Genomic DNA, 57671 nt, shown 5'->3' with positions numbered 1-57671 from the left:
GTAGGGTGTAATAAGCAACGCGCATTACACCAATCGTTGCGTATAGCCGGCGGTAGTTGATTGGCCAGTGGTGTAATGCGCTATCGCTCATTACACCCTACGAAGCTTCATCGAGCCTTGCGAACCGGGGATTTCTACAGGACGCGCAGGGCGGTAGCGAGACTGGCGGATGCTTCACAATCCAAGGCCGGATACGGCGCTTGTCCTGCCTGGCGGGTAAGGTGTGCCTTGGTGCACAGGCCAATGCCAGGTCGGCGATGCCCGGAGCCGTCACTGCGCCATTGAACGTAAGTCTCCGATGCCGGCCCTGCGGATCCGGCCGGCCATTGGGAAACGCGGCACCCAGCCGCTATCGATAAAAGCGCGAGCCGTTCCGGTAGCCTGAAGAACGCCTGTCGCCGCTCGTCCGCGCGGACGGCGCCGGGAACCCGGTCAGCTTGCGAGCGACTGCTCGCAGAACTGCGAAAGCCAGTCGCACTGGATCTGGAACAGCATGTGCACGACTTCCTCATGGCTTGGCACCAGCGCCACTTCGAATGACGTCAGCAACGAGCGCTGCTTGAGGTTTTCCTTCAGGGCGCGGGCCAACACGGCCTGTGCATCCCCGATGACATTCTGGTGGACATATTCGATGGTGTCGAGCAGGGACAGTCCTTCCGGCGTGCGGGTGGTCTTTCCCCGTATTCCGGCCAGCACCGTCTGCCAGCCCGATGCGATGACCCCGGCCAGCGGCTCGATGAATCCCGCCTGGGCCAGGCAATCCTTGAGGTCGCCGGGACGCACCTCATATCTGGGGCTGGTCTGTGCGAGGCAGCTGGCAATGAGCATGCCGATCAGGTCGCCCCCGAACTGCGCCGCCGCCTTGGCGGCCAGTTCGGCGAGGCCGCCGAGCTGCGACTTCACCAGCGGCACCCGCCTGGCGATGGCCTTGTCGCTGATGCCGGCCTGGCGATAGACGTCGAGCACCCTTTCGGCCGCATTGCCCACGGCCAGCTGGCTCACCGCGCTGATGCAATAGATCAGGCGGTGCTGCTCCAGGCGGTCCCTTTTCCCCTTTGCCGCTTCCAGCGCCCATGCGCGCGCCGGCGTCAGGATCGACGCCAGCTCGCGCGCGCATGCGGCCAGCATGCCCTGGCTGCGCAGCCAGCCCTGTACCCCCTGGACGTCGCCGTTCGGCGAAATCGACCCGCTCAAGCCATGGAAGAATGCCAGCGGGTTGCCTTGAGAAGGAAAACCGCAAAAGTTGCCCTGCGCCGATGCAAGGTCGCTGACCGTCACGCTGAACACCGACTGCGACGCGGAGAGGGAGGCGGGCCGGGTGTCGAGCGCGCTTAATTTCGCTCCCCGGTCGAGAAAGAGTTCGACGATGCCCGCGTGCTCGGCGACGATGGCAGCGCTCAGCGCGGTATGGCCCAGCGCATCCGCCGGCGCCATGCTGGCGCCGGCATTCAGCAGCGCCTGCACGACCTCGAACCGTTTTCCGGCGGCGGCCAGGATCAGCGCCGTGTCGCCAAGCTGATTTGCTGCATTCAGCTCGATGCCCGGCACTTTCAGCAGGATGTCGACGACACGGACCAGGCCGTAATCCGCCGCCAGCAGCAGCGCGGTGTAGCCGCGCCGCCGGTTGGCGACGTTGGCCTGGGCGCCGTGCTGGAGCAGCATGCTCACGACGTCGGTCCAGTCGCCGGAAGCGGCCAGCATCAGCGCGGTGTCGCCATTCCTGTTGGCCCTGTCCAGTGCGATGCCCGGCGTGCGCAGCAGCACCCCGATGACGTCGATATGGCCAAGACTCGCTGCAAGTATCAGCGCATTGTCGCCGGTCCTGGCATGGGCGCAGTTGACGTCCACCCCGGCCACCAGCAAATTTTCGACAATGTCGCATTGCCCCTCCCATGCCGAGGCAATCAGCGCGGCGGCGCCAGCGGCATCGCCGGCCTGGATATCGATGCCGCGTTCCCGCAGGAACGCCCGTGCGGCTTCGACGGAATTTTCAGGCGCGTCGAACTGCGTCACGCTGTCGTCGAAGGAGTCGCCGCTTGAATTGGTTTCATCGCTATCCTCGAACGAGCAGATCTCCATCGGGTCGCTGGCCCGGCCGGAAGTTGAGAGTAACGCAACCCGGTTGTGCGTTGCTCCCTGCACGGGGAAGGAGCACTGCTTTGTATCCCTGTCAACTTCGGTGGGCATACCGTCCTGCTTTGCGCCCGCCCTTGTGTAGACTGGGCAGCTTGAATGGGCCGGGAACGCCGGACGGTCGCCGCCATGCATCGGAACGTGCGTGAAAAATCGGGACGACCCCCGGTGCTGCTCTTCGAGCGCGCCACCTGGCAGCCGTGCGATCGGCGGATTCGCTGTTTCGCTCGGTTTTGGTTGTTCCTGGGCGCTGGCAAAGAGCCCTGAGTTGATTGATTGCATGGGGTAGTCCAATTAGAAAATCGAACATGAAGACCAGGAGTTACCGCTCTTCAGTACGCTGTAAAAACGCAGGGCGGTGGGTCTCAGGTAAATGCTTTGAGTTCCCTAGTTGTAAATGAAATGCAGTGCAGAATCGATCGTAGCGCCATGCATCAGCCTGATGGACATGCGCACGGGTTGCGCGCGGCGCGACGCCTCCGGTGCGCCGGCCCATGCGTCAGCGAGCGCTGAACGGTGAATGCTTGAATTATGCCGCGGCTGGCGGTGAACGCCGGCTGCGGAGGACGCGGCTGCCCGTGGCCAGACGCTGCCGATCAACGAACCCCGCACAGTAATGTGGTAATCGGTTAACGACGGATCGCCCCGGCAGCCTTCCAGGCCGGGGCGACCCAGGGCACGGCGCGCGTTCAGCCCGGGGAATCAGTCTCCGGCATGCCATATCCTCCCCCGCCCGGCGTCTCGACCACGAACACATCGCCCGCCTGCATCTGGGTCTTGTCGACATGCTTGAGCATCTGCGTGCTGCCATCCGCCCGCTCGACGCGGTTGATGCCGAGCGCGCCCGGTTCGCCGCCGGCCATGCCGAACGGCGCATGGATGCGGTTGTTCGACAGGATGGACGCCGTCATCGGCTCCAGGAAACGGACCTTGCGTATGCCGCCGTTCCCGCCGTGCCACTTCCCTTTTCCGCCGGTGCCCGGCCGGATCTCGTAGCTCTCCAGCCGCACTGGAAAACGGAACTCGAGTATCTCGGGGTCGGTCAGCCGCGAGTTGGTCATGTTGGTCTGGACCACGTCGGTGCCATTGAAGCCATCGCCCGCGCCCGAGCCGCCGGAGATGGTCTCGTAGTACTGGTAGCGCTCGTTGCCGAAGGTGAAGTTGTTCATGGTGCCCTGCGCTGCGGCCATCACGCCGAGCGCGCCGTACAGCGCATTGGTGATGCAGGTCGAGGTCTCGACATTACCGGAGACGACCGATGCCGGGTAACGCGGCTTGAGCATCGAGCCTTCCGGGATGATCACGTTCAGCGGCTTCAGGCAGCCGGCATTGAGCGGGATCTCGTCGTCGACCAGCGTGCGGAACACGTACAGCACCGCCGCCATGCAGACCGCCGACGGCGCATTGAAGTTGTTGACGAGCTGCGGCGAGGTGCCGGTGAAGTCGATGTCGGCGCGGCGTTCTGCATGGTTCACGCGGATCGCGACATTGATCACCGCGCCATTGTCGAGCCGGTATTCATAGGCGCCATCCTTCAGCGCGGTGATCACGCGTCGCACCGCTTCCTCGGCATTGTCCTGCACATGGCCCATGTACGCCTGCACCACGTCGAGGCCGAAGTGGGCGACCATCTTGCCCAGCTCTTCCACGCCCTTCTGGTTGGCGGCGACCTGTGCGCGCAGGTCGCCCAGGTTCTGGTCTGGATTGCGGGCCGGATAGCGCGCGCCGGCCAGCAGCGCCCTCGTCTCCGCCTCGCGCAGCCGGCCTTGCTCCACCAGCTTGAAGTTATTGATCAGCACGCCCTCTTCCTCCACCACCGTGGAGTCGGGCGGCATCGAACCGGGCGTGGTGCCGCCGATGTCGGCATGGTGGCCGCGCGAGCCGACATAGAACAGGATGTCCGCGCCCGCCTCGTCGAACACCGGCGTGATGACGGTGACGTCGGGCAGATGCGTGCCGCCGTTGTACGGGTCATTGAGCATGAACACGTCGCCGGGACGCATCTTCCCGCTGTTCTCCGCGATCACGGTCTTGATGCTCTCGCCCATCGAGCCCAGGTGCACCGGCATGTGCGGCGCGTTGGCGATCAGATGGCCGTGCGCATCGAAGATGGCGCAGCTGAAATCCAGCCTTTCCTTGATGTTGACCGAGTAGGCGGTGTTCTGCAGCCGCAGCCCCATCTGCTCGGCGATCGACATGAACAGGTTGTTGAAGATTTCCAGCATCACCGGGTCGGCGCTGGTGCCCATCGCGCGGCGCTCCGGGCGCGCCTCGACACGGGTCAGGACCAGGTGGTCCAGCGGCGTGACTTCGGCCTGCCAGCCAGGTTCGACCACGGTGGTCGCATTGGCTTCGGCGACGATGGCCGGGCCGCGTATCAGGTCGCCCGGGCGCGTGTCCTCGCGCTTGTAGAGGCCGGCGTCATGCCATGCGCGGTGCGAGTAAAAGCGCACCGTCTCGGCCGGCTGCAGCGCACCGCTGCGCGGCGGCCGCGTCGGCGCGGTTTCCTGCGGCGCGTCCGACGGACCGATCGCCTCGACCGACACCGCCTCGACGACCAGCGGCTTGCCCGCCATCAGGAACGAGTAGCGCTTGCGATAGGCTGCCTCGAAAGCGGCCTGCATCGCCGCCATCTCGCCGGCCGGAACGATCAGCGCAGAGTCCGTGCCTTCATAGCGCAGATGCACGCGCCGGATGTCGACGATGCGTTCGGCCGGCACGCCCTGCCTGCGCAGCTCGGCGCGCGCGGCGTCGGCCAGCTGCGCCAGCCGTTCCTGCAGCACCGGCATCGCCTGCGCTTCCAGCTGCAGTTCGACCGCGGCCTCGCGCATGGTCGTCTGGTCCGCCAGGCCCATGCCGTAAGCCGACAGCACGCCGCCCAGCGGATGGCAGAACACGCGCGTCATGCCCAGCGCGTCGGCCACCAGGCATGCATGCTGGCCGCCGGCGCCGCCGAAGGTCGCCAGCACATAGTCCATCACGTCATGGCCGCGCTGCACCGAGATCTGCTTGATCGCGTTGGCCATGTTGCCGACCGCGATATCGATGAAGCCCTCGGCCACTTCCTCGGGCAGGGTCGCCCTGCCGGTCGCCTGCGCGATGTCGGCGGCCATGCGGGCGAGGCCGTCGAGCGCCGGGCCGCGGTCCAGGTGCTGGTCCGCATCCGGGCCGAACACCCTGGGGAAATGCGACGGCTGTATCTTCCCGAGCAGCACGTTGCAGTCGGTGACCGTCAGCGGCCCGCCGCGCCGGTAGCTGGCCGGCCCCGGGTTGGCGCCGGCGCTGTCCGGCCCGACCCGGTAGCGCGAGCCGTCGAAGTGCAGCACCGAGCCGCCGCCGGCCGCAACCGTATGGATGCTCATCATCGGCGCGCGCATCCGCACGCCGGCCACCTGGGTCTCGAACACCCGCTCGAACTCGCCCGAGTAATGCGAGACGTCGGTCGAGGTGCCGCCCATGTCGAAGCCGATCACCTTGTCGAAGCCGGCCAGCTTGCTGGTGCGGGCCATGCCGACGATGCCGCCGGCCGGGCCGGACAGGATCGAGTCCTTGCCGTGGAACGCATGGGCATCGGTCAGGCCGCCGCTGGACTGCATGAACTGCAGGTTCACGCCCGGCATCTCGTCGGCGACCTGGTCGACGTAGCGGCGCAGGATGGGCGACAGGTAGGCGTCGACCACGGTGGTGTCGCCGCGCGAGACCAGCTTCTGCATCGGGCTGGTCGCGTGGGACGCTGAGACCTGGGTGTAGCCGATGCGGCGCGCGATGCGCTCGACCGCGGCCTCGTGGTCGGTGTAGCGGTAGCCGTGCATGAAGACGATGGCCAGCGCCCGGTAGCCGCTGTCATAGGCGTCGCGCAGCGCGCGCTCGGCGGCGTCCTCGTCCAGCGGCTGCACCAGGTCGCCATGGGCGCCGACGCGCTCGTCGATCTCGATCACGCGCTCGTACAGCAGTTCGGGCAGCACGATGTGGCGGTCGAACAGGCGCGGCCGGTTCTGGTAGGCGATCCGCAGCGCATCGCGGAAGCCGCGGGTCGTCGCCAGCACGGTCGGCTCGCCCTTGCGTTCGAGCAGCGCATTGGTCGCCACCGTGGTGCCCATCTTCACCGCCTCGACCAGCTCCAGCGGTATGCGTTCGTCGGGCTTCAGTCCGAGCAGGTGACGGATGCCGGCGACGGCCGCGTCGCGGTACTGGTCGGGGCTCTCGGACAGCAGCTTGTGGGTAAGCAGCGCGCCATCCGGGCGCTTTGCGACGATGTCGGTGAAGGTGCCGCCTCGGTCTACCCAGAATTGCCAGCGCTGCATGGAAGCCTGCCTTTCAGTGATGTCGTGATTGCTGTTTTATGGTGCAGTCACCGCGTGGATTGCACCGTCGTCGATCGAAAGCGATCCGACATGATAGCCGCCAAAACCCGATATGGCATTCCCGCCTATCTTTCGCCGCGGGATGTCTCCTTTCTCTTGAGAAAACCGGCGCTACAGGCTACTCTTCCTGTCAGATTTTCCATTCCACTTCGATTCCCTTTTTGAAAGGCCCGTCATGCGTCTGAGTAAGCTTGCCTTCACCCTCCCCCTGATTGCCTTTGCCGCAGCCGCCCACGCGCAAGTGAAGTGGGACATGCCGACCGCCTATCCCTCGAACAACTTCCATACCGAGAACGTCCAGCAGTTCGCCGCCGACGTCGACGCCGCCACCGGCGGCAAGCTGAAGATCACCGTCCACTCGAATGCGTCGCTGTTCAAGGCGCCCGAGATCAAGCGCGCGGTCCAGGGCGGGCAGGCGCAGATCGGCGAGATCCTGCTGGCGAACTTCGAGAACGAGAACCCGCTGTATGGCGTCGACGGCATTCCCTTCCTGGCCACGTCCTATGCGGACTCGCTGCGCCTGTACAAGGCGTCGAAGAAAGCGCAGAACGACCTGCTGGCCAAGCAGGGCATGATGATGCTGTTCGCGGTGGCCTGGCCGCCGCAGGGCATCTATTCGAAGAAGACGATCGAGAGCGCGGCCGAGATGAAGGGCCTGAAATGGCGCGCCTACAGCCCGTCGACCAGCCGCATCGCCGAACTGGTCGGCGCGCAGCCGGTCACGGTGCAGGCGTCCGAACTGTCGCAGGCGCTGGCCACCGGCGTCGTCGAGTCCTTCATGACGTCCGGCTCGACCGGCTACGACTCCAAGGTCTACGAGCAGGTCAAGAACTTCTACGACACCCAGGCCTGGCTGCCGAAGAATGCGGTGATCGTCAACAAGAAAGCCTTCGATGCGCTGGACAAGCCCAGCCAGGACGCGCTGATGAAGGCAGCCGAGACCGCCGAAACCCGCGGCTGGAAACTCTCGGAAGAAAAGAACCAGTGGTACCTGAACGCGCTGAAGGAAAAGGGCATGAACATCCTGAAGCCGTCGGACAAGCTGCAGGCGGACCTGAAGCAGGTGGGGCAGACGATGCAGGCGGACTGGGTGAAGAAGGCCGGCGCCGAAGGCCAGGCCATCATCGACGCCTACAACAAGAAGTAAGCAGCGCTACGCAATGCTTACTCCACTTCCAGGCGACGGGATCCCATGCGCGGTTTTCTAGACAGGCTGTATAACGCCGCCGGCTATGCGGCGGCTTTCTTCATGGTGGTCACGCTGCTGATGGTGGTCGCCGGCATCGCGGACCGGGCGCTGGCGTTCGGCTGGCGCGGCACCGACATGTATGCCGGCTACGCGATGGCCGCCTGCGGTTTCCTGGCGCTTGCGCACACCTTCAAGCGGGGCGAGCATATCCGCGTGACGCTGCTGCTGCAGGCATCGTCCGCCCGGGTCAAGCGGCTGCTGGAAATCTGGTCGCTGTTCGCGGCGACCATGCTGTCGGGCGCACTGGCTTTCTATGCGATCCGGCTGACCTACCAGTCCTGGGACTTCCACGACATTTCGACCGGCAATGACGCGACGCCGCTGTGGATACCGCAGATCGGCATGGCCATCGGCGCCACCGTGCTCTTCATTGCGCTGCTCGACGACCTGGTGCTCGAACTCCGGGGCAAGCGGGTGGTGCACAGTTCAGGCGAGATGCTCCGCAATGAATGACCGTCGTGTAATTTACAGGAGTGCCCCGCAATGGATGTGCTGATTACCCTGCTGCTGGTTGCAGTGCTGTTCGCCATACTCGGCTCCGGCGTCTGGATCGGCCTTGCGCTGTCCGGCGTCGCATGGATCTCGATGGCGATGTTCTCGGCCCGGCCAGCCGGAGACGCGATGGCGGTCACCATCTGGGGCGCCTCGTCGTCATGGACCCTGACCGCGCTGCCGCTGTTCGTCTGGATGGGCGAGATCCTGTTCCGCACGCGGCTGTCCGAAGACATGTTCAAGGGCCTGGCGCCCTGGCTTGAAAACGTGCCGGGACGCCTGCTGCATACCAATGTGATCGGCTGCGCGATCTTCGCGGCCGTGTCCGGCTCGTCCGCCGCGACCTGCGCGACCATCGGCAAGATGACGATACCCGAGCTCACCCGGCGCGGCTATCCGGAAGACAAGGTCATCGGCACGCTGGCAGGCGCCGGCACGCTGGGCCTGCTGATACCGCCGTCCATCATCATGATCGTCTACGGCGTATCGGCCAACGTGTCGATCGCCCAGCTGTTCATCGCAGGCATCATCCCGGGCATCCTGCTGGCGACGCTGTTCTCCGGCTATATCGTGGTCTGGGCGCTGGCCAATCCCGGCTTGATTCCGCCGGCGACCGAGAAGCTGAGCTTCAAGGAAAAGCTGTACCGCTCGCGCCACTTGCTGCAGGTCGGCCTGCTGATCGTGCTGGTGCTGGGCGCGGTCTACTCGCCGTGGGTCACGCCCACCGAGGCGGCGGCGGTCGGCGTGCTCGGCGCGCTGGTGCTGTCGGCCGCGCAGGGATCGCTGACCCGGCGCACCTTCATCGACAGCCTGATGGGCGCGACCCGCCTGTTCTGCATGATCGCGCTGATCCTGAGCGGCGCGCAGTTCCTGACGCTGGCGATGGGTTACCTCGGGCTGCCGCGCCACCTCGCCGAATGGATAGGTTCGCTCGGCCTGTCCAACGTGATGCTGATCGCGGTGCTGACCGTGTTCTACATCGTGCTGGGCTGCTTCCTAGACGGCATTTCAATGGTGGTGCTGACCATGGGCGTCATCATGCCGACCGTGGAAAAGGCCGGCATCGACCTGATCTGGTTCGGCATCTTCATCGTGCTGGTGGTGGAGATGGCGCAGATCACGCCGCCGGTGGGCTTCAACCTGTTCGTGCTGCAGGGGATGACCAACAAGCAGGTGCCGTGGATCGCCAGGGTGACGCTGCCGATGTTCTTCCTGATCGTCGCCGCGCTCGCTTTGATCTACACATTCCCCGACCTGGTGATGTGGCTGCCGCGCTCGATGAAGGGCACCGGCTAGGCAGCAGGGCCGGCGCCGCATCGGCGCCAGGCCCCAAGGTGGGAATAGCGAGGGCGCATAGATTTATGCGCCCTTGTTTTTCGCATCTTGTTTTGCCTGCGGCTCCTGCTCGCGACGCTGCGTATCGCACGCGACCCGCGCCCTGACCAGGCGCCGTATCAATACCCGCCGCAAGCCGGCAAGGCCGCGCAAAAACCTTGCACAATTCCAAAGTGCTTATTATTATGTCTTTATGACGAATGCAACGCCGGTCTTCCAGAACAGCCGCGTGCCGCTCTATCTGCAGGTCGCCAAGCTGATGCGGCACCGGATCGAGAACGGCGAGTGGCCCTATGGCGCGCAGATCCCGACGCTGGACGAGCTGGAACGCGAGTACAAGGTCTCCCGCATCACGCTGCGCGGTGCGCTCGACCAGCTCGAAGCGCTGGGCATCGTGCGCCGCACCCGCGGGCTGGGGACCTTCGTCGCCAAGGACCTGTCCGAGCAGCGCTGGTTCAAGCTGCCGGGCACGCTGGAGGAACTGGTTGCCGCGGTATCCGGCCTGAAGATCAGGCTGCTGACCATCGACGGCGACCCGGCGGCGCCGCTGACGCCGGCATTCGCATTCGGCACGGTGGGGCCGGCCTACCAGCGGCTGCGGCGCGTGCACTATCACAAGGACGAGCCTTACTGCCTGATCGAGATTTACCTGGACCGGCGCATTTTCGACAGCGACCCCGAGGGCTTCAGCAATGCGCCCATCGTGCCGCAGCTGGCTGCGCGGGACGACGTGAAGATCGCGCATGCGAAGCAGGTGATGCGCATCACCGTGTCGGACGAGGACACGGCCACGCACCTGAATATCGGCGTCGGCGACCCGATCGCCGACGTCTGCCGCGCCTTCCTGGACGAGGCGACGCAGATCATCTACTACGCGCACATCCAGTATCCGGCGCAGATGATACAGATCGAGACCGACCTGCTGAAGTGAAGCGCAGGCGACAACAAGCTTGGAGACGACGATGCAAAAACGCAGTGCGGGCAGTGCGCGCAGGAGCATGTTCAGCGACTTTGGCTGGGCGCTCCTCCCCTTCGTATTTCTGGTCAGCTTCTGGGTGCTGCTGCGGGAGTCGGGACTGATCAATCCGACGCTGCTGCCATCGCCGCTGGCCGTCTCCAAGGTGTTCTGGGCCAACCTGACCGAGGGCGAGCTGCTCGCCAACATCCGCATGTCGGTGCAGCGCGTGGTGCTCGGCCTGCTGCTGGGCATGCTGGTCGCGGTGCCGGTCGGCTTCCTGGTCGGCTGGTACAAGCCGGTGCGCCGCTTCGTCGACCCGCTGATCAACTTCTTCCGGGCGCTGCCGCCGATCGCATTGATCCCGCTGGTCATCGTCTACCTCGGCATCGGCGAAGTCGCCAAGATCGCCATCCTGTTCTATGCATCCTTCTTCGCCGCGGTGATCGTGATGTATGAAGGGATGACGCAGATCAGCCCGGTCTACATCCGCGTGGCGCGCACGCTGGGCGCGACCGATTTCGAGATCTTCACCAAGGTGATGCTGCCGATGACGGTGCCGCACATGCTCACCGCGCTGCGGGTGGCGCTGGGCGTGGCCTGGGCGACGCTGGTGGCGTCGGAGCTGGTGGCCGCGCAGCAGGGACTGGGCGCGATGATACAGAACGCGTCCGCCTTCTTCGACCTCGGCACCATCTATCTCGGCATCATCTGCATCGGCGCGCTGGCGCTGGGCATGGACCTGCTGCTGCGGCGCATCTCGAAGCGCCTGGTGGCCTGGCAAGACAAGGTGGAGGGCTGAACCATGCAGGAAGCACGCGAACGCATCCGATTCCAGAACGTGTCGATGCAGTTTCCCACGGCCGGCGGTCCGCTGGACGTGGTCAGCGACATGACCTTCGCGATCAGTCAGGGCGAGTTCGTCGCGCTGGTCGGCCCGTCCGGCTGCGGCAAGACCACGCTGATGAACATGGCGGCCGGCTTCGTCAGGCCGACCTCGGGACGGGTCACGCTGGACGGCAAGGAGATCACCGGCCCCGGCCCGGACCGCGGCGTGATGTTCCAGGAATACGGCGTCTTCCCGTGGCTGACGGTCGAGCAGAACATCGCGTTCGGGCTGGAGCTCAAGGCCAGCAGGGTCGCCGCCGGCGAACGCGCGGCCATCGTCGAGCGCTACCTGAAGCTGATGGGGCTGACCGACTTCCGCAAGGCCTATCCGAAGACGCTGTCGGGCGGCATGCGGCAGCGGCTGGCGCTGGCCAGGGCCTACGCGGTGCACCCGGAATTCGTGCTGATGGACGAGCCTTTCGGCGCGCTCGACGCGCAGACCCGCAGCGCGATGCACGACCTGCTGCTGGAGATCCTGCATGCCGAAGGCAAGACCGTGATGCTGATCACGCACTCGGTGGAGGAAGCGGTCTACCTCGCCAGCAAGGTGCTGGTGATTTCTGCCCGGCCTTCCCGGATACGCGAAGTCGTCGACATCCCGTTCCCCTATCCGCGCGAGCGCGCGCTGCAGGAGACGCCCGAATTCAATGCGCTGCGCGCCCGCATCCACGGCTCGGTGATGCGCGAATATGCGGCGCAGGAAGCGCAGGCCCGCAGCAAGGCGCAAGGCTGACGCGCCGCCAGTTTCATACCAACAAGGAGACAACACCATGAAGCGCCGCACCTTCCTGCATCTCGCCGCCGGCTCCGCACTGGCGGCCACCCAGCCGCTGGCATTTTCCCAGTCGACCAAGGTCCGCGTCGGCTACCTGCACACGCTGGCGGTCGATGGCCAGATGTGGCTGGCCGACTCGATGGGCCTGTGGAAGAAGGAAGGGCTGGACATGGAGTTCATCAAGTTCCAGACCGGGCTCGAACTGTTCCAGGCCATGAGCGGCGGCAGCATCGACGTGCTGACCACCGGCGCGGTGCTGTCCAACTTCCCGGCGCGCGGCCAGGGCAAGGTGTTCCTGATCAACGACGTCGAGTTCGCCACCGCGCAGCTATGGGTGCACCCGGACATGGGCATCGAGAAGATCGCCGACCTCAAGGGCAAGAAGGTGTCGACCACGACCGGCACCACCGCCCACGTCTTCCTCGACAATGCGCTGCGGGCCAACGGCGTCGACCCGAAGGAAGTCCAGCTGGTGAACCAGCGCATGCCCGACGCGGTGACGGCCTTCATCTCCAAGGCCGTGCCGGCGGTGGCGCTGTGGGTGCCGTTCAATGTCTCGGTGCGCAGCCGCGTGCCGACGGCGAAGATGCTGGTCGATGCATCCGCCTACTATCCGAAGACGGCCATCGTCGGCGGCTGGGCGGCGCGCAACGAGTTCTACGACAAGAACCGCGAGGTGCTGGCGCGCATCGTCAAGGTATGGGCGGTGGCCAACGACGTGATGATCAAGCAGCCGGAACAGTCGCTCGACACGCTGCAAAAGAACTACTACAAGGACGTCCCGCTGGCCGACCTGAAGGAACAGCTCGGCGCGCAGAAGATGTTCACGTCGGCTGAATGGTCGAAGATGTATGCGGACGGCACGGTCACCAAGTGGCTGCAGCAGGTGACCGACTTCTTCAGCGGCTTCGCCAGCATCCCGAATGCGCTGCCGGCCAGCCAGTACTTCGATCCGAAACTTTACCTGGACACGGTGAAGGCATGAGCGGCGCCAGCGGCGCGCCGGCGCGCGCCTACGACTACATCATCGTCGGCGCCGGCTCGGCCGGCTGCGTGCTGGCCAATCGGCTGTCGGCCGACCCGGCGACGCAGGTCCTGCTGCTGGAGGCCGGCAACGGCAATCGCAATTTCTGGCTGCACCTGCCGGTGGGTTACTTCAAGACCATATACGACACGCGCTTTTCCCGCCTGTTCGACACCGAGCCGTGCGAAGGCACGGATGGCCGCGCCATCGTCTGGCCGCGCGGCCGGGTGCTCGGCGGGTCCAGCTCGATCAATGGCCTGCTGTATATCCGCGGCCAGCATGCGGACTACGACGACTGGGCGAAACAGGGCGCGGCTGGCTGGGACTACCGCTCGGTGCTGCCCTTCTTCCGGCGCTCGGAATGCTACAGCGGCGGCGCGAACGAATACCATGGCGGCGGCGGCGAACTCGGCGTGTCCGACCTGCGCAACGACCATCCGTACTGCCGCGCCTGGCTGGAAGCCGGCCAGCAGTACGGCCTGCCCTTCAACCCGGACTTCAACGGCGCGACCGAGTACGGCGTCGGCGCCTACCAGCTGACGCTGAAGAACGGCTGGCGCTCCAGCGCCGCGGTCGCCTTCCTGCGCCCGGCGCAGCACCGGCCCAACCTGACGGTCGTCACCGGCGCCCATACCAGCCGCGTGCTGTTCGATGGCGGCATTGCGACCGGCGTCGAATGGCGGCTCGGCGATGCGGTGCACCGCACGCTCGCCGGACGCGAAGTCATCCTGTCCGCCGGCGCCATCCAGTCGCCGCAACTGCTGCAGCTGTCGGGCGTTGGCCCGGCCTCGTTGCTGCGGCAGCATGGCATCCCGGTGGTGGTGGATGCGCCGGAAGTCGGCGAGAACCTGAAGGACCATTACCAGGCGCGCACCATCGTCCGGCTGAAGAAGAAGCTGTCGCTCAACAATGACGTGCGCAATCCGCTGCGGCTCGCATCGATGGGATTGGAATGGCTGTTCCGCCGTTCCGGCCCGCTCACCGTCGGCGCCGGCCAGGTCGGCGGCTTTGCCTGCACTGAGCATGCGCGCGACGGCCGCGCCGACATCCAGTTCAACGTGATGCCGCTGTCGGTCGACAAGCCGGGCACGCCGCTGCACGACTACCCCGGCTTCACCGCCTCGGCCTGCCAGTGCCGGCCCGCGTCGCGCGGCCGGCTGCAGATCCGCTCGACCGACCCGCTGGCGCCGCCGCGCATCGAGACCCATTACCTGTCCGAGCAGCTGGACCGCGACGTGCTGAGCGCAGGCATCGACATGCTGCGCGACATCTACCGGCAGGACGCCTTCCGCGGCCTGGTCGACGCCGAGGTGCTGCCAGGCGCGGCCAGCAGCAGCCGCGCAGACCTGCTCCGGTTCGCGCAGCAGGCCGGCGGCACGGTGTTCCACCCGGTCGGCACCTGCCGCATGGGCAGCGACCCGCAATCCGTGGTCGACCCGTCGCTGCGGGTGCGCGGCGTGGAGAGGCTGCGGGTGATCGACGCCTCGGTGATGCCGGACATGGTCTCGGCCAATACGAACGCAGCGGCCATCATGATCGGTGAGAAAGGCGCGGCGCTGGTGCTGTCGGGCCTTGCCGCCGACATGCGCCGCCAGCCGCTGGAAGCAACCCATTAAGAACAGTTTCAAGGAATCGGCAATGGCTGTCCAAGGCAGTGAAAACATCGTCAGCAGGCAGCCGGGTGGACCGGCGCCGTCGCCGCTCAGGCTGGCCAAGGTAGAGGCCATCGTGCTGCGCGCGCCGGTCGAGACCCCGGTGCAGACCTCGTTCGGCATCATGTATGACCGGCCAGCCGTGCTGGTGCGCATCGAGGATCGCGACGGCATGGTGGGCTGGGGGGAAATATGGTGCAACTTCCCCGGCGTCGGCGCCGAGCACCGGGCCCGCGTGCTGGCGTCCTGCGTCGCGCCGATACTGCTCGAACAGGAATGGGACCATCCGCAGCAGGCCTTCGAGCTGCTGAGCCGCCGGCTGCACGTGCTGGGGATACAGAGCGGCGAGCCGGGCACCATGGCGCAGGCCATTGCCGGCGCCGACATCGCGCTGTGGGACCTGGCGGCGCGCCGTGCCGGCCAGCCGCTATGGCAGCTGCTGGGTCGGCGCGACGCGAGCCCGCGCGTGCCGGCCTACGCGTCCGGCCTGAGCCCGACGCGGCCCGAGGAACTCGCCGCCGCGATGCGCGCGGAAGGCTTCCGCGCCTTCAAGCTCAAGGTCGGCTTCGGCGTCGAGCGCGACCTCGCCAACATGGCGTCGCTGCGCGCGCTGCTCGGCGCGCAGGCGCCGCTGATGGTGGACGCCAACCAGGCATGGACACCGCCGGAAGCCGTCGCCATGAGCCGCCGGCTGGCGGAATTCAACCCGGCATGGCTAGAAGAACCGATCGCCGCCGACGCGTCGATGGCCGAGTGGCAGGCGCTGGCGAAGGCAATCGCCCTTCCGCTGGCCGCCGGTGAAAACATGCGCGGCGCGGCGATGTTCTCGGAGGCCATCGCCAGCGGCGCCTTTGCCGTGATCCAGCCCGACCTGGGCAAATGGGGCGGCTTCTCCGGCTGCCTGCCGGTGGCGCGGGAAGCGCTTTTCCATGGACGCCTTTTCTGCCCGCACTGGCTGGGCGGCGGCATCGGTTTAATCGCCTCGATTCACCTGAAGGCCGCGGCCGGCGGCCCCGGCTACGTGGAGGTCGACTCCAACCCGAACCCGCTGCGCACGCTGCTGGCGACGCCGATGCCGGCGCTGCGGGATGGCGCGTACACCCTGACCGACGGCGCCGGGCTGGGCGCCGCGCCCGACATGGACGTGGTGCGCGAATACCTGCGCCGGCATGACTGATCTCCGCCGCTAGCGTGACAGGCCGCGTACGGCCCGTCTTTATCGGGCCACCGAAGCGGGGAGCGTCCAGTACAATTCCCCGCGGCCGCCAGCCGGAGAGTGCCACCCTGCGGCGACCCGGCTGGCCAGGCCCGCGAACCTACTCACGCAAGCAGTACCCTTGGAGATTCACAGATGCAAAACTATGCTTTACGCATAAGCCTGATCGCTGCCCTGATGGCCAGCGCCTCGATCGCCAGCGCCCAGACCGGCACGCCGGCGGAAGCCGCCCGCACCGAAATCGCGCAGCTGACCAAACAGACCGAGTCCATGCTGCTGGCATGGCGGCGCGACATCCACGCGCACCCGGAACTCGGCAATAGCGAGACGCGCACGTCCAAGCTGGTCGCCGACCACCTGCGCAGCCTGGGCATCGAAGTCAGGACCGGCGTCGCGCGGACCGGCGTGGTCGGCGTCCTCAAGGGCGCGTTGCCAGGGCCTACCGTCGCGCTGCGCGCCGACATGGATGCATTGCCGGTCAAGGAAACCGCGGACCTGCCATTCGCCTCGAAGGCGAAGGGAAAATACCTGGGCAAGGAAGTCGACCTGATGCATGCCTGCGGCCATGACACGCATACCGCGATCCTGATGGCAACGGCGAAGATCCTGGCATCGATGCGCGAGCGGCTGCCGGGCACGGTGGTGTTCTACTTCCAGCCGGCCGAGGAAGGTCCTGGCGACTTCATTCCGGATGGAAAAAACATCTGGGGCGCGAAGATGATGGTGCAGGAAGGCGCGATGAAGTCGCCCAAGCCCGACGCGGTTTTCGGCCTGCATTCATGGGCCGGCCTGCCCGCCGGCCGCATCGCCTACCGCGCCGGTCCGACGCTGGCAAGCTCGGACGACCTGCGCATCAAGATCATCGGCAAGCAGACCCATGCCGGCAGCCCGTGGAACGGCATCGACCCGATCACGGTCAGCGCCGAGACCATCGTCGGCCTGCAGACCATCATCAGCCGCCGCACCAATATCTCGTCCACGCCATCGGTGGTCAGCATCGGCACCATCAACGGCGGCACCCGCTACAACATCATCCCGGAATTCGTCGAGATGGCCGGCACGATCCGTTCGTACGACTATGACGTGCGGAAAAAACTGCATGCCGACGTGCGCCAGAAAATCGAGAAGATCGCCGAGAGCGGCAATGCGAAGGCGGAAGTCACCATCCTGGAAAAGTACGACCCCACGATCAACGACCCGGCATTGACTGAAAAGATGCTGCCGACGCTGCGCTGGGCCGCCAACAATGACGTGGTGCAGACGCCGCTGGTCGGCGGCGCCGAGGACTTTTCCTTCTTCGCCAAGGAAGTGCCGGGCGTGTTCGTATTCCTCGGCGTGACGCCGCCGTCGCAGGACATGGCCACGGCCGCGCCGAACCATAACCCGGGCTTCTTCGTCGACGAGGCGGCGCTGGTCACCGGCGTCAGGACCATGGCCTCGCTGGCGACCGATTACCTTCACGCCGGCGCAAGCCGCTGACGCTGGCATTGACGCCGGCAGGCTGCATCCTGCCGCGCCGGCGCAAGATGCCTGTCATGACTAGCACTCGCAAGCAGTCCTGAGCGAGGCGCTTTTCCGCCTGGGACTGTCACCCGTCCAGGTGACGGTCCCTTATTTCTTTACGCCGAGAATCCAGGCGACCAGTTTTCTGGCATCCGCTTCCTTGATCAATATCGCATTGGGCGGCATCACGGTTCCGCTGACCTTGTTTTCCCAGTGGTTGCCATACACCGTACCCCCGCCCATCACCACCTTCAGCAGCGTTTCCCTTGCGTTCGGGTTGCCGCGGTAGTGTTCGGCGATGTCCTGCCAGGAAGGCGCAATCGGTTCCATGCCCGCCGGTCCGGCCGGGACCGACTTCAGGCTATGGCACATCGTGCAGCCGTTGCTGTAGGCAAGCTGCGTCATCTGTTCATCCAGCTTCGCATCGGCTACCGCAGCCTGGACAAGGACGATTGCCGATAACGAAATAAGGCCCTGCAGGAATGTTTTCACTTGCGCCTCGCGAGTTGGGGAAACGGGACGAACAGGGCATCAGCAGCGGCCTCTGGAAATCCATCCGGTCCATGCCCGTTCCAAGCGCCGGCTTTCCAATCGGCCGGGTTTACCTTCGACAATGACAGCGCCGGCATGCAGGCCATGCGAGCCGTCGCGGCCGCATCCTGACCCGATTGTGATATCCGGCAAATTCATCAAATTTGACCTAAGTCAGGGGCCGGGGCGTTTCGCTCGCCGAGACTATAACGGTCGGCAGCAGCGCTCCGAAGCAGCCGGGCCGACACTGATACCTGGAAAGGCTGGCTTGCATGGCCGCTCTCGCAATCAGCGCGCGCAACCTGGTGAAATGGTTTGGCGAAGGTCCGGCAAGGACGACAGCCGTCGATGACACCAACCTGGATGCGTATTTCGGCGAGATCCTTTATATCGTCGGCCCATCGGGCAGCGGAAAGACGACGCTGCTGAGCATCGTCTCGGGCATCCTGCGCCCGGATCGGGGTCACGTTATCGTGAAAGGCAAGGATATCTGGCAGCTGGACAAGGATGCGCTGGCCGACTTCCGGCTCGCCAACATCGGCTTCGTCTTCCAGGATTACCACCTGTTCCCGCGCCTGAGCACCGCTGAAAATGTCGCCATCCCGCTGATCCTGCAGAAGCACAAATGGCCGGATGCCATGGCCGAGGCCGGCAGGTACCTGGAGATCGTCGGGCTCAGGGAACGGGCCGAGCTGCCGCCGGTCAAGTTGAGCGGCGGGGAACAGCAGCGGGTAGCGATTGCGCGGGCAATGATCAGCCAGCCGGACATTTTGGTGCTCGATGAGCCCACCGCCTCGCTCGATGGCGACACCGGCAGGAAAATCATCCTGTTCGTGCGCGGGCAGATACTCAATGCGCATCGCTGCATCCTGATCGTCACCCACGATGCGCGGATATTCGAATATGCCGACCGCATCCTTCACATGGAGGATGGGAAGATCGCCGGCGTCGAAGGAAAAGTCCGATGAGAAACCGGCTGATCTTCATCCTGTCGGCAATCGGGCTGCTGCTCGGGCTGGCCAGCGCCTACCTGTTCAGCGCGAAGTCCACGGCCCAGCCGCCCGTGTTCACGCCGGCCTCGAACCCCTATGAAAAGGGCATCTATGCAAATGGCATCGTCGAGAGTTACCAGGCGAGCGGCCAGAACATCAATATCTACCCGGAGGTGTCCGGCACGGTGGTCGAGCTTACTGTCCACGAGGGCGAGTCGGTCCAGGCCGGAATGCCGCTGCTGAGAATCGACGACACGGTGCAGCGGGCCGCCGTCGGGCAGCCGAAGGCGCAGGCGGAAGCCGCGCTGGCGTCGTTGCAGGCACTGAAGGCGCAGCCGCGCAAGGAAACCCTGGCGGTGGCACAGGCGCAGGTGCAGCTGGCCGCCGCCAGCCTGAAAGCGTCGCAGAACCAGTACGACAAGCAGAAGCGCTCGTATGACATCGAGCCGCGCTCGGTCAGCCGGGAAGCGATCGACAATGCGCGCAATGCGCTGAACACGGCCGCGGCCAGCCTTGAAGTCGCGCGCCGGCAGTATGCGCTGACCAAAGCGGGCGCGTGGCGCTACGACATCGACAATGCGCAGCGCCAGGCCGACGCCACGGCCAGCGGCTATGAAGGCGCGAACGCGCTGCTCCAGAAATACACGGTCAAGGCCCCGGTCGATGGCGTCGTGTTGTCCGTCAACACCGCGGTCGGAAGCTATGTGTCGCCGCAGGGTCTCTACGGCACCTATACGCAGGCGGCGACGCCGGCGATCACGATGGGCGGGAAGCAGGATTATTTCAGCGTGCGCTGCTATATCGACGAGATCCTGATCAGCCGCCTGCCGCCTGCCGACAGGATTGCCGCGCAAATGTCGATCCGCGGCACCGACACGCGGATACCGCTGGAATTCGTCCGGGTGCAGCCCTATGTGTCGCCGAAGATTGCATTGTCGGACCAGCGCCAGGAACGCGTCGACCTGCGCGTGCTGCCCATCATCTTCCGCTTCCCGCAGACGGATCGCATCAGGATCTATCCGGGCCAGCTGGTGGATGTGTACGTCGGCCAGAAGACGCCGCCATGACAGCCATGGATGCGCAGACGACGATGCCGGCCGACGCCGGACCGGGGGCGCAAAGGCCCGCTGGCCGGGCCTGCCTCGCTGCCGCGCTGCTCGTGCTGGCCGGATGCGCGGCCGGCCCCGACTTCAGGCGGCCGGCGGCACCCGCGGTCGGCAGCTATGCCGCCGGCGGAATGCCAACTGCGGCAGTCGCCGCCCGGCATGGGAGCCAGACCTTCCATCCGGGCGATGCGGTCCCGGCAAACTGGTGGCGCATGTTCGGTTCGGCGGAGATGGACGCGACAGTCGGGCAGGCAATCGCCAATAACGCGACGCTGCAGTCGGCGCAGGCAAGCCTGCGGCAGAGCCAGGAAAACCTCCGCGCCGGCCATGGCGTGTTCTACCCGTCGGTCGACGCCGGCTTCTCCGCAGTCAGGCAGCGAGCATCGCCGCTGCGCCTTGGCGTCGGCGGCGCGGGCGGCCTGTTCAATCTCTTCACGCTCAGCGCAACGGTCAGTTACGCGCTCGATGTCTTCGGCGGAGAGCGCCGCACCGTCGAGGCGCTCGCGGCGCAAGCCGACTACCAGCGCCATGCGGCGCTTGCCGCCTACCTGACGCTGACGGGCAACGTGGTCAATGCGCTGATTGCCCGGGCCGGCTACCAGGCGCAGATCCGGGCCACCGAGACGCTGGTCCTGCGCCAGAAGGAACAGCTGGCGATCGCGCAGGCACAGGCGTCCGCCGGCGCCGTGCCTGCGAGCGTGCTGGGCATCGCCAGCCAGCTTGCGTCCAGCCAGGCGGCCATTCCGCCGCTGCGCCAGAAGGCCGACCAGGCGGCGCATCTGCTTGCGTCGCTGAGCGGGAAGCTGCCGGCCGAATGGCAGCCGGCCACGGTGGAGATCGAAACGCTGGTCCTGCCGCGCGACCTGCCGCTGAGCCTGCCTTCGGAGCTGGTGCGCCAGCGCCCGGACATCCTGGAAGCGGAAGCGCTGCTGCAACTGGCCAGCGCCAATATCGGCATCGCCGCCGCCGCGATGTTTCCGAGCTTCCGTCTCGATGGAAGCTACGGCAGGAACAGCAATACCGTGGGCGGCCTGGGCGCCGGCGATGCGGCATTCTGGCAGCTAGGACCGTCGGCCAGCATGCCGCTGTTCCATGGCGGAAGCCTGCTGCATCGGCGGCAGGCCGCGGTCGAGGGGTATCGGAAGTCGATGGAGGATTATCGCCAGGCCGTGCTGGATGCCTTTGCGCAAGTGGCCGATGTCCTCACCGCGCTCGGGCATGACGCCCAGGCGCTGCAGGCGCAGGACGAGGCGCTGGAAAGCGCGCGGCGGGCGCTCGAACTGGTGCAGGCGAATTTCCAGGCGGGGCTGGTGAATTACCTCGACGTGCTGACCGCGGACACGCAGTTTTACCGCGCGCAGATCGGCCAGCTGCAGGCGCTTGCGCAGCGCTACCAGGACACGACCGCCCTGTTCATTGCGCTGGGCGGCGGATGGCAGAGCGCGCCCGCCCATGCCGTCAGCGGCGTCGAGCCGAAGGAGGGCCGGGAATGACGTTGCCGGGCACGCTGCGCATTGCCTACAAGCTGCTGACGAACGACCGGGGCAAGTTTTCCGCGCTGCTGGTCGGCATTACGTTCGCGGTGTTCCTGATGGTGCAGATGACATCGATCTTCGCGGGCATACTTGGCCGTTCTTCCGCGACGGTGACCAATATCGGCGCCAGCGTCTGGATCATGGACCCGGCCGTGAACACGGTGGCAAACACGATTCCGTTGCCCGACTACCTGCTCGATGGCGTGCGCAGCATACCCGGCGTCCGCTACGCGGTGCCGCTCTATTCGGGCGGCGCGCTGGTCAAGCTGCGCAGTGGCGCTTACCAGGCAGTGAGCGTGATCGGCCTCGACGACGCCACGCTGTTCGGCCGACCCTTGCTGGAACAGGGGAATATCCAGGACATCTATGCGGAGAACGGCTTCATCGTCGTGCACGACGCCGAATTCAGGAAGCTGGGCAGCCCGGGCATCGGCACCGAGTTCGAGCTGAATGACCATCGCGGCCATATCGTCGGCATCGCAAAGGTGTCCTCGGGCGGCCTGTTCGGCGTGCCCACGCTCTATACGACCCGTAGCCGCGCGATCCAGTACATACCGTCGACCCGGTACACGACCTCCTACATCCTGGTCGAGCCGAAGAACGAGGCGGCAATAGCCGCCGTGAAGCGCGAAGTCGCCCGACTGGGCTACCTGGCATTGACCAGGGAAGAGTTCATCCGGAAAATCAGCGACTTCTACAAGTACCAGACCGGCATCGGCACCAACATCCTGCTGATGACGGTCATCAGCTTCATCGTCGGCCTGTCCATCTCGGGGCAAACCTTCTACACCTTCATCCTGGAAAATCTTGAAAAGTTCGGCGCGCTCAAGGCGATCGGCGCGAAGGGAAGCGAGCTGGTGTCGATGATCCTGTTCCAGGCGGTCTTCACCGCGCTCACCGGGTATGGAATCGGCGTGGGGCTGTGCACCGCGCTGATCTTCGTGGCCAAGATGCGGCTGCCCGATTATGCGTCCCTGATCACGTTCGGCAATCTCGGACTCGCGCTCGGCATGGTGATCCGGATCGCGGGCATATCGAGCTACATCGGCATCCGCAAGGTGCTCAGGATCGAGCCATTCGACATCTTCCGCGGCTAGCCCTTCGCCTGCGGATGAAGCGAAAGCGATAAAGGGAGTACGAAATCCGGCCCTGCTTGCTGCGTCTCAAAGAAAATTCACAATTTCACAATGGCCCGTCCGCGCGGGTTAGGCTTAGCTGGCTATTCGCCATGAGACGCCCAAAACGCAAAGGAGACAGGATGAACGCACTCGGACATCTAATAAAAACGGCGGTACCCGTCGCGGCTTTTCTTGCCGCTGCGGCGTCGATGCCGGCTTACGGTCAGCAATCCCAGCAGTCGTGCTTCCCTTCCAGATTCGGTCCGGAGGACCAGGCGGGCAATTTGAACCACATCACCCCGGAGAAAACACGAAGGGCAAGCAGGCTGATCAAGCAGGGTAAAAGTTATGCGTTGGGGATAGAGACAAACAAGAATACCCCCGCCTACGCGCCCCGTACATTCGAGATCAAGGTGGTCCAGCCAGGACAGGAGAAAGGCCCCATCGGACCGAGCAAGACGACCTATAACGACGACATCATCAATGGATGGGTAGGCATCGGCTCACAGCTGGACGGCCTCGGCCACCTGGGCATCGATGGCGTCTATTACAACTGCAACAAGGGCGCCGACTTTGCCAAGCCGGACGGCCTGCAGAAGCTCGGAATGGAAAAGGTGCCGCCGATCGCCACCCGCGCAGTGCTGCTGGACATGGCAAGCTATTTCAACGCGAACCCGGTGAAAGAAGGGACGCCATTCAACCGTCGCGAAATCGAAGGTGCGATGAAGCGGCAGGGCGTCAAGGCGATCGAGAAGGGCGACGTGGTTCTCTTCTATACGGGCTGGTCGGCATTGATAGGGAAGGACAACGATAGATTCAACAAGGGTGAGCCTGGACTCGGCGTCGACGGCGCCCGCTATCTCGCTTCCCTGGGCGTTGCGATGGTGGGCGCCGACAACTGGGCGGTCGAAGTGCTGCCGGGGGAACCCAACGCAGGCGCATTCGAAGTCCACCAGATCCTGCTCGCGCAGAACGGCATCTACATCCTCGAGAACATGAATACCGAAGCGATGGTGAAAGACAAGGCGTGGGAGTCGTTTTTCACTCTCGGCCCTTCGAGGATAACCGGCGCCGTGCAGGCAATCATCAATCCCATTGCCATCAGATAGGAAATGCCGGTAACGGTCCTGGCCGGAACTGAAGCAGGTAGCGTCGCTTCATGCTGCAGGCGCCGGGGTCCAGCCGTGACCGTTGTCGCCATCGGCCGTGATCCGGCCGATGGCGGCCAGCGGCCGGACGGGTCTAGTTCCAGCCGCCCAGGTTGGAACGATAGATATCGTCCTGGCAAACGGGCTGCGGTGTGACACTGGCCATTGCGCGCTCTGCCCTGTTCCTGGCAGCCGTCATCAAATGGTCGGCGATTAAAGTCATTAATTTCAGCATTTCGTCATTCCTGTCATCCGGGTTACGCGCGATCGCATCGGACAACGGTCGGCTGGCATGCCCCGAGCGGATGAAGCGCGGACAAGGTCCGGCATTTCCGGGGGAAACAGGAAAGCGGGGGTCCGGAGCAGCATCACTCGGTTCCCCACCCTCGCCATTAGCCGACGCGGTCTCTTGCTCGCTACAGGAGAGATGAGGTCGACCCGGCAGAAGGCCAATTCCAAATGGCAATATCACATATAGGCAGGACGAATGTCCGCAGGGGGCTTCAGCGGACGACTAATCGAAATGGCGGGTCAGCCAGGTCTTGACGCCGCCTATCGAGCGGAACTCGGCGACTGCCCGACATTCGATTTGAGGATGCCTTGCATGCAGCATGCGTGACAACGCGGCGCCCGGGCCGAGTTCAAGCGCCACGGTCACGCCCGCTTCCGCGCAGGCATCCATGCAGTCTGCCCAGCGTATCGGTTCCGCGATCTGGCGTGACAGATGCGAAATCGCCTTGTCGGCCCTGAAGACCTGTTCTGCTGAAATGCCCGACAGGACCGGGATCGCCGGATCGGCCAGGCGATGACGCCCGAGCGCCTCGGCGAACGGCGCCACGGCAGGCGCCATGCAGGGGGTATGGGAGGCGACCGCCACCGGGAGAACGGTCAGATGTCCGCCGGACCCGGGGATCAGGCGCTGCAGTTCCACCAGCAGCCGGGCAGAACCGCCGGCGATGAATGTGTCCTCGCCAGTCGCAATCGCCAGGTGGAAGCCGCACTGCTGCAGCACGGGAGCGGCTGCGCGGTAGGAAAGGCCGGAAATGGCCACGAGCGCCTGTTCCGGCATGGTCTTCATGCAGCCGTCCATCAGGCGCGCGCGCGATACGGCCAATGCGACTGTATCGACAGCGGCAAGCGCGCCGGCGACGCCGTAGGCCGCCACTTCGCCGATGCTGTAGCCGGCCACCAAGGCCGGGGCGGGGACGTCGTGGCGGATGGCTTCCCACGTCGCCATCGCTGCCGCGACGATCAACGGCTGCGCCATGCGGTTGGAAAACAGGAGGTCGTTGTCCGCCAAAATTTCCTGGAGCGGGATGCCGAGCCGGGCCACGGACAGGCAATTGTCCAGCAGCGCGCTGGCTTGCGGGTCGGTGCGGGCAAGATCGAACATCGCCGGATGCTGCCCGCCCTGGCCAGGGCATAGTATGGCAAGGCGCGTGCTCATCGGCGACCCGGTCGAGTCATGTTTCCTGGACCAGCGCCGGCGTTGCCAGGCCCGTGGTGGCCTGGTGCACGAGCCAGGTGGCGGCCAGCAGGTCCGCCGCCCCGCCGGGGGACAGGCGCCGTTCCATGAACAAGCGATGGCACCCGAGCGCCGTCTGCTCCCAGCCCGGGTGCGCAGTGCCGCCGGCGTCGAGGAACGCCCGGGCGGACGTCCTGACGGTGTGCGCGCCCGCTGCGCCGCCGCGGTGGTAGACATTGGTGTCATTGATGTGCGCCATCAGTGCGAAAAAGGCGTCGACACGGGCCGCTCGCCCGCCGCGGCCCGCATCCAGCGTGCGCTGCAGCGCCGGCAGCGCGATCTCGAACACTGATGGCAATCCCAGCGCGACTTCCTCGCGCGCGCCGCTGACGGCATGCGCCTCCGCCACGCATCGGCCATGCGTGCCTGGCGGTCCGCCCCTGGTATGGTCATCCAGCGCTTGCCCCCATTGCGTCAGCAGGATGGCGCGTATGGCCTGGGGCGACGGCGGCGTGCGCTGCGCCCGGCAACGACCGAGCGCGGCGCACAGTATGCCCAGGCAAAAGATCGCGCCCCGGTGGGTGTTGATTCCGGAAGTGGCCTGCATCATCCGCGCTTCCGCGTCGATACCCAGCCGCTTGAGCATGCCGAACGGCGCATCATGCAGGCCGGCGATCGCGATGCGGACAAAATAATGGCGCAGCGCAAACAGGCTGCGCAGGAAGGTGCGTGCGTCCATGTCGTCATGGCTGCCATTGTCGACCATCGACACCAGGCCAGGCTTGGGATAGAGCGCCAGCTCGGCGTACAGGCTGCGCACTGCCAGCCGGCCGACCAGCCTGCAGAACTTGATGTCTTCCCGCCTGTTCCAGAGGATGGTGCGCCAGTGCGTCGGCCTGTCCAGGAAGTACGCCGTATCGCGGCGCGGCGCGCTTATGCTCAGCTGACGCATGCAGCCTCCCCGAGTTCGGCCTGCAATTCGGCCACGGAGCACAGGCGCACTCCGTCGATCTGCTTCACCAGCACCCTGTTGCGGCTATCCTGCAAGGCCGTTTGACACCACTCCTTCCATGCAACGGCCCGGCCCGACGGAAAGATGATTTCGCCATCCAGCGGCAGGCCGCCAGGGCAACCGGCAAAAAGCGCAGCGCCGGCGCGCAGCTGTTCGGGGCTGGCCGGGAAGAACAGGAGATCGATGTCGGATCTGTCGGTGAGATAAGGCCGGCCAGTCAGCACTTCCATGGCCAGTGAACCGTAGACCCGAACGTCGAGCCCCGCCTCTTCGACGACGCTTCGCCATGCCTGCCAGGCCCGCGCCCATTGCGGAAATATCGCGGCATCCGCAGCGTCCAGGCGAAGCGGCCGGATGGCGCGCCGGATGTGCGCCTGCAGGCAGCGTAGCGAGACACGGGTGCGGGCGCCGGCCGCGCTGTCGCGCGGCAGCGTGATCCCAAGGCACACTTCGCCGGGGCTGCAGCCGGTGTCCTGCCTGCGCACCGTGGCAGGCCAGTCGGCGCCGCGCCACTGGTCCATTGCCTGCTGCGCCAGCGAGTCAGGCGCCGTCCGGCGCACATGCCGCCACCCGTCGTCGCAAAGCCAGACCAGGTCATGCCGGGCCAGCATGCTGCCTCCTGACCGCTTCCGCCACCGGCTGCGCAAACTTGCGCCCGCCCCGCGCCAGGCCAAGTTCCCTGCGCCGGTCGCTGGCGTCGACATTTGCCAGCGCAGCGGACAGCGCCTGCGCCAGTTCGTCCTTCCAGATTTCCTGGATGCCGCCCATGCGCCAGTAATTGACCGGGCCCGGCGCAAAGACCGGGTTGGATTTCGCCAGTTCGACCAGGGTTGCTTCCGGCACCTTGGTGATGCGCGCCATGGCCGGCAGTCCCATGACACGGATGGTCGCATCCGGAAGCGCGTAGCAGGCATCCGCGATCAGGCCGCTCGTGATGAAGCCGCCCGACAAGGCCTGGTCGTACACAAGCCCGATGACCGCGTGGCCCTCGCGGCGCGCCAGGTCTATGCATTTGCCCAGGTGCGCCATATAGCTGTTAATGCCCAGCATTTCGTCACGGTGACGCAAGCGCTGTCCCTGCGTGTCGACCAGGATCAGGATCGGCCGCCGCGGGAATGCGCGCACGGTCTGCAGTACTGCTCTGGCCTGTGCCAGGGCGATCTCGATGCCGATGGGCGTGTGGTCGGTCGTGCCGATGACCGCAACCGGCCTGCCATCGACCGTCCCGGTGCCTGAAAGAAAATTGTCCTGCTCGACGATGTCATGTCCGCCGGGAAAAAGCTGTGAAGCCAGGGTGTGCCAGTTCATTGTTCTTCTCCTGCGCGATGTCCGGCGGCGAGACGAACGAACTCGTCCGCTTCCAGCATCGGGATCGTGTGCGGCTCGGCAAACCCGAGCCGCCGCCATATCTGCAGCGGCTCGCTTTCGCCGCCGTGGTCGTGCAGGCGACGTTCCAGCGTCGCCTGTTCCGCTTCGAGGTCAGGCAGCGTCAGCCCGATGGTACGCTGGCGGCTCGCGGACAGCGCCTGCATCGCTGCCTGCCGGAATGCCGCAATGTCGTCCGCCACCAGGGCCTGGCAGTCCCCCAGCAGATAGCGATGCTTGCCGCCGGTAGTGCGCCAGACCAGGGCGCGATCGCGGGAATCGAATTCCTCGACGCCGTGGGTCGTTTCAATGACTTCCGGGCCGGACATCCCGAGGCGGCCTTCCTCGGACATCACGATCGCGTTCGTGCATCGCGCGGCGATGCCCATTCCGCCAAAGCAGCCGTTGGCGCCGCCGATGAGAGCCACCACAGGAATGCCGGCGGCGCGCGTATCGAGGATGGCCCGCATCACTTCCGAAACGGCGATCAGGCCGGCGTTGGCTTCATGCAGGCGCACGCCGCCTGATTCCACCAGCAGCAGCACGCCGTATGCCTGCTCGTCGACCGCCCGCTGCAGCAGGCCGACCAGCTTGGCCCCATGCACTTCCCCGACCGCGCCGCCCAGGAAGCCGCCTTCCTGCGCAGCGCCGAACACCGGCCTGCCGTCCATCGTGCCGCGGCCGACGATCACGCCGTCGTCGAAGGACACCGCCAGGTCCAGCTGGGCCAGATGCGGGCTGATGACGCGTTCCGCCGGCGGCATGAATTCCCTGAAGGTGCCTTCGTCGAACAGGCGCCGGATGCGTTCGCGCGCCGTCAATTCAAGGTAGCTGCTCATGGGGTGCCTCCCGTCATCGTTTCCACCGCCTGATCAAGCCGCAGGCTGACCACCGCCGGCGTGGCGCCCATGTCGTTGATGGCGATGCGGGTATCCGCCAGTTGCCAGCGTGCGTGAAAATCCGCCATCACGGCCTGCCACGTCGCCTCGAAACCCACGGCCGCGGTCTTCACGTCGATTTCGCAGGCGCCGCCGAGCGGCACGGGTTCGATCAGCACCTCGAGATTGCCGGAGCCGACGACGCCTACCAGCTGGGGAGGCGCCGCGATCCGCCGTGTCCCGTCCTCAAAGCGAAAGTGTAGTGTTTCCATATCGGCTCCTACCAGTTTCTGAATCGTTTGGGCGGGTCGTACAAGCCGCCGGATGCGCGCACCAGGTCCTTCATGTTCCTCGCGGCGAGCAGGTCGCGGGTGGCGAGGCGCTTGTCGATCCCCAGGTCTTCTGCACGAAGGATGACCTTGCGGTCGCGCAGGTTTTCGACCATGCGCCTGTCCCGCGCCATGCCCACCGGGGAATAGCCGGCAACGCCCCGGATCGCCTGCTCCCGCTCCTCGGGGGTGCGGCACAGCAGCAGGTTGGCGATGCCTTCCTCGGTCAGGATATGCGTGACATCATCGCCGTAAATCATCACCGGCGGAATGGCCATGCCCGCCTGCTCGGCCACCTGCCATGCATCGAGCGTTTCGACGAACGCGGGCGCCATATGTTCGCGGAACGTCTCCACCATCTGCACGACCAGCTTGCGCCCGCGCGGCATGACGTTCCTGCCTTCGTCCGCCTGCCGTCCCGCTTTCAGCCAGGCCGGGCTGTCGTGGCGCCGGCCGCGCGCATCCGCGCCCATGTTGGGAGCGCCGCCGAAACCGGAAATGCGGCCCAGGGTGGCGGTCGACGAATTGCCCTGCAGGTCGATTTGCAGCGTGGAGCCGATGAACATGTCGCAGGCATAGTGCCCGGCGGCCTGGCAAAAGGCCCGGTTGCTGCGCATCGAGCCGTCGGGACCGACAAAGAAGATATCCGGCCGCGCGCGGATGTAGTCTTCCATGCCGAGCTCGGAACCGAACGAGTGCACGGACTCGACGAAGCCGGCCTCGATCGCCGGGATCAGCGCCGGATGCGGATTCAGGGCCCAGTGCCTGGCAATCTTGCCCCTGAGGCCCAGGCTCTGCGCATACGTCGGCAGGATCAGTTCGATCGCCGCAGTATCGAAGCCAATGCCGTGATTCAGGCGATTGATCTCGTATTCTGCGTAAATGCCCTTGATCGCCATCATCGCCATCAGCACCTGGACCTCCGAAATCTGCGCAGGGTCGCGCGTGAACAGGGGCTCGATGTAATAGGGCGCGGGCGACTGGACCACGAAATCCACCCAGTCCGCCGGCACGTCGACGCGCGGCAGGGTATCGACGATCCGGTTGACCTGTGCAATCACGATGCCGCTCTTGAATGCGGTCGCCTCCACGATGGCCGGGGTGTCCTCGGTGTTCGGACCCGTATAGAGATTGCCTGCCCGATCCGCCGCCTCCGCCGCGATCAGCGACACACGCGGCGTCAGGTCGACGAAGTACCGGCCAAACAGCTCAAGGTAAGTGTGGATCGCGCCGATATTCAGTTGCCCGGCCATGACCAGCCGGGCCAGCCTTGCCGCCTGCGGTCCGGAAAAGGAAAAGTCGAGGCGGGACGCAACGCCTTTTTCAAAGACGTCCAGGTGCTCCGGCAACGCAATCACCGACAGCAGCATGTGCAGGCCGTTGATGCGCGCCGGATCGAGCTGCGCCAGCGCTTTCCCCAGGAAATTCGCCTGCTTCTGGTTATTGCCTTCCAGGCAGACGCGGTCGCCGCACTCGATGACCTGGTGCAGCAGATCGGCGATCCGGTTCGCCGGCAGGATCTTGCCGGAGAGCGCCGTCCCCAGCGCCTCCCCTGCCCGTTCGAGACGCGCGCGGCGATTGCTTTGCTGGTGATTCCAGACGCGGTCAGGTCCGCCCATTTTTATTCTCCACAAAGATTGACAGACGCATCGCTCAAAGCACGATGAACAGCAGCCACACAAGGACCGGGGCCGCGACGGTGACGATGGCGCCATAAATCATCAGCTGGCGCAGGAAGACATCGCGATCCACGCCTTGCGCATTCGCCAGCACCAGGGCCCCGTTGGTGGAGAATGGGCTGACATCGACAATGGTGGAGGACACGGCCATCGCGGCGATAAAGCCGATCGCATCGACGCCCGTGCCTTGCTGCAGGAATGGCACGGCCAGGGGAATCAGTGAGCCGAGCACGGCCGTCGACGAAGCAAATGCCGACACCACGGCGCCGACGAAGCACAGCAGCAGCGCTGCCACCATCGGCGAGGTCAGGCCGGCCACGCTGTTCCCGACAAAGGAAATCGTCCCCATCTTTTCCATCACGCCGACGTAGGTGCTGACGCCGACGATCAGCATGATTTCGGGCCAGGATACCTGCGAGATGGCGCGTTTCTGGACGTTGGGCGCCATCATCGAGAGCACCAGGCCGATGGTGATGGCGACAAAGCCGATATCGAGCTTGTAGACGAGCGTCAGGATCGCAAGCGCGATGAGTCCCGCAATGGTGGCCAGTTGATGGACGTTCAAATTGTCGGACACTGAAGCATCCGCGGCCGGCGTGGCGGCCGCGGCAGCGGCACCGCCACCGGTGCTTCCGCCGGTAGCGGGGTCGACTTGCGCCGAACGCGCCATGGCCGGTGTTTCTTCGGTCAGCGCTTCGCCTTCTGCGTCGTTGACAATCCGCTGCGCCTGGGCCGGCACGACCTTGGGCATCGCAAACGCCGCCATCGCCAGTCCTGCGCCGGTGTGCCGCGGCACGGTCCTTGCAGGCCGCATCAGGCGGAAGCCGCCGAACAGGAAAAACAGCAGGAGCGCCACGGCAAAGTTGACGCCGAAGCTGGCAAAGGCGGTTGTCAGCGGGCTCAGCGGCAAGCCGGCCTGCTGGACGATCTTGTTGGTGATGCCGCCATAGATACTGATCGGCGAGAAGCCGCCGGCTTGCGCGCCGTGTATCACCAGCAGGCCCATCATCAAGGGATTGATGCCATGCTTGGCTGCGAAGCCAAGGGCGATCGGGGCAATGATGGCAACGGCTGCGGGACTGACCGCGCCGACCGCGGTCAGCATGGCCGCGATGCCGAACATGATCCACGGAATCGCCGCGACACGTCCCCCGACCGCGCGCAGCGCAAGCCGCACCAGGCCGTCGATCGTGCCGTTGTTCTGGGCCTGCGCAAATAGAAACGTAATGCCGACGAGCGTGAGGAAGAGCTCGGCAGGAAACCCGGCCATGATTCCCTTCGTCTGCATGCCGGCAACCAGCGTGCCTACCAGGAACGCGCCGACAAACGCGAGAACACCCATGTTGATGGGCAGGATGGTGGCAATGATAAACATTGCCACCAGCGCATAAATTGAAATCATATGGGAAGACACGATTCTCTCCTTCGAAAAGCAGCGCTGGCACTGCGCCCGTCACCCGATGCCGGGCGACGCGCTAGAACACGGATTGTTTCCAGTGCGAACAGGTTTTACGACGATGCAATGGGCGCGTTCATTCGCGCGGCGCCGATGGGTGCAGGGAGCGTAACGACAAGGAATTCTCAAGTGTGTCCACGGGCATGGCTGTCTCCTTTTAATGGGGGTTGCGCAATGGCGATCGTTATTTTTTTGATGACCCACCTTATCCGTGCCGCAAAACGAAATCAATTAAGCGCAGGAGCGAACGTTTACTGTCAGAGTAAATATCGGAAGCGCGACAAGCGCTGATGCCGCGCCAGCAATGCGGCGGCAGGACGGCGGGTTGGGAACCCGCCCTCGCCAGCTGTCCTGTTACACCCGGCTGGAACAACTGGTAAGATAAAAATACAACAAGCCCAGGCCATGACCGGCGACGAGACAGCATGCCAGAACTGAATGAATGTTTTTTTACTCCCGACGCCCTGCGAGACGCAGGTGTCGATGCGCCCATGCATCCACCCATGGCGCAACGCGGATGAGCGCCATCGACCCCGACGCCCTCAGGTTCAGCGCCTATCCGCTGGCCCGTCCACCAGACCGCCAGCGTACAGTCCACGCCAGCGGCATTGCGCTGGCAGTCTACGAATGGGGCGCGATCGACGCGCCGCCGCTGCTGCTGGTGCATGGCGCATTCGACTTCGCGCGCACCTTCGACGTCTTCGCGCCGCTGCTGGCCGACGCCGGCTACCGGGTCGTGTCCTACGACCAGCGCGGCCACGGCGACTCGGAACATGCGGCGCTGTACAGCTGGGTAGCGGACGAGCGGGACATGCTGGCCGTGGCCGATTCGATCACGCGCGCGCCCATGGTCGCTGTCGGCCACAGCAAGGGCGGCTCGCTGCTGGTGCACACGATACAGGCGCTGCCGCACCGCTTCACCCGCTTCGTCTCCATCGACGGCCTGCCCTTCCGCAGCCCGCACCCGGACAGCGCGATGCATGAGCGCAAGTCGATGACGGCCGACATCATCACCGACTGGCTCGACGACCGGCGCAGCGTGGCGGGCCGCGTCCGCAAGCCGGGCACGCTGGAAGACCTTGCGCGCCGCCGGGCGAAGATGAACCCGCGGCTGTCGCATGAATGGCTGTGCTACCTGGTGACCAGGGGCGCGCAGCACGATGCCGAAGGCTGGCGCTGGAAAATCGACCCGGCATTGCGGCCCGGCGGTTTCGGCCCGTTCCGATCGCGCTGGATGACGGACAGGCTGCCGGGCTTTCCGGTGCCGATGCTGGCGCTGTTCGGCACGCTGCGCGAACCGATGGGCTGGGATGCGAACCCGGACAAGCTGGCGCCCTACTTCCCGCCGTCGACCCAGGTCGAGGTGATGCAGGACACCGGGCATTTCATCCATATCGAGCGGCCCCGCGAAACCGCAGCGCTGATCGTCGACTTCCTGCGCAGATGACCGAATTCATTTATCACAACCGCGTCAGGCTGGCGCTGCACAAGCTCAGCGACGGCGCGGGCCATCCGCTGCTGCTGCTGCACGGCCTGGGCGAACATTCGCCGGCGACGCTGCCGCTGCCTTTCGCAGGCTGGCCCGGACCGGTCCATGCGCTCGACTTCACCGGGCATGGCGCATCCGACATACCGCCGGGCGGGGGCTACAGCTGCGAGTTCCTGATGGCTGACGCCGACAGCGCGCTCGCGCATCTCGGCGCGGCCACCGTGGCTGGCCGCGACCTGGGCGCCTACGTCGGCCTGCTGCTGGCCGGCGCCCGCCCGCGGCAGGTGCGCGGCATGATCCTGCTGGACGGCCCCGGTCTGGCGGGCGGCGGCACGCCGGCAAAGAATCCCTACATCCCGGTGGTCGACGCCACCTGGCGCGGGCCGCCCGACCCGTATGCGATCGCCGACCTGGCGACTGACGCGCGTCCGCCCGAATATGCGAGCAATTACGCGATGCTGGCGGCCCAGAACTCGGACCTGGAGCGGCCGATCGCCGTCTGCACCCGCGAGGTGCCGGAGTGGCTGCAGGCAACGATGGACCTGCTGTCGCTCGAACGCATCGGCGTCGACGAAGCGCTGCAGGATTACGCAACCCCGCCGTCCTGAATTCAACCCAGCGGCATATCGAATCACTTCGCGCATAGAAGGGCATCGCGGCATGCCACGGCCCGACCCGATCCAGCGGCGCCAGGACAAAAGGAGACAGCATGGAAGCCAGGACATACCCGGAGTTCAGCACCCATTACCCGCTGCTGCTGACCACTTTCATGAAGCGGCCGGTCAGCCTGTATCCGGACCAGGTCGGCGTGGTCTACCGCAACCACCTGAGCGGCGACTATGCGCGCTTCACCTGGAAGCAGTGGCATCGGCGCACGTCGCAGCTCGCCCATGCGCTGCAGGCGACGCTGGGCGTGAAGGCCGGCAGCCCCGGCGAGCCGGGCGACCGCATCGGCACGATGGCGCTCAATACCCATCGCCACCTGGAACTGTATTACGCGGTGCCCTGCATCGGCGCGACGCTGCACCCGATCAACGTGCGGCTCGCGCCCGAGCACGTGATCTATACCATCAACCATGCGCAGGACAAGGTCATCTTCGTGGACGACACGGTGCTGCCGCTGCTGGAGGCGATCTACGACCGCATCAAGGACACGGTGGAGACCTTCGTCTACATGTCCGACCGTCCCGGCCTGCCGGACACCCGCATCGCCGGCATGGTGTCGTACGAAAGCCTGCTGGCCGACCAGCCGGATGAGTTTGACTGGCCCTACCTGCACGAGGACACCAACGCCACGCTGTGCTACACCACCGGCACCACCGGCCAGCCCAAGGGCGCAACCTTCACCCACCGCCAGCTCTACCTGATGACGCTGCACATCATGGCGATGCCGGGCATCACCAACATTCCCGGCCACGATATCGCCGCCGGCCTCGGCGTCAAGCCGGGCGAGAACGCGGTGCCGCTGCTGAACACGCCGATGTTCCATATCCATGGCTGGGGCGCGCCCTTCCTTCATGTGTTCAGCGCACAGAAGATCGTGCTGCCCGGCGCTTTCACTGTGCAGGGATTCTGCGAACTGGTGGAGCGCGAAAAGGTCACCAGCGTCGGCATCGTGCCGACCGTGGCCGCGATGCTGCTCGAATACGAAGACCTGCCGAAATACGACCTGAGCAGCCTGGAGCGCATCGGCGTCGGCGGCGGCGCGCTGCCGCTGGGGCTGAAGACCAAGCTGGAAAGGATGATGCCGGGCTTTCGCGTCAGTTCGGGCTATGGCATGACCGAGACCGCGCCGACCACCATCGTTTCCTTCGTCAAGAAGCACATGGTCGGCTGGGAGCGCCAGCGGCTGGACGAAGTGATGGTCAAGACCGGCCTGCCGGTGCCCGGCCTGGAAGTGCGGGTGGTCGACGAGGAGGGCCAGCCGGTGCCGCATGACGACCGGACCGTGGGCGAGATCCTGATACGCGGGCCATGGGTCACCGAGCGGTATTTCCGCGAGCCCGAGCGCAGCGCCGAAGCCTGGCAGGGCGGCTGGTTCCATACCGGCGACATCGCGAAGATCGACGCCGACGGCTATATCGTCATCGCCGACCGGCTCAAGGACGTAATACGCAGCGGCGCCGAGATGGTGCCGACCGTGCTGCTGGAAAACCTGATCTCGATGGCCGACTTCGTGTCCGAGGCCATGGTGGTCGGCGTGCCTGACCCGGTCTGGGGCGAAAAGCCGCTGGCGCTGGTCAGCCTGCGTCCGGGCCACCAGGCCTGCGCGCAGGACGTGATCGACTTCCTGGTCGAGCATGGCGTCGCCACCGGCAAGATCACGCGCTGGATGCTGCCCAGACTGGTCGCCATCACCCGCGACATACCCAAGACCAGCGTCGGCAAGTACAACAAGAAGGCCGTGCGCGACCAGCTCGACCGTTACCTCGCCATTGCCACGAACGTGTCATCGGACGCATAGCGGCTGAACGTCCATCAACCACCCAAACCCGGAGAAAACCTTATGGCTGCAATCAATCCCGTCACCGACCTCGTCATCGAGGACGGCATCGCCGTCGTCACCCTGAATTCGCCGCCGGTCAATGCGCTGTCGGTCGCGGTGCGCGACGGCATCTACCAGGGCATAGGCGAGGCGCTGGACAATGACGCGGTGCAGGCGGTCGTGCTGATCTGCGCCGGCAAGACCTTTATCGCGGGCGCCGACATCGCCGAGTTCGACAAGCCGCGCAGCGGCCTGACGCTGCCGCAGGTGCAGCAGCGCATCGAGGACGCCGGCAAGCCGGTGATTGCCGCCATCCACGGCACCGCGCTCGGCGGCGGGCTGGAAGTCGCGCTGGTCTGCCATTACCGGGTCGCGGTGCCCTCGGCGAAATGCGGGCTGCCGGAGGTGAACATCGGCCTGCTGCCAGGCGCAGGCGGCACCCAGCGGCTGCCGCGCATCGTCGGCGCCGAGAAGGCGCTGGAGATGGTGACGTCCGGCATGCATGTGCGCGCGAAGGATGCGCTGGCCATGGGCCTGGTCGATGAACTGACGCCGGAGGACGGCCTGCGCGCCGGCGCCATTGCCTTCGCGCGCAAGGTCGTCGCCGAAGGCCGGCCGCTGCGCAAGGTGCGGGACATGAACGAGAAGGTGGAAGCGGCGCGCGGCCGGCCCGAGCTGTTCGCCGAATTCCGGCGCGGGAATGCCCGCAAGTTCCGCGGCTTCCAGGCGCCGGAAGCGAATATCCGCTGCATCGAGGCAGCGGTGAACATGCCTTTCGACGAAGGCCTGGCCTTCGAGCACAAGTTGTTCGAGGAACTAATGGCTGGCACACAGTCGGCAGCGCAGCGCTACTATTTCTTTGCCTCGCGCAAGGCCTGGAACGTGCCGGACGTGCCGGCCGACACGCCGACCATACCGGTCAACACGGTGGGCATCATCGGCGCCGGCACCATGGGCGGCGGCATTGCGATGAACTTCCTCAACGCCGGCATCCCGGTCACCATCGTCGAGACGAAGCAGGAAGCGCTGGACCGCGGCCTCGCGACCATACGCCGCAATTACGAGAACACCGCCAGCAAGGGCCGCATCAGCATGGACGATGTGGAAAAGCGCATGGCGCAGCTGAAAGGCTCGCTGGCGCTGGACGACCTGGCGCAGTGCGACCTCGTGATCGAGGCGATCTTCGAGAACATGGACGTGAAGAAAGAGATGTTCGGCAAGCTCGACCGCATCGTCAGGCAGGGCGCCATCCTCGCCTCCAACACCTCGGCGCTGGACCTGAACGAAATCGCCAGCGCCACCAGCCGGCCGCAGGACGTCATCGGCCTGCACTTCTTCTCGCCGGCCAACGTGATGAAACTGCTGGAAGTGGTGCGCGGCGAAAAGACCTCGAAGCCGGTGATTGCGACCTGCATGCAGCTTGCCCGCCGCATCGGCAAGGTCGCCGCGCTGGTCGGCGTCTGCCCGGGCTTCGTCGGCAACCGCATCCTTGCGCAACGCCAGCGCGAGGCCGGCAAGCTGGTGCTGGAAGGCGCGATGCCGTGGGACGTGGACCGCGTGCTGGTCGACTTCGGCCTGCCGATGGGACCGTTTGCGATGAGCGACCTAGCCGGCCTCGACCTCGGGTGGCGGCGCGAAAACTCCACTGGCTCGACACTGCGCGAGATCCTGTGCGAGATGGACCGGCGCGGCCAGAAGACCGGGGCCGGCTTTTATGATTACGATGACAAGCGCCAGGCCCGGCCGTCGCCGGTGGTCGAGAACATCATCCGCGATTTCGCCGCATCGAAAGGCATCACGCCGCGTGTGGTCTCCGAACAGGAAATCCTTGAACGCTGCATCTACCCGATGATCAACGAAGGCGCAAGGATCCTGGAAGAAGGCATCGCCATCCGGGCTTCGGACATTGACGTCGTGTGGGTCAACGGCTATGGCTGGCCGGTGTATCGCGGGGGGCCGATGCGGTACGGCGACAGCGTCGGGCTCGATAAAGTGCTGGCGAAGATGCAGGACTTCGAGGCGCGGTTCGGGGATGACTTCAAGCCTGCGAAGCTGCTGGTGGATATGGTGGCGCAGAGGAAGTCGTTCAAGGACTTGTAGCGCAGGCGGTAGGGTTGCCGCGAACTAGACCTTCTAGCACCCTTCGCGGCTTCCACTCCCGGGCTTCCTTCGTCAGCGCAACCTGCGGGCCTTGTCGGACCGGAAGGCCTGGCGGCATCCTGGTGCAGTCATAGCGGCTCAACCTTCGCCCGTGATGTTCTCGAAATCGACACTGCTGGCGTGCAGTTGGAAGCGGCTCTCGGCGCTTGCCAGTCGTTCGAGCAGAGCATATTCGGGATGAACGACAGGTACGCGCAAGATCAGACGCTCGAGGACTTGATTTGCCTGGAACATCTCCCTAATTTGTTCTGTGAGCGGAAACATATTCGACATAGGGTGAAAACCAATTTCCAGTTGTCTGAGCTTGGTGTTCGCCGCCAGCTTGTTGACGATCAGATTGAAGTCCGCTCCCATGCAGCCTGCGTTCGACAAGGTCAGCCATTCCAGCGATCCATCCGACAACAGCGATTCGACGACTGCGGCATCTCCCTGCACCCCGTAATCGACGATCTGCAGCAGCCTTACTTGTCTGCTCAAGGCCAGCGAGGAAAGAAAGCGTTGTCGAAACTTCGGAAGGAAACCCATTGTGGACAGCCAGCAATCAGGATAATTGGCCATATAGGCGACGTATAGTTCGGCCTCGGCATTCTTTATGCACCACGCGAGTACGGCGCTGAAATCGGAAACCGGATCGACGGAGTCATATCCGACAAACGCCTGCAGTTCACGCAAATCAATCTCGTCATAATCGACTTGCTTATTCATGAAGCTTGCCAGGTGGCTCTGATCGGGAGCGAATTTTTTCTCAAGTAACAGAAGCCGTTTATGGATGTTCGGGAATTTCTTGTGCCCGCCTACGTAATCGCTGATAACCTGCTTTCGCGAAATCTGCTTACCGCCCGCTTCGTTCAGGCGCTCCGCCAGGATCCTGAAGGTAGAAGCGTCTTTACTCAGCCAGTGAACAAGCGCATCTGCCAGGAAAACGCTCTCCTTGATCCGGGGTATGACGTCTCCTGCAAAATCCGGCTTCCTGGTCAAGATCATCCCAAGAAGATGAACCATGTTTTTTACGGCAGCGTTATGATCGGCCGGCGGTGTCTCGAGTACCAGTTTCAGTTGGGCGGCAGACTCATTGCGAAGAACTGCTTGTGCCCAGTCGTTGCTCGCACTGTTGACGCAAGCCAGCGCTCTGCTAGCGGCAAGCAGACGCTTATCGCCGAGGTATTTCTGGACCGTCGGCGCCACATCAACCGGTATATCCTTTGTGACGAGAAAGCCGGATATTGCGCCGAGCAAGTAGGATGACGAACACGCATATTTTTGAAAGCAGGCGTTGCGCGCACTGATGGTCTTTAATGTTTCGGCCGCTTTGCTATCTGTTCCGGAGATGCCTGTGACAAAGAGGTTTGACAGGCTTATATTCTTGGCTACGTTGTCCAGGAACGCCAGTATCGTGTCCGGAAGAATGTCTGGTTGATGCCCACAATCGACGCCTCGAACTCGACGAAATTCGACTTCCAGTTTTTCAAGGGCCCGGTTATGTTTTATCCCCCTACCTAACGGGAGCAAATCAATCCGGGATTCCTCTGGAAAAATCAAGGTGAGCGAATTGAGCGTGGTGTTGTTCGTCAACAGGCTCTCGATAAAGGTCTGGCCTTCTTCGGAATCTTCTTCAACATTGACATATGCGCCGATGTCGTCGGCGTTCCAACGGTGAAGGTCCAGTATCAGCTCCCTTGCGGAACAATGGTTGTTCTTGAAGATTGTCAGAAGCGGGAAGAGGCTGTGTTCCTTTGTTGTACTGGCCGGCAAGACACTATTTAATACAGATAAATGCAAAGTTTCGAGCGAACGATTATTCTTGAGACCCTCGATCAGCGACGGCGGGAAGAACGGGTCCACCATATCGATGCTCAAGCTCGTTATCGTATGGTTAGACTCCACAAATTTGCCAATGAGCTCATGCTCCCATGCTGTTGTAGCCGCGATGTGGAGAACTTCAAGTTGCGTTTGCTGCTTTAGACACTGCAACAGCATCTGGTACACGTCTTTCGCATCAGACGTCCAGGCTTTCTGCACAAGGCGCCCGAGTTCGAACGTATGGACTGTTGTGCATGCCTTCATGAAATGCACGAGGTGTCGAAGGTAGGAATCAGGTACTGGAAAAACGCCTCCGATGATGGAAGCTTTCGGCTTCATCGTTTGGGAAAGTGCATCGAACAATTTTTTTTTAAGACGTTCTTCAGGATCCCTCGTTGATGAGCCGTTATCGATAATCCTTATTGCATTAAACCCCCGATCCAGTTCGATCAAGCTCACCACGTTGTCAATGACGGCGTTCACGTCAAAGTAAAGGACGAATTGCAGCTGAAGACAAACGTCTTTAAAAATCGTGGTTGACGCCAGGTTGGCTGCGTCGAGAAATGCCTGTAAAGACTGGTCTGCTTTGGGCGCAAAAACAAAGTTTCCGAGCTTGAGCAACGCGAGATGTAATTTTGGTTCATCGACGCCCATGACTAGCTCCGCGACGTCGCTTCGGCGCGACCGGTCGTCCGGAAGGCGGCCTTTAGTCAGGAAAGTCACCGCGTCCTTGCCGGTTACCGTCATCGCCTTTAGCAGGCGCCGATCTTCGTAAGCGTAATCCGAGTCCTCAGTTGTCGGATCACCCTCCGAAAATTCTTGACTATTTGTCAGGTCATCGATTAGATCCAGCAGTGCGGCCAAGGTATAGTTTTCCAGCAGGTGGACTAATCCTTCCTGTTTATTCCCCTCTGGCGTCGTGTGGTTAACACTGTCAGGCAGTAAAGGTCGGAACGTATATGAAAGGTCAGTGGAGTCCTGCGAAGAAATCGGTCGTTTCATATTTGGGCCTTTTCAAACCCGCATTCGTAACACCTGAGACAATCGGTTCCATGACTGCATCCCGCAATCCTGCGGCGCTGCAGGCGATAGGGTTCCGTTCTTCCGACTGTCGTAGAACCTGCCCGGTGCCTTGCACACGCGGGCATACTGCTATTGGCTCAGCCCTCCGCGATCTGGTGATTCGACATCATCTCCACCGCCCTGCACAGCGCCGAATGATCCAGCCCTGCCATGCCATGCGCGGCGCAGGAATTCATCAACTCCTGCGTCGCCGCCGTGTTGGGCAGCGAGATGCCCAGCGCCTTCGCGCCCTGCAAGGCGAGGTTCAGGTCCTTCTGGTGCAGCTCGATCCGGAAGCCGGGATTGAACGTGCGCTTAACCATGCGCTCGCCGTGCACTTCTAGGATGCGGGACGATGCGAAGCCGCCCATCAGCGCCTCGCGCACCTTGGCCGGGTCGGCGCCCGCGCGCGAAGCGAACAGCAGCGCCTCGGCCACCGCCTGAATGTTGAGCGCGACGATGATCTGGTTGGCGACCTTGGTGGTCTGGCCGTCGCCGTTGCCGCCGACCAGCGTGATGTTCTTGCCCATCAGCTCGAACAGCGGCTTGACGATGCCGAACGCTTCCTTCGAGCCGCCGACCATGATGGTCAGCGAGGCTGCCTTGGCGCCGACTTCGCCGCCCGACACCGGCGCGTCGAGGTATTCGCAGTTCAGCGCGTTGATGCGCTGGGCGAAGGTCTTGGTCGCGATCGGCGAGATCGAGCTCATGTCGACCACGATCTTGCCGGATGTCAGGCCGTCGGCCACGCCGTCCTCCTCGAACAGCACCGCTTCCACGTGCGGCGTGTCCGGCACCATCACGATGATGACATCCGCCCGCTTCGCCACTTCGGCGCCGGTGGTGCATACCGTCGCGCCACCTTCGATCAGTGCCGCCGGCGGGTTCTTGCGGTCATGCAGGTACAGCTTGTGCCCGCCCGCCTGCAGGTTTGCCGCCATCGGCGCGCCCATGATGCCCAGTCCGATAAAGCCAATTTTTGCCATGCCAGTCTCCACGATTCAAGTTGATGATGTTCGGTGCGGCGGCGATTACACGCCGTGTGCGGCGCGCCAGCCCAGGCCTTCGACGGTGCCTGCCTTGGGCTTGTATTCACAGCCCACCCAGCCGTCGTATCCCATCGCATCCAGTTGCGCCAGCACGACCCGATAGTTGATCTCGCCGGTGCCGGGTTCGAAACGGCCCGGGTTGTCGGCCAGCTGTATGTGCCGGATGGAAGGCAGGTTGGCCTCGATGGTTCGAAGCAGCTCGCCTTCCATGCGCTGCATGTGATAGATGTCGTACTGCAGGAAGAGATTGTCCGAGCCGGTCTCCTTGATCAGCGCCAGCGCCTGGGCGGTGCGCGACAGGAAGAAGCCGGGAATGTCGAAGGTGTTGACCGGCTCGATCAGCAGCCGTATGCCGGCCTCTTTCAGTTTCGCCCCGGCGAAGGTCAGGTTCGAGACGATGGTTTCGTGCGCCGCCTCGCGATGCACGCCGTGCGGGACAATGCCGGCCAGGCAGTTCACCTGCTTTACGCCCAGGGCGCGCCCGTACATGATGGCTTCGTCCACCCCCTCCCTGAACTCGCTGACGCGGCCCGGATGGCAGGCGATGCCGCGCTCGCCGGCGTCCCAGTCGCCCGAGGGCACGTTATGCAGGACCAGCTCGAGCTGGTAGAGGCTGAGCCTGTCGGCGAGCTGGTCGACATGATAGGAGTACGGCGACAGGAATTCCACGCCGCGAAAGCCGGCCTTCGCCGCCGCCTCGAAACGGTCGAGGAAGGGATGCTCGTTGAAGAGCATCGTGAGATTGGCTGCAAGTCTTGTCATGATTCTTATCCTTTATGCGCCTGCTTAATCGAGCAGCACCGCCGAGGTCGGCGCATGCTGCCGCTCCGTTGCCAGCGCTTCGAACTCGTTGATGTTGTTGATCTCGGTGCCCATCGCGATATTGGTGACCCGCTCGAGAATGACCTCGACCACGACCGGCACCCTGAACTCTTCCATCCAGGCCTTGGCCTGGGCGAAGGCGGCGGGAATGTCGTCCGGGTTAATGACGCGGATCGCCTTGCAGCCCAGCCCTTCCACCACGGCCACGTGGTCGACGCCGTAGCCGTTCAGCTCGGGCGCATTGATGTTCTCGAAGGACAGCTGCACGCAGAAGTCCATGTCGAAGCCACGCTGCGACTGCCGGATCAGGCCGAGGTAGGAGTTGTTTACCACCACGTGCAGGTAAGGCAGCTTGAACTGCGCGCCGACCGCCAGCTCTTCGATCATGAACTGGAAGTCATAGTCGCCGGAAATGGCAACCACCTGCCGCGACGGGTCGGCGGCGCAGACGCCGAGCGCTGCCGGTATGGTCCAGCCCAGCGGGCCGGCCTGGCCGCAGTTGATCCAGTGGCGCGGCTTGTACACGTGCAGGAACTGCGCCGCGGCGATCTGCGACAGGCCGATCGTGCTGACGTAGCAGGTGTCGCGGCCGAAGGCCTTGTTCATCTCTTCGTAGACGCGCTGCGGCTTGACCGGCGTTTCCTCGAAGTGGGTGCGACGCTGCATGGTGCGCTTGCGCTGCTGGCATTGCTCGACCCAGGCGCTGCGGTCGCGCAGCTTGCCGGCGGCTTTCCATTCGGTGGCGACCTCGATGAACAGGTCGAGCGCCGCGCCGGCGTCGGAGACGATGCCGAAGTCCGGCCCGAACACGCGGCCTATCTGGGTTGGCTCGATGTCGACGTGGACGAACTTGCGGTCCTTGGTGAACACCTCGACCGAGCCGGTGTGCCGGTTGGCCCAGCGGTTGCCGATGCCGAGCACGAAGTCGGACGCGAGCATCGTCGCATTGCCGTAGCGGTGGCTGGTCTGCAGCCCCACCATGCCGGCCATCAGCTTGTGGTCGTCGGGGATCACGCCCCAGCCCATCAGCGTCGGGATGACCGGGATGCCGGTCAGCTCGGCGAATTCCACCAGCTTCGGCGACGCGTTGGCATTGATGATGCCGCCGCCTGCCGTGATCAGTGGACGCTCGGCGTCATTGAGCATGCCCAGCGCCTTCTCGATCTGCGCGCGGCTGGCGCGCGGCTTGTAGACCTCGAGCGGCGCATAGGTATCCGGGTCGAACTCGATCTCGCCCATCTGCACGTCGAAGGGCAGGTCGATCAGCACCGGGCCGGGCCGGCCCGAACGCATGATGTGGAAGGCCTGCTGGAACACATACGGCACCAGCGCCGGCTCGCGCACCGTGACGGCCCACTTCGTGACCGGCTTGGCGATGGATTCGATATCGACCGCCTGGAAGTCTTCCTTGTGCAGCCGTGCGCGCGGCGCCTGGCCGGTAATGCAGAGTATAGGTATCGAATCTGCCTGCGCCGAATACAGGCCGGTGATCATGTCGGTGCCGGCCGGGCCGGACGTGCCGACGCAGACGCCGATGTTGCCGGCCACTGCCCGGGTATAGCCCTCGGCCATGTGCGACGCGCCTTCGACATGGCGCGCGAGGCTGTGCCCGATCGAGCCCTGCTTCTTTAATGCCGCATAGAATGGGTTGATCGCCGCGCCTGGCACGCCGAACACCTGCCGTACGCCTTCCTTTTCAAGTACCCAGGCTGCTGCCTGTGCTGCCGTCATCCTTGCCATGATGCTGTCTCCGGTAGTTTGCTTGATGGTGAAATGGTGATCCGACTAAAACCATGGTATCGGCAAAGACTGGCCGTGATAAGACGAGGAAACGTCGCTTTACTCGATACTCTGGGTATGGAACAATCGACTGTCATGGACAAGCTCAAACAGATCGAGACCTTTATCGAAGTCGCTGAAAAAGGCAGCCTGGCCCGCGCGGGCCTGTCGCAGAAAATCAGCCCGGCGATGCTGGGGCGTCGCATCGACGCGCTGGAGAAAAGACTGGGCGTCAAGCTGATGCACCGAACCACGCGGCACCTGACGCTGACCGAGGAAGGCGTCGCCTATCTCGACCATTGCACGCGTCTTCTCGGCGAGCTCGACAAGGCCGAGCAGCAGATCGGCGAAGGCCGGCACCGGGCCACCGGCCACCTGGTGGTGTCGGCCCCGGCGGCATTCGGCCGCAAGCATGTCGCCTCGCATGCGCCCGGCTTTGTCAGGGTCAACCCGGAAGTCAGGCTGTCATTCAACCTGACCGACCAGGTGGTCGACCTGGTGCGCGAGGGATACGACCTCGGCATACGGATAGGCGGCACGATCGACCCGAGCTTCGTCGCGGTCAAGCTTGCCAGCAACCGGCGCGTGGTCTGCGGCACCCCCGACTACTTTGCGCGCCACGGCGTGCCGCAGACGCTGGAAGACCTGGCCCGCCATAACTGCCTGGCCTTCAACCTGCAGGGCGGGCAGCAGCGCGGCTGGTATTTCCAGAAAGGCGGCAAACCGGTCACGATCAAGGTCGCCGGCAACCTGGACTGCAATGACGGCGAGCTGCTGCACAGCTGGGGCAGCGAGGGGCTGGGGCTGGCCTGGCGTTCTACCTGGGAAATACAGCCGCAGCTGGCGTCGGGCGAGCTGATCACGGTGCTCGACGAATTCGCGCTGCCGGACTACGACATCATGGCGGTGTATCCGCAGCAGCGGCATTTGCCGGTGCGGGTACGGCTGTTCATCGACATGCTGAAGGAAATGTATGCGCGGCCGGGATACTGGCTGGAAGCGTGAAGTCCGGCAGGACTGACAAACGAAGCGGATGACGGCGCCCGCTCATCGGCGCGACGCCTGAACGGCGGCATGGCCGGGGCATGCATTCCGCCGCATCAACCCTTTGCCGGGAACACCTGCGCGGCCGACAGGAACGGGTACTCGGTTTCGGGGTCCTGCAGGTGCAGCGCCTGCATCGCCAGCCAGCCGGGCAAGGCCAGCTCGCAGGCCGGCGCGATGCGAAGCCGGTAGGCAACGTCGCCGTGCGCATCGAGCTGCTCGATGTTCGCGGCGCCCTCGCTGCGCACCCGGTAGCGCAGTCCGCTGGCGCCGCCGACCAGCATGAAGCAGCCGCTCTCGCGCAGGCTCTGCCGCTGCCGCGGGCTCAGCACCCGCAGCAGCACGGCCAATGCTTCGCGGCTCGCCCGCAGTTGACTGTCCCGGCGCGGCTGCTGCATGCCGGCCGCGGGCTTGCTCAACAATGCGCCCACCCAGCTGCGCAGCAGGCTGCCGGCCTCGTCGATCGATGCAGTCCATGCGGCGGCATCGCAATCTTCCCAGCCCGTGGCCGGCCCCGGCACCAGCATCAGCTGCGTGCTGGCCGCGTCGAAATGGAGGATGCAGCGCGCAGGCCGGGTGGGGCCGATGGCGAAGGCGCGGTAGCCATGACTGCACAGGCGGTCGAACATGCTGCGCGCCTGCGCCGCCGCGACCTGGTCGCCGGGACGCCAGCGGACCTTGCCGGCAGCGCCGGCATTTCCCAGGATCCACAGCGTGCCGCCCGGCGAGCGGGCGGCGCGCGCCAGTACTGCGCGCTGCGCGGCGAAGTGACCTGCTGCCATCGCCTGCATCGGGCCGGTCCGCCTACGCCGCCTTTTGCAGCTTGACCACGCCGCTCTCTTCCGCGACGGTACGGTCCAGCAGCTTGACCAGCGCATACACGGTATCGATATGTGGCGTCGGCGTATCGGTAAGCCGGCCCAGCTCGACCACCGCGCCGACCAGCGCATCGACTTCCGAGCCGCGGCCGGCTTCGATATCCTGCAGCATCGAGGTCTTGTGCTTGCCGACCTTTTCCGCGCCAGCAATGCGCTTGTCCAGCGTCACGCGGAACTCGATGCCGAGCCGGTTGGCGACAGCCTGCGCTTCCTCCATCATCTGCACCGCAAGCACGCGGGTCAGCGGATACTGGCAGATATCGACCAGCGTCGAATGGCTGAGTGCGCTGATCGGGTTGAACGTCAGATTGCCCCACAGCTTCAGCCAGATCTCGCTGCGGATGTTGTCCAGTACCGGCGCCTTGAAGCCGGCATTGGTCATGCAGGCCGCCACCCGGTTGACCCGTTCGCTCGATGTGCCGTCCAGCTCGCCCAGCGGGAAGCGGTCGCCCTCGATATGGCGCACCACGCCCGGCGCGATCAGCTCGGACGCCGGGTAGACCACGCAGCCGATGACCTTGTCGACCGCTATCTTGCGCGCCAGTTCGCCGGTCGGGTCGACCGACACCACCTGCCGCCCCTCCAGTTCGCCGCCATGCTTGTGGAAGTACCAGTACGGTATGCCGTTCTGCATGGTGACGATCACGGTGTCGGGTCCGACCAGCTTGCCGATGTTGTCCGCGACCGCATCCAGCTGGTGCGCCTTGAGCGCGACGATGACCACGTCCTGGACGCCGGCGTCGTCATAGCTATCTGTTGCCCTGACGTTCGATGCGACATGCTCGGTCCCGTCCTGCATGACCAGCTTCATGCCTGCGCTGCGTATGGCCCGCAGGTTGGCGCCGCGCACGATGAACGTCAGGTCTTCCCCTGCAAGCGCAAGCTTGACCCCGACGTAGCCGCCGATGGCGCCCGCTCCGATGATTGCGATTTTCATGTTGCTACCCTCATGGTTTACTCGAATCGGTTGCGCAGCTTTCCTATGCCGCCTATCTCCACTTCGACGATGCTGTTCGGCTTCATCGAGCCGACGCCGACCGAGGTGCCGCACAGGATCATGTCGCCGGGGTGGAGCGTCATGTCGCGCGAGATCAGGCTCACCAGTTTCTGCACCGGGAACACCATGTCATTGATCGGGTAATCCTGTCGCACTTCCTCATTCAGCATGGTCCGCACGACCAGCATCGCGGGATCGAGCCCGGTGGCAATCACAGGCCCGAAGGGCAGGAAGGTGTCGAAGCCCTTGGCCCTGACCCACTGCGGGAAAGTCGGATCGCGCTGGATGATGTCGGCGACGGTGACATCGTTGGCACAGGTATAGCCGAAGACATGCGACAGCGCATCTTCCTCGGCCACGTTGGTGCAGGTGCGGCCGATCACGACGCCGAGCTCGCCCTCGTACACGACCTTGCCGTCGCACAGCGGCTTGCGTATGGTCTCCAGCGGGTTCAGGTAGGAATTGGGCGCCTTGAGCAGGTAGAGCGGCTCCGGCGGCGGCTCCAGCCCCAGCTTGCGCCCCAGCGCATGGAAATTGTTCCAGAGCGCCAGCACCTTGCCCGGCACCACCGGGATCAGCAGCTTCACTTCGCCGAGCGTGGCGCACTGGTCGGTGGGCCGGGGGTCGACCAGCATGTCGCCCTCGTAGATGCGTATCTTGTTTCCTTCCAGCGTGCCGAAACAGGTCTTGCCGAGGTGATTGAAGCGTAGCCAGCGTTGGATCATGTCGTCTCTTCCTTGTTTCGGCGTCGCTGCCTGGCGCATTCGCAGCCGGGGCGGCGATGCTGGCAAGCTTTATCGTGTTTGCTGCATGGCGCAGCCTGCAAGCGCATGTTCCGGTAACGGCCTGCGCGGCACATTGACCACGGTTAAGTTTCAAAAAATTCCGCATGCGAAGGCCGCGCAGGCATTGCGGCGGCCGCCGCTATGCGCCAAGCTGCGCCTGCTGGAACTCGGCCCAGTTGACATGGCGACGCGTGCCGGTCTGCAGCAGCGCGTCATACCAGCGCGCCTTGGTGGTCTCGATTGCGGCGACCAGGAAGTCGGCGTCATAAGCGCTGAGCAGATGCGTCTGGTGCGTCTTCAGGTAGCCGAGCAGCCGTTCACGCTCCTGGTGGTCGGACAGCACGTTCTCATAGACCGATTCGTCCCAGTGCCATTTCAGGCCAAGCTCGTAGAACGCAGCGTTATAGGCGTCGCGATGGAAATCGGCGGGATTGCTTTCAGCATGCGTGGCAGCCTGGTAGTAGGACATGTAAGCCTCCTTGGTGTTCGAGAGTGGATGATCCGCCGGCGTGTTTGCTTGCGGTGTGGAGGCATACTAGGTTCGTTGATCGATAAATGACACTTAAACTTTTTAATCAAAACCATTCATTATGATTTATGCTTGATGCATTCCTCCTCTGACGTCCACGTTGCCGGATTGAACACGCCATCATGAAAAATGCCACGCTTCGCCAGTTGAAAGTCTTTGAAACCGTGGCCCGTCACCTCAGCTTTTCGCGCGCCGCCGAGGAACTGCACCTGACGCAGCCGGCAGTGTCGACGCAGGTGAAGACCCTGCAGGGCCATGTCGGCCTGGTGCTGTTCGAGCAGCTGGGCAAACGGGTCTACCTGACGCCGGCCGGCGAGGAACTGCTGCGCTACAGCCGGCTGATCATCCAGCAGTTCGATGAAGCCGAAGAAGCGCTGACGCAGTTCAAGAGCGTCGAGGGCGGCAGGCTCAATGTCGCGGTGATCAGCGCCGGCGATTATTTCTTTCCGCGGCTGCTGGTGGAATTCGCGCGGCGCCACGCGGGCGTGACGCTCAATCTCGCTGTCCACAATCGCGAAAAGCTGCTTGGCGAAATCGCCGGCAACATGACGGATCTTGCGATCATGGTGCGGCCGCCGCATGACATGGACACCGTCAACGAAGCCTTCGCGCCGCATCCCTACGTGATCGTGGCGGCGGCCGACCATCCGTATGCGAAGCGCAAGAAGATCCCGCTGGCAACCATCAAGCGGGAGCGCTTCGTGGTCAGGGAAAAAGGGTCCGACACCTGGAACTCGATGGAGGAAAGCTTCGGCAGGCACATCGCCGACCTCAACATCGCGATGGAGATCAAGAGCACCGAGACCATCAAGCAGGCGGTCATCGCCGGCATGGGCATCAGCTTTCTTTCGGCCCATACCATCAGCCTCGAATTGCAGGCCGGCAGCCTGGTCGTGCTCGACGTGCAGGGCTTTCCGATGATGCTGAACTGGTATGTCGTATATCGCAACGGCAAGCGCCTGCCGCCGGTGGCCGAGGCCTTCCGGACCTTCCTGATGAGCGACGGCGCTGCGCTGATCCAGAAGTTCACCGGCTACGTGCCGCAGGCCTGAGGGTCATACAAGGCTCACGAGGGCTTGCGACGGCCGATAAGGGCCGTGCTTCGCCTTGCGCGGCAGACGCGGCGGAGATGCCAGGCCGGGCAGCACGACATCGTGCTGCCTGAGCTGACGCATGAGATCGACAGCCCTTCCCGCATGGTCCAGCGCCATGCAACGAACAATGCTTCAAGCCAAGATCCTGATGCCCGCATTACTGCGCGGCATGAATGAATGCCCTTTTATTCATCTTTTGAAAATTGACCCCGGTCAATGAGGAAAAACAGGCCCCATCGCTATGATGCCGCTACTTCGTCCCCGCCCGTAGCGGTTAAAAACGGGATCAGGACATGGCTTCTGCATGCATATGCCATGTCCTGATCCCCGCCGCCGCCCTTGGATGTCAACGCGCCCTACCCGGCGGCGCACCTATAAGCCGGAACCCACAGGAGCAAGCATGTCTTCAATCTTGAAACCAGTTCAGATCGATGAAACCACGTCGCTGGCCCAGCAGGAGCCGCTGCCTGCCAGTGCGGAACAGACCGACGGCTTTCACCTGGTCATCGACGCGCTCAAAGCAAACGACGTCGACACCATCTATGGCCTGGTCGGCATTCCCATCACGGACCTGGCGCGCATGGCGCAAGCCGAGGGCCTGCGCTTCATCGGCTTCCGGCACGAGGCCAATGCGGTCAATGCCGCAGCCATCGCCGGCTACCTGACCAAGAAGCCCGGTATCGCGATGACCGTCTCGGCCCCCGGATTTCTCAATGGCCTGGTCGCGCTGGCCAATGCCACCGTCAACTGCTTCCCGATGATCATGATCTCCGGCTCCTCCGAGCGCGAGATCGTCGACCTGGCGCAGGGCGACTACGAGGAACTCGACCAGCTCAACGCCGCAAAGCCCTATGTCAAGGCGGCCTACCGGATCAACCATGTCGAGGACATCGGCATCGGCATGGCCCGCGCGATCCGCGCCGCGGTCTCCGGCCGTCCCGGTGGCGTCTACCTTGACGTGCCCGCCAAGCTGCTCGGCCAGGCGATGGACGCCGCCGCCGGCAAGAAGTCCATCGTCAAGGTGGTCGATCCGGCGCCCGCGCAGGTCCCGGCGCCGGAAGCCATCACCCGCGCGCTGGACGTGCTGAAGAATGCGAAGCGCCCGGTCATCATGCTGGGCAAGGGCGCCTCGTATGCGCAGGCCGACGCCGACATCCGCGCCTTCGTCGAGAAGACCGGCATCCCCTACCTGGCCATGTCCATGGCCAAGGGCCTGCTGCCCGACAACCATCCGCAGGCCGCGATCGCCGCGCGTTCGTATGCGCTGAAGGAAGCCGACTGCGTGATGCTGATCGGCGCCCGCCTGAACTGGCTGCTCTCGCATGGCAAGGGCCCGACCTGGGGCGGCAAGGACCACAAGGACTGGGCCGACAAGAAGTTCGTGCAGATCGACATCTCGGCGCAGGAAATGGACTCGAACGTGCCGATCGACGCGCCGCTGGCGGGCGACATCGGCTCGACCGTGGCCGCGCTGCTGAAGGAAATCGAGAAGTCCGGCTTCAACAAGCCCGATGCTTCCTGGACCGGCTCGATCAAGGAGAAAAGCGACGCCAACGTCGCGAAGATGGCCAAGACCCTGTCGGCCAAGACGTCGCCGATGAATTTCATGACCGCATTGTCGGCCATGCGCGACGTGCTCAAGACCCGTCCGGACATCTGCCTGGTCAACGAGGGCGCCAACACGCTGGACCTGGCCCGCTCCGTGATCGACATGTACGAGCCGCGCAAGCGGCTGGACTCCGGCACCTGGGGCGTGATGGGCATCGGCATGGGCTATGCGATCGGCGCGGCCGTGACCACGGGCAAGCCGGTGGTCGCGCTGGAAGGGGACTCGGCCTTTGGCTTCTCGGGCATGGAAGTCGAGACCATCTGCCGCTACAACCTGCCGGTCACCGTCGTCATCTTCAACAACAACGGCGTCTACAAGGGCAATGACGTCAACCCGACCGGCGGCGCAGACCCGGCGCCGACCGTGTTCGTCAAGGGCTCGCGCTACGACATGCTGATGCAGGCCTTCGGCGGCGTCGGCGTCACCGCCAACACGCCGGAGGAATTGTCCAAGGCGCTGACCGAAGGCATCGCTTCGGGCAAGCCGACGCTGATCAATGTCGTCATCGACGAGAACGCCGGCACCGAGAGCGGGCGCATCTCGCACCTCAACCCGCAAAGCGCAGCAAAGAAGAAGTAATCGACCGCGATATAAACAAGGAGATACCATGAACAAACCACTGCAAGGCATCAAGATCATCGACTTCACCCATGTGCAGGCAGGTCCCGCCTGCACCCAGATGCTGGCCTGGTTCGGCGCGGATGTGATCAAGGTCGAGCGTCCGGGCGCGGGCGACGTCACCCGCAGCCAGCTGCGCGACATCCCCGATGCCGATGCGCTGTACTTCACGATGCTTAACTCGAACAAGCGCTCGCTGACGCTGGACACGAAACAGAAGGAAGGCAAGGAGGTGCTGGAGAAGCTGATCAAGGAATCCGACGTGATGGTCGAGAACTTTGGCCCGGGCGCGCTGGACCGCATGGGCTTCACCTGGGAGCGCATCCAGGAGCTGAATCCGAAGATGATCCTGGCCTCGGTCAAGGGCTTTTCCGAAGGTCACCACTATGAGGACCTGAAGGTCTACGAGAACGTCGCGCAATGCGCGGGCGGCGCGGCCTCGACCACCGGCTGGTGGAAGGGCGAGAATTCCGAGCCGACCATCTCGGCTGCGGCGCTGGGCGACTCCAACACCGGCATGCACCTTGCTATCGGCATCCTGACCGCCTATATCGGTCGCCAGCAGACCGGCAAGGGCCAGAAGGTCGCGGTGTCGATGCAGGACGCGGTGCTGAACCTGTGCCGCGTGAAGATGCGCGACCAGCAGCGCCTGGAGCGCGTCGGCTACCTGGAAGAATATCCACAGTATCCGCACGAGATGGAGGCATTCAAGGACAAGGTCACGCCGCGCGGCGGCAATGCGGGCGGCGGCGGCCAGCCAGGCTGGATCCTGAAGTGCAAGGGCTGGGAGACCGACCCGAACGCGTACATCTACTTCACGGTCCAGGGCCATGCCTGGGCGCCGATCTGCGACGCATTGGGCAAACCGGAGTGGAAGACCGATCCGGCCTACATGACGCCGCAGGCGCGCCAGCCGCACATCACCGAGATCTTTGCAACGATCGAGGACTTCATCAAGGACAAGACCAAGTACGAAGCGGTCAACATCTTCCGCAAGTTCGACATCCCCTGCTCGCCGGTGCTGTCGATGAAGGAACTGCTGGTCGACGAGTCGCTGCGCAAGTCGGGCTCCATCGTCGAAGTCCAGCATCCGGTGCGCGGTTCCTACTTCACCATCGGCAGCCCGATCAAGTTCTCGGACCTGAAGCCGGAAGTAACCGCGTCCCCGCTGCTGGGCCAGCATACCGACGAGGTGCTGGAAGAGCTGGGCTACAGCTCGCAGCAGATCCAGGCAATGCACGAGGCCAAGGCGGTCTAGACGCCCGCTGATCCGTCCCTTGCGATGGCATTCGTACCCGTGCGGTCCGGATGCCATTTTTTTTTACAATCGTATCGAGCAACAGGAGCGACATCATGGATGCGCAGATTGACTACAAGCAGCTGCTGACGGCTATCGGCGACGGCGTCGTCGTGGCGGACGCCAGCGGCGCCATCATTTTCTGGAACCCGGCGGCGGAGCGTATCTTCGGTTTCACCGAGAGCGAGGCATTGGGCAAGTCGCTGGATATCATCGTTCCCGAGCGGCAGCGGCAGCGCCACTGGGAAGGCTATGAGAAGACCATGCACACCGGGCAGACGCGCTACGGCAACGACCTGCTGCGGGTGCCGGCGCTGCACAAGGAAGGCCATCCGCTGTCGATCGCCTTCACCGTCGCCATGCTTTACACGCCGGACGGCAAGGTCTCGTCCATCGTTGCAATCGTTCGCGACGAGACGAAGCGCTGGGGCGAGGAAAGGGACATGCGCCGCCGTATCGCCGAACTCGAGGCGAAGTCGGCAGCCCACTGAATCTCTTGCGGGGATGGCGCGCGACGCATTGCGCAGTTCGTCCCCGCAGCCCGGCCCGCAGGGATCAGCAATGGAGGCGGTGCGTTTGGGTGCAGCGGTATGCCGGGTGCTGCGGTGAAAGTACAGCGCGGCCCAGGTTCAACCCGCGCCGGCGCGCAAGGGCGCGTCCTGCACCGGCGCCGGCTTCAGGCTCCCAGCCATCTGTCCCAGGTTCTTTTCATACAGGGTCGCGATCATGTCCGACTGGGTCATGATGCCGACCAGGCGTCCGTCGTCGTCGACGACCGGCAGCGAGTGCAGGCCCGCGTCCGACATCAGCGGTACCAGCTCCACTACCGGCTGGTCATGGCGAACCGTGCGCACATGCTTGTTCATGATCTGCCCCACCACTTCCGGCTTGATCGAATGGGTCTGCCGCACCGGTTCCAGGAGCCGCTTCATCGCCTCTCCCAGTCCCTTGTAGCTCTGCGACCGCGCATGCTTGATGAAGTCGGCCTTGGTGATGATGCCGACCACGTGATCGCCGCGCCCCACCACCGGCAGCGCCGTCAGCCTGTGCTCGTGCAGCGCGTCCCATGCTTCCTGCAAAGGCGTGCCGAACAGTACGCGCACCACGTCGCGGGACATCACGTCGCTGCAGCGGGTGACGCCGAACCGGCGCTGGTGGGAACGCATCTCGGTTTCCAGCAGGATGGCCTGCAGGTCTTCACGGCTGATGTCCAGCACCTGGTTGTAACGGGCCAGCGCAGCGTCGAGGTCGTCGCTCGTGATGCCCAGGCGGGCGGTCGGCGCCGCGTCGCCGGTGTCATGCTTTTCGGCGGGCTCGGCCTGCACCCGGTGCGGGTAGCGCCGGCCGGTCGCATTGTTGTAGAACAGGGCGGCGGCCAGCAGCAGCAGTGAATTGAGCATGACCGGCGTTGCGACGAAGCCATAACCCATCGCATGGATGGCCGGTCCGCCAAGCACGGCGGTCAGCGCCACCGCGCCGCTGGGCGGATGCAGGCAACGCAGCATGAACATTGCGCCTATCGCCACCGCGCCGGCAATCGCCGCGGCGAGCATCGGATCGCCGATCAGCTTGCCGCATGTCACGCCGACCAGGCTGGCGATCAGGTTGCCGCCCAGGATGGACCAGGGCTGCGCCAGCGGGCTGGCGGGCACGGCGAACAGCAGCACGGCGGACGCGCCCATCGGCGCAATCAGCATGACCGCGTTGCGGGTATCGGGGAGGAAGAAGGCGCTGCAGATGCCGGTGAGCACGAGGCCGAACAGCGCGCCGGCGCAGGCCCGCATCTTCTCGAAGCGGTCGATACGATCGCGTCCGGGGATGAGCTTGTGACTGAGCTTCTGAAACAGGTCGTGCAGGATGGACAGCTTCAATAGGGACTCCGTGTTGCCGGGAACTGCGCGGCCTTTCCCGGCAATTGCGCAGGCATGAATAATTGCCGGGTCCGGCCGCGATCAGGCGCGGCGCCGTCGCGGGCGTGTCAGCAATGGACCACGCCGGACCCGTCGCACCGGGAACAGGGTTCGGTGCCCACGCCGTGGCACGACGGGCAACGCTCATTCTCGTGGCCGGGAACGGCGCCGGTGGTGAGGTTCACCGCGATATCCTTGTCCAGCAACGGCGCCTTGCCGGTTCCCTTGCAGCGATGGCACTGAAGTATGCCACTGCCATTACATTTCGGACATGCTGCCATGATCAGTCTCCTTGTACGGCCCGCGATAACACCATGTTAATCGACACAGGCCTTTATTGTTAAGCCGCGCGCATCAGCGCGCCGACATGCTCCGCGGTGCCGGACGCGAGGCCTTCCATGCTGTATCCCCCTTCCAGGACGGAGACGATGCGTCCGCCGCAGCATTCGTCGGCGATCGCCATCAACTGCTCGGTGATCCAGCGGAAGTCGCTGTCCTGGAGTTCGAGCGCCGCCAGCGGGTCGAGATGGTGGGCATCGAAGCCGGCCGATATGATCAGGAATTCCGGCTTGAATGCGCGCAGCGCCGGCAGGATCTCCTGTTCGCAGCCCTCGCGGAAGCGGGCCGAATCGCAGCCCCGCGCCAGCGGCACATTGACGATGTTATGGCTGACGCCGGTCTCGGACCTGCTGCCGGTGCCGGGGTAGAACGGCGACTGGTGGCTGGACGCATAGAACAAGCCCGGGTTGCCGTAGAACGCCGCCTGCGTGCCGTTGCCATGATGGACATCGAAGTCCACTACCGCGACCCGCTCCAGCCCATATTGCTGGGCTGCATAGGCGGCGGCGATGGCAGCCTGGTTGAAGATGCAGAAGCCCATCGCCCGGTCCGGCTCCGCATGGTGGCCGCAGGGACGGGTCGCGCAAAAGACATTGTCGGCCGTGCCCGCCATGACCGCATCGACGCCCGCGCAGGCAGCGCCGACGCAGCGCATCACCGCTTCCAGCGAGCCGGGCGACATCACCGTGTCGCCGCCGTCGAGCACCACGGTGCCCTGGCGCGGCGCGTTGTCGACGACCAGCTCGATGAAGTCCGGGTCGTGGATCAGCGCGACCTGCTCCATCGTGCCCTTGGGCGCGTCCTGCCACTGCAGCGCCTCGAAGCCCGGCGAACGCAAGGCCGACAGCACTGCCGCCAGCCGCGCCGGCGACTCGGGATGCCCCGGCCCGGGGCGGTGCTCCATGCATGCCGAATGGGTATAGATCAGGGTCGTCATGGTCGTGTCGCCTGGTTCGACTGCAGCGTATCGAGTCCGACCCGCCGCATTTCCACCGGCGTGGCGCCTGCATTGAGCATGGCCTGCCCGCCGCCATAGCTGCTCTGCTCGGCCACCTCGCCGCCCAGCGTGACCTGGATCGCGCAGTACTTGAACTCCGGGATCTTCGCGAACGGGTCCAGCGCCGCATTCGTCAGCCGGTTGATCGCCGCCTCGTAATAGCAGAACGGCACGAACACCGCGCCCCGCGGCGTGCCCTCGTCGGCCCGCGCATACAGCGCCACCTCGCCCCGCCGCGACGCAATCGTGATCACGTCCCCCGGCTTGCCGCCCAGACCCGTCAGGTCCAGCGGATGCACCAGCGCTACCGGGTCCGGTTCCAGCGCGTCCAGCACCGCCGCCCGCCGCGTCATGCTGCCGGTATGCCAGTGCTCCAGCTGCCGGCCCGTGATCAGCACCATCGGGTACTCGGTATCGGGCCGCTCCGCCGCCGGGATGATGTCCGCCGGCACGAACCGCGCCAGCCCGCTCTCGGTCGGGAAGGCGTCCACGAACACCACCGGCTCGCCGGCATCGCCTTCCTTCATGCACGGATACGTCACCGCATTGTCCCGCTCCATCCGGTCCCAGCTGATGCCGGCAATGCTCGGCATGCTGTGCCGCATCTCGTCGAACACTTCCGACACGTGGCCATAGTTCCAGTCCAGCCCCAGCTGCTGCGCGAGCTGCTGGATGATCCACAGGTCCGGCTTGGCCTGGCCCGGCGGGTCGATCGCCTGCCGCCCCAG

46 protein-coding genes are annotated in these 57671 nt (G+C 64.5%); 24 read left to right on the top strand and 22 right to left on the bottom strand.

Annotated features, from left to right (window positions below):
* Positions 1-432 precede the first annotated feature (432 nt).
* Both QOL82_RS13090 and QOL82_RS13085 read right to left on the bottom strand, forming a co-directional pair.
* Positions 433-2187 carry an ankyrin repeat domain-containing protein gene (locus QOL82_RS13090; RefSeq protein ID WP_283442723.1) on the bottom strand — a complete coding sequence of 585 codons (1755 nt, stop codon included), beginning with the start codon at positions 2185-2187 and terminating at the stop codon, positions 433-435.
* 635 nt (positions 2188-2822) lie between these two features.
* The gene (locus QOL82_RS13085) at positions 2823-6437 is read right to left on the bottom strand and encodes a hydantoinase B/oxoprolinase family protein (protein WP_283442722.1); all 3615 of its coding nucleotides are present in this window, start codon (positions 6435-6437) and stop codon (positions 2823-2825) included.
* A gap of 235 nt (positions 6438-6672) precedes the next feature.
* On the opposite strand from QOL82_RS13085, the gene QOL82_RS13080 reads away from it, so the two are divergent.
* The 10 genes from QOL82_RS13080 to QOL82_RS13035 all read left to right on the top strand — a co-directional run bounded on the left by QOL82_RS13080 (position 6673) and on the right by QOL82_RS13035 (position 17562).
* Positions 6673-7644, top strand: coding sequence for a TRAP transporter substrate-binding protein (locus QOL82_RS13080; protein ID WP_283442721.1), 972 nt, complete (start codon positions 6673-6675; stop codon positions 7642-7644).
* Positions 7645-7689: 45 nt separating this feature from the next.
* Positions 7690-8199 (top strand): TRAP transporter small permease, encoded by a 510-nt coding sequence (locus QOL82_RS13075; RefSeq protein WP_283442720.1) that lies wholly within the window; start codon positions 7690-7692, stop codon positions 8197-8199.
* 30 nt (positions 8200-8229) lie between these two features.
* Positions 8230-9534, top strand: a complete 1305-nt coding sequence (locus QOL82_RS13070) for a TRAP transporter large permease (RefSeq protein WP_283442719.1) — start codon at positions 8230-8232, stop codon at positions 9532-9534.
* Between the two features lie 232 nt (positions 9535-9766).
* Positions 9767-10504: a GntR family transcriptional regulator gene (locus tag QOL82_RS13065; protein WP_283442718.1), complete on the top strand. Its 738-nt coding sequence runs from the start codon at positions 9767-9769 to the stop codon at positions 10502-10504.
* Positions 10505-10535: 31 nt separating this feature from the next.
* Complete coding sequence (locus tag QOL82_RS13060; RefSeq protein ID WP_283442717.1) at positions 10536-11330, top strand: ABC transporter permease; 795 nt, start codon at positions 10536-10538, stop codon at positions 11328-11330.
* Between the two features lie 3 nt (positions 11331-11333).
* A complete protein-coding gene (locus QOL82_RS13055) occupies positions 11334-12149 on the top strand; it encodes an ABC transporter ATP-binding protein (protein WP_283442716.1) in 816 nt (271 codons plus the stop codon).
* A 37-nt stretch (positions 12150-12186) separates the two neighbouring features.
* Entirely contained in the window at positions 12187-13176 is a 990-nt protein-coding gene (locus tag QOL82_RS13050; RefSeq protein WP_283442715.1) for an ABC transporter substrate-binding protein, read from the top strand.
* Positions 13173-14831, top strand: a complete 1659-nt coding sequence (locus QOL82_RS13045) for a GMC family oxidoreductase (protein ID WP_283442714.1) — start codon at positions 13173-13175, stop codon at positions 14829-14831. Before QOL82_RS13050 ends, QOL82_RS13045 begins: the two co-directional genes overlap by 4 nt.
* A 22-nt stretch (positions 14832-14853) precedes the next feature.
* Positions 14854-16044 (top strand): mandelate racemase/muconate lactonizing enzyme family protein, encoded by a 1191-nt coding sequence (locus tag QOL82_RS13040; RefSeq protein WP_283442713.1) that lies wholly within the window; start codon positions 14854-14856, stop codon positions 16042-16044.
* A 174-nt stretch (positions 16045-16218) separates the two neighbouring features.
* A complete protein-coding gene (locus QOL82_RS13035) occupies positions 16219-17562 on the top strand; it encodes an amidohydrolase (protein ID WP_283442712.1) in 1344 nt (447 codons plus the stop codon).
* A gap of 132 nt (positions 17563-17694) precedes the next feature.
* Here QOL82_RS13035 and QOL82_RS13030 read toward each other — a convergent pair whose 3' ends face one another.
* Complete coding sequence (locus QOL82_RS13030) at positions 17695-18078, bottom strand: c-type cytochrome (protein WP_283442711.1); 384 nt, start codon at positions 18076-18078, stop codon at positions 17695-17697.
* Positions 18079-18389: 311 nt separating this feature from the next.
* Here QOL82_RS13030 and QOL82_RS13025 point away from each other — a divergent pair, with 311 nt between their 5' ends.
* From QOL82_RS13025 to QOL82_RS13005, 5 genes are all read left to right on the top strand, one after another.
* Positions 18390-19085: an ABC transporter ATP-binding protein gene (locus QOL82_RS13025; RefSeq protein ID WP_283442710.1), complete on the top strand. Its 696-nt coding sequence runs from the start codon at positions 18390-18392 to the stop codon at positions 19083-19085.
* Positions 19082-20176, top strand: a complete 1095-nt coding sequence (locus QOL82_RS13020) for an HlyD family secretion protein (protein ID WP_283442709.1) — start codon at positions 19082-19084, stop codon at positions 20174-20176. The genes QOL82_RS13025 and QOL82_RS13020 overlap by 4 nt, the downstream gene beginning before the upstream one ends.
* A complete protein-coding gene (locus QOL82_RS13015; protein WP_283442708.1) occupies positions 20173-21708 on the top strand; it encodes an efflux transporter outer membrane subunit in 1536 nt (511 codons plus the stop codon). Before QOL82_RS13020 ends, QOL82_RS13015 begins: the two co-directional genes overlap by 4 nt.
* 2 nt (positions 21709-21710) lie before the next feature.
* On the top strand, positions 21711-22847 hold the full coding sequence (locus QOL82_RS13010) for an ABC transporter permease (protein ID WP_283442848.1): 1137 nt from the start codon (positions 21711-21713) through the stop codon (positions 22845-22847).
* Between the two features lie 161 nt (positions 22848-23008).
* A complete protein-coding gene (locus QOL82_RS13005; protein WP_283442707.1) occupies positions 23009-23977 on the top strand; it encodes a cyclase family protein in 969 nt (322 codons plus the stop codon).
* A gap of 553 nt (positions 23978-24530) precedes the next feature.
* Here QOL82_RS13005 and QOL82_RS13000 read toward each other — a convergent pair.
* The 8 genes from QOL82_RS13000 to QOL82_RS12965 are packed head-to-tail and all read right to left on the bottom strand — an operon-like array spanning position 24531 to position 32158.
* On the bottom strand, positions 24531-25463 hold the full coding sequence (locus QOL82_RS13000; RefSeq protein WP_283442706.1) for an ACP S-malonyltransferase: 933 nt from the start codon (positions 25461-25463) through the stop codon (positions 24531-24533).
* A gap of 16 nt (positions 25464-25479) precedes the next feature.
* Entirely contained in the window at positions 25480-26433 is a 954-nt protein-coding gene (mdcB, locus tag QOL82_RS12995) for a triphosphoribosyl-dephospho-CoA synthase MdcB (RefSeq protein ID WP_283442705.1), read from the bottom strand.
* Positions 26421-27104: a malonate decarboxylase holo-[acyl-carrier-protein] synthase gene (gene mdcG / locus QOL82_RS12990; protein ID WP_283442704.1), complete on the bottom strand. Its 684-nt coding sequence runs from the start codon at positions 27102-27104 to the stop codon at positions 26421-26423. The genes mdcB and mdcG overlap by 13 nt, the downstream gene beginning before the upstream one ends.
* A complete protein-coding gene (gene mdcE, locus QOL82_RS12985; RefSeq protein ID WP_283442703.1) occupies positions 27088-27801 on the bottom strand; it encodes a biotin-independent malonate decarboxylase subunit gamma in 714 nt (237 codons plus the stop codon). Before mdcE ends, mdcG begins: the two co-directional genes overlap by 17 nt.
* Positions 27798-28697, bottom strand: a complete 900-nt coding sequence (locus tag QOL82_RS12980; RefSeq protein WP_283442702.1) for a biotin-independent malonate decarboxylase subunit beta — start codon at positions 28695-28697, stop codon at positions 27798-27800. The genes mdcE and QOL82_RS12980 overlap by 4 nt, the downstream gene beginning before the upstream one ends.
* Positions 28694-29008 (bottom strand): malonate decarboxylase acyl carrier protein, encoded by a 315-nt coding sequence (gene mdcC / locus QOL82_RS12975; RefSeq protein WP_283442701.1) that lies wholly within the window; start codon positions 29006-29008, stop codon positions 28694-28696. Before mdcC ends, QOL82_RS12980 begins: the two co-directional genes overlap by 4 nt.
* Positions 29009-29016: 8 nt before the next feature.
* A complete protein-coding gene (mdcA, locus tag QOL82_RS12970) occupies positions 29017-30684 on the bottom strand; it encodes a malonate decarboxylase subunit alpha (RefSeq protein WP_283442700.1) in 1668 nt (555 codons plus the stop codon).
* A 34-nt stretch (positions 30685-30718) separates the two neighbouring features.
* A complete protein-coding gene (locus tag QOL82_RS12965) occupies positions 30719-32158 on the bottom strand; it encodes an SLC13 family permease (protein ID WP_283442699.1) in 1440 nt (479 codons plus the stop codon).
* Positions 32159-32717: 559 nt separating this feature from the next.
* Between QOL82_RS12965 and QOL82_RS12960 the strand changes: the two genes are divergently transcribed.
* The 4 genes from QOL82_RS12960 (at position 32718) to QOL82_RS12945 (ending at position 38274) form a co-directional block, all read left to right on the top strand.
* On the top strand, positions 32718-33647 hold the full coding sequence (locus QOL82_RS12960; protein WP_283442698.1) for an alpha/beta fold hydrolase: 930 nt from the start codon (positions 32718-32720) through the stop codon (positions 33645-33647).
* Entirely contained in the window at positions 33644-34297 is a 654-nt protein-coding gene (locus QOL82_RS12955; protein ID WP_283442697.1) for an alpha/beta fold hydrolase, read from the top strand. The genes QOL82_RS12960 and QOL82_RS12955 overlap by 4 nt, the downstream gene beginning before the upstream one ends.
* A 101-nt stretch (positions 34298-34398) precedes the next feature.
* Positions 34399-36153: a long-chain-fatty-acid--CoA ligase gene (locus QOL82_RS12950; protein WP_283442696.1), complete on the top strand. Its 1755-nt coding sequence runs from the start codon at positions 34399-34401 to the stop codon at positions 36151-36153.
* 42 nt (positions 36154-36195) lie between these two features.
* On the top strand, positions 36196-38274 hold the full coding sequence (locus QOL82_RS12945) for a 3-hydroxyacyl-CoA dehydrogenase NAD-binding domain-containing protein (RefSeq protein ID WP_283442695.1): 2079 nt from the start codon (positions 36196-36198) through the stop codon (positions 38272-38274).
* A gap of 138 nt (positions 38275-38412) precedes the next feature.
* On the opposite strand, the gene QOL82_RS12940 is transcribed toward QOL82_RS12945, so the two are convergent.
* The 4 genes from QOL82_RS12940 to gcl form a co-directional block, all read right to left on the bottom strand.
* The gene (locus tag QOL82_RS12940; RefSeq protein ID WP_283442694.1) at positions 38413-41136 is read right to left on the bottom strand and encodes a hypothetical protein; all 2724 of its coding nucleotides are present in this window, start codon (positions 41134-41136) and stop codon (positions 38413-38415) included.
* Between the two features lie 158 nt (positions 41137-41294).
* Positions 41295-42182 (bottom strand): 2-hydroxy-3-oxopropionate reductase, encoded by an 888-nt coding sequence (locus QOL82_RS12935; protein ID WP_283442693.1) that lies wholly within the window; start codon positions 42180-42182, stop codon positions 41295-41297.
* Positions 42183-42227: 45 nt separating this feature from the next.
* Positions 42228-43007 carry a hydroxypyruvate isomerase gene (gene hyi, locus QOL82_RS12930; RefSeq protein ID WP_283442692.1) on the bottom strand — a complete coding sequence of 260 codons (780 nt, stop codon included), beginning with the start codon at positions 43005-43007 and terminating at the stop codon, positions 42228-42230.
* Positions 43008-43031: 24 nt separating this feature from the next.
* Complete coding sequence (gene gcl / locus QOL82_RS12925) at positions 43032-44807, bottom strand: glyoxylate carboligase (protein WP_283442691.1); 1776 nt, start codon at positions 44805-44807, stop codon at positions 43032-43034.
* Positions 44808-44942: 135 nt separating this feature from the next.
* Between gcl and QOL82_RS12920 the strand changes: the two genes are divergently transcribed.
* Positions 44943-45851, top strand: a complete 909-nt coding sequence (locus QOL82_RS12920) for a LysR family transcriptional regulator (protein WP_283442690.1) — start codon at positions 44943-44945, stop codon at positions 45849-45851.
* A 95-nt stretch (positions 45852-45946) separates the two neighbouring features.
* On the opposite strand, the gene QOL82_RS12915 is transcribed toward QOL82_RS12920, so the two are convergent.
* The 4 genes from QOL82_RS12915 to QOL82_RS12900 all read right to left on the bottom strand — a co-directional run bounded on the left by QOL82_RS12915 (position 45947) and on the right by QOL82_RS12900 (position 49019).
* On the bottom strand, positions 45947-46672 hold the full coding sequence (locus QOL82_RS12915) for a hypothetical protein (protein WP_283442689.1): 726 nt from the start codon (positions 46670-46672) through the stop codon (positions 45947-45949).
* A gap of 22 nt (positions 46673-46694) precedes the next feature.
* Entirely contained in the window at positions 46695-47705 is a 1011-nt protein-coding gene (locus QOL82_RS12910) for a 2-dehydropantoate 2-reductase (RefSeq protein WP_283442688.1), read from the bottom strand.
* A gap of 17 nt (positions 47706-47722) precedes the next feature.
* Positions 47723-48490 carry a fumarylacetoacetate hydrolase family protein gene (locus QOL82_RS12905; protein ID WP_283442687.1) on the bottom strand — a complete coding sequence of 256 codons (768 nt, stop codon included), beginning with the start codon at positions 48488-48490 and terminating at the stop codon, positions 47723-47725.
* 199 nt (positions 48491-48689) lie between these two features.
* A complete protein-coding gene (locus tag QOL82_RS12900; protein WP_283442686.1) occupies positions 48690-49019 on the bottom strand; it encodes an HAD family hydrolase in 330 nt (109 codons plus the stop codon).
* A 182-nt stretch (positions 49020-49201) separates the two neighbouring features.
* On the opposite strand from QOL82_RS12900, the gene QOL82_RS12895 reads away from it, so the two are divergent.
* The 4 genes from QOL82_RS12895 (at position 49202) to QOL82_RS12880 (ending at position 54188) form a co-directional block, all read left to right on the top strand.
* A complete protein-coding gene (locus QOL82_RS12895) occupies positions 49202-50131 on the top strand; it encodes a LysR family transcriptional regulator (RefSeq protein ID WP_283442685.1) in 930 nt (309 codons plus the stop codon).
* A gap of 442 nt (positions 50132-50573) precedes the next feature.
* Positions 50574-52361 (top strand): oxalyl-CoA decarboxylase, encoded by a 1788-nt coding sequence (oxc, locus tag QOL82_RS12890; RefSeq protein WP_283442684.1) that lies wholly within the window; start codon positions 50574-50576, stop codon positions 52359-52361.
* 28 nt (positions 52362-52389) lie between these two features.
* Entirely contained in the window at positions 52390-53658 is a 1269-nt protein-coding gene (gene frc, locus QOL82_RS12885) for a formyl-CoA transferase (protein ID WP_283442683.1), read from the top strand.
* Between the two features lie 95 nt (positions 53659-53753).
* Positions 53754-54188, top strand: a complete 435-nt coding sequence (locus QOL82_RS12880; protein ID WP_283442682.1) for a PAS domain S-box protein — start codon at positions 53754-53756, stop codon at positions 54186-54188.
* A 138-nt stretch (positions 54189-54326) separates the two neighbouring features.
* On the opposite strand, the gene QOL82_RS12875 is transcribed toward QOL82_RS12880, so the two are convergent.
* The 3 genes from QOL82_RS12875 to QOL82_RS12865 form a co-directional block, all read right to left on the bottom strand.
* Positions 54327-55568 carry an HPP family protein gene (locus tag QOL82_RS12875; protein ID WP_430438477.1) on the bottom strand — a complete coding sequence of 414 codons (1242 nt, stop codon included), beginning with the start codon at positions 55566-55568 and terminating at the stop codon, positions 54327-54329.
* 379 nt (positions 55569-55947) lie between these two features.
* Positions 55948-56883 carry a histone deacetylase family protein gene (locus QOL82_RS12870; RefSeq protein ID WP_283442681.1) on the bottom strand — a complete coding sequence of 312 codons (936 nt, stop codon included), beginning with the start codon at positions 56881-56883 and terminating at the stop codon, positions 55948-55950.
* Positions 56880-57671 (bottom strand): molybdopterin oxidoreductase family protein (locus QOL82_RS12865; RefSeq protein ID WP_283442680.1); only part of this gene is annotated, 792 nt, incomplete at its 5' end. The genes QOL82_RS12865 and QOL82_RS12870, both read right to left, overlap by 4 nt.

The organism is Noviherbaspirillum suwonense (genome assembly GCF_900182955.1).
In the GTDB taxonomy this organism is placed as follows: domain Bacteria; phylum Pseudomonadota; class Gammaproteobacteria; order Burkholderiales; family Burkholderiaceae_D; genus Noviherbaspirillum_A; species Noviherbaspirillum_A suwonense.
This window is presented reverse-complemented; position numbering and strand designations above follow the sequence as displayed.

Coding starts and splice junctions, on each gene's coding strand:
- QOL82_RS13090 (WP_283442723.1), bottom strand. CDS start 2,187: ATGCCCACCGAAGTTGACAGGGATACAAAGCAGTGCTCCTTCCCCGTG.
- QOL82_RS13085 (WP_283442722.1), bottom strand. CDS start 6,437: ATGCAGCGCTGGCAATTCTGGGTAGACCGAGGCGGCACCTTCACCGAC.
- QOL82_RS13080 (WP_283442721.1), top strand. CDS start 6,673: ATGCGTCTGAGTAAGCTTGCCTTCACCCTCCCCCTGATTGCCTTTGCC.
- QOL82_RS13075 (WP_283442720.1), top strand. CDS start 7,690: ATGCGCGGTTTTCTAGACAGGCTGTATAACGCCGCCGGCTATGCGGCG.
- QOL82_RS13070 (WP_283442719.1), top strand. CDS start 8,230: ATGGATGTGCTGATTACCCTGCTGCTGGTTGCAGTGCTGTTCGCCATA.
- QOL82_RS13065 (WP_283442718.1), top strand. CDS start 9,767: ATGACGAATGCAACGCCGGTCTTCCAGAACAGCCGCGTGCCGCTCTAT.
- QOL82_RS13060 (WP_283442717.1), top strand. CDS start 10,536: ATGCAAAAACGCAGTGCGGGCAGTGCGCGCAGGAGCATGTTCAGCGAC.
- QOL82_RS13055 (WP_283442716.1), top strand. CDS start 11,334: ATGCAGGAAGCACGCGAACGCATCCGATTCCAGAACGTGTCGATGCAG.
- QOL82_RS13050 (WP_283442715.1), top strand. CDS start 12,187: ATGAAGCGCCGCACCTTCCTGCATCTCGCCGCCGGCTCCGCACTGGCG.
- QOL82_RS13045 (WP_283442714.1), top strand. CDS start 13,173: ATGAGCGGCGCCAGCGGCGCGCCGGCGCGCGCCTACGACTACATCATC.
- QOL82_RS13040 (WP_283442713.1), top strand. CDS start 14,854: ATGGCTGTCCAAGGCAGTGAAAACATCGTCAGCAGGCAGCCGGGTGGA.
- QOL82_RS13035 (WP_283442712.1), top strand. CDS start 16,219: ATGCAAAACTATGCTTTACGCATAAGCCTGATCGCTGCCCTGATGGCC.
- QOL82_RS13025 (WP_283442710.1), top strand. CDS start 18,390: ATGGCCGCTCTCGCAATCAGCGCGCGCAACCTGGTGAAATGGTTTGGC.
- QOL82_RS13020 (WP_283442709.1), top strand. CDS start 19,082: ATGAGAAACCGGCTGATCTTCATCCTGTCGGCAATCGGGCTGCTGCTC.
- QOL82_RS13015 (WP_283442708.1), top strand. CDS start 20,173: ATGACAGCCATGGATGCGCAGACGACGATGCCGGCCGACGCCGGACCG.
- QOL82_RS13005 (WP_283442707.1), top strand. CDS start 23,009: ATGAACGCACTCGGACATCTAATAAAAACGGCGGTACCCGTCGCGGCT.
- QOL82_RS13000 (WP_283442706.1), bottom strand. CDS start 25,463: ATGAGCACGCGCCTTGCCATACTATGCCCTGGCCAGGGCGGGCAGCAT.
- mdcB (WP_283442705.1), bottom strand. CDS start 26,433: ATGCGTCAGCTGAGCATAAGCGCGCCGCGCCGCGATACGGCGTACTTC.
- mdcG (WP_283442704.1), bottom strand. CDS start 27,104: ATGCTGGCCCGGCATGACCTGGTCTGGCTTTGCGACGACGGGTGGCGG.
- mdcE (WP_283442703.1), bottom strand. CDS start 27,801: ATGAACTGGCACACCCTGGCTTCACAGCTTTTTCCCGGCGGACATGAC.
- QOL82_RS12980 (WP_283442702.1), bottom strand. CDS start 28,697: ATGAGCAGCTACCTTGAATTGACGGCGCGCGAACGCATCCGGCGCCTG.
- mdcC (WP_283442701.1), bottom strand. CDS start 29,008: ATGGAAACACTACACTTTCGCTTTGAGGACGGGACACGGCGGATCGCG.
- mdcA (WP_283442700.1), bottom strand. CDS start 30,684: ATGGGCGGACCTGACCGCGTCTGGAATCACCAGCAAAGCAATCGCCGC.
- QOL82_RS12960 (WP_283442698.1), top strand. CDS start 32,718: ATGAGCGCCATCGACCCCGACGCCCTCAGGTTCAGCGCCTATCCGCTG.
- QOL82_RS12955 (WP_283442697.1), top strand. CDS start 33,644: ATGACCGAATTCATTTATCACAACCGCGTCAGGCTGGCGCTGCACAAG.
- QOL82_RS12950 (WP_283442696.1), top strand. CDS start 34,399: ATGGAAGCCAGGACATACCCGGAGTTCAGCACCCATTACCCGCTGCTG.
- QOL82_RS12945 (WP_283442695.1), top strand. CDS start 36,196: ATGGCTGCAATCAATCCCGTCACCGACCTCGTCATCGAGGACGGCATC.
- QOL82_RS12940 (WP_283442694.1), bottom strand. CDS start 41,136: ATGAAACGACCGATTTCTTCGCAGGACTCCACTGACCTTTCATATACG.
- QOL82_RS12935 (WP_283442693.1), bottom strand. CDS start 42,182: ATGGCAAAAATTGGCTTTATCGGACTGGGCATCATGGGCGCGCCGATG.
- hyi (WP_283442692.1), bottom strand. CDS start 43,007: ATGACAAGACTTGCAGCCAATCTCACGATGCTCTTCAACGAGCATCCC.
- gcl (WP_283442691.1), bottom strand. CDS start 44,807: ATGGCAAGGATGACGGCAGCACAGGCAGCAGCCTGGGTACTTGAAAAG.
- QOL82_RS12920 (WP_283442690.1), top strand. CDS start 44,943: ATGGACAAGCTCAAACAGATCGAGACCTTTATCGAAGTCGCTGAAAAA.
- QOL82_RS12915 (WP_283442689.1), bottom strand. CDS start 46,672: ATGGCAGCAGGTCACTTCGCCGCGCAGCGCGCAGTACTGGCGCGCGCC.
- QOL82_RS12910 (WP_283442688.1), bottom strand. CDS start 47,705: ATGAAAATCGCAATCATCGGAGCGGGCGCCATCGGCGGCTACGTCGGG.
- QOL82_RS12905 (WP_283442687.1), bottom strand. CDS start 48,490: ATGATCCAACGCTGGCTACGCTTCAATCACCTCGGCAAGACCTGTTTC.
- QOL82_RS12900 (WP_283442686.1), bottom strand. CDS start 49,019: ATGTCCTACTACCAGGCTGCCACGCATGCTGAAAGCAATCCCGCCGAT.
- QOL82_RS12895 (WP_283442685.1), top strand. CDS start 49,202: ATGAAAAATGCCACGCTTCGCCAGTTGAAAGTCTTTGAAACCGTGGCC.
- oxc (WP_283442684.1), top strand. CDS start 50,574: ATGTCTTCAATCTTGAAACCAGTTCAGATCGATGAAACCACGTCGCTG.
- frc (WP_283442683.1), top strand. CDS start 52,390: ATGAACAAACCACTGCAAGGCATCAAGATCATCGACTTCACCCATGTG.
- QOL82_RS12880 (WP_283442682.1), top strand. CDS start 53,754: ATGGATGCGCAGATTGACTACAAGCAGCTGCTGACGGCTATCGGCGAC.
- QOL82_RS12870 (WP_283442681.1), bottom strand. CDS start 56,883: ATGACGACCCTGATCTATACCCATTCGGCATGCATGGAGCACCGCCCC.